This is a genomic window from Anaerostipes sp. 494a, assembly GCF_001940315.1.
Lineage (GTDB): Bacteria > Bacillota > Clostridia > Lachnospirales > Lachnospiraceae > Anaerostipes > Anaerostipes faecalis.
On the sequence record NZ_MJIF01000001.1, the window covers coordinates 1,954,794 to 2,012,464 of the forward strand.

Annotated in this window: 58 protein-coding genes, 3 tRNA genes and 2 pseudogenes (2 of these 63 cut by a window edge); 47 read left to right on the forward strand and 16 right to left on the reverse strand. The window is 36.9% G+C overall.

Annotation, left to right across the window (positions count from 1 at the left end):
* The 11 genes from BHF70_RS09795 to BHF70_RS09845 form a co-directional block, all read left to right on the forward strand.
* Window positions 1–687, forward strand: partial view of a PTS mannitol transporter subunit IICB gene (locus BHF70_RS09795; protein WP_075760050.1) — the final stretch only. 717 nt of this gene lie to the left of the window's left edge; the window shows 687 of its 1,404 coding nt (coding positions 718–1,404); its start codon lies beyond the left edge, outside the window; the stop codon is at window positions 685–687.
* A 26-nt stretch (window positions 688–713) separates the two neighbouring features.
* A complete protein-coding gene (locus BHF70_RS09800; RefSeq protein ID WP_075760051.1) occupies window positions 714–1,331 on the forward strand; it encodes a DUF4867 family protein in 618 nt (205 codons plus the stop codon).
* A gap of 17 nt (window positions 1,332–1,348) precedes the next feature.
* Window positions 1,349–2,833 carry an L-fucose/L-arabinose isomerase family protein gene (locus BHF70_RS09805; RefSeq protein ID WP_075760052.1) on the forward strand — a complete coding sequence of 495 codons (1,485 nt, stop codon included), beginning with the start codon at window positions 1,349–1,351 and terminating at the stop codon, window positions 2,831–2,833.
* 3 nt (window positions 2,834–2,836) lie between these two features.
* Complete coding sequence (xylB, locus tag BHF70_RS09810; RefSeq protein ID WP_075760053.1) at window positions 2,837–4,306, forward strand: xylulokinase; 1,470 nt, start codon at window positions 2,837–2,839, stop codon at window positions 4,304–4,306.
* A 126-nt stretch (window positions 4,307–4,432) separates the two neighbouring features.
* On the forward strand, window positions 4,433–5,401 hold the full coding sequence (locus tag BHF70_RS09815) for a leucine-rich repeat protein (protein ID WP_075760054.1): 969 nt from the start codon (window positions 4,433–4,435) through the stop codon (window positions 5,399–5,401).
* A gap of 11 nt (window positions 5,402–5,412) precedes the next feature.
* Window positions 5,413–6,729: a vWA domain-containing protein gene (locus BHF70_RS09820; protein ID WP_075760055.1), complete on the forward strand. Its 1,317-nt coding sequence runs from the start codon at window positions 5,413–5,415 to the stop codon at window positions 6,727–6,729.
* Complete coding sequence (locus tag BHF70_RS09825) at window positions 6,719–8,221, forward strand: AAA family ATPase (protein ID WP_075760056.1); 1,503 nt, start codon at window positions 6,719–6,721, stop codon at window positions 8,219–8,221. Before BHF70_RS09820 ends, BHF70_RS09825 begins: the two co-directional genes overlap by 11 nt.
* An 80-nt stretch (window positions 8,222–8,301) precedes the next feature.
* Window positions 8,302–8,374 (forward strand) — tRNA-Gly (locus tag BHF70_RS09830).
* Window positions 8,375–8,517: 143 nt separating this feature from the next.
* The gene (locus tag BHF70_RS09835) at window positions 8,518–9,708 is read left to right on the forward strand and encodes a rhodanese-like domain-containing protein (protein ID WP_075760057.1); all 1,191 of its coding nucleotides are present in this window, start codon (window positions 8,518–8,520) and stop codon (window positions 9,706–9,708) included.
* A 109-nt stretch (window positions 9,709–9,817) separates the two neighbouring features.
* Window positions 9,818–10,306, forward strand: a complete 489-nt coding sequence (locus BHF70_RS09840) for a SprT-like domain-containing protein (RefSeq protein ID WP_075760058.1) — start codon at window positions 9,818–9,820, stop codon at window positions 10,304–10,306.
* A 93-nt stretch (window positions 10,307–10,399) separates the two neighbouring features.
* Window positions 10,400–10,927: a nitroreductase gene (locus tag BHF70_RS09845; protein WP_075760059.1), complete on the forward strand. Its 528-nt coding sequence runs from the start codon at window positions 10,400–10,402 to the stop codon at window positions 10,925–10,927.
* 243 nt (window positions 10,928–11,170) lie between these two features.
* Here BHF70_RS09845 and BHF70_RS09850 read toward each other — a convergent pair whose 3' ends face one another.
* Window positions 11,171–11,377, reverse strand: coding sequence for a DUF378 domain-containing protein (locus BHF70_RS09850; protein ID WP_075760060.1), 207 nt, complete (start codon window positions 11,375–11,377; stop codon window positions 11,171–11,173).
* Between the two features lie 62 nt (window positions 11,378–11,439).
* Complete coding sequence (locus tag BHF70_RS09855; protein ID WP_075760061.1) at window positions 11,440–12,099, reverse strand: HAD family hydrolase; 660 nt, start codon at window positions 12,097–12,099, stop codon at window positions 11,440–11,442.
* A 144-nt stretch (window positions 12,100–12,243) separates the two neighbouring features.
* Between BHF70_RS09855 and BHF70_RS09860 the strand changes: the two genes are divergently transcribed.
* The 7 genes from BHF70_RS09860 to BHF70_RS09890 all read left to right on the forward strand — a co-directional run bounded on the left by BHF70_RS09860 (window position 12,244) and on the right by BHF70_RS09890 (window position 17,018).
* Window positions 12,244–12,744 carry an HAD domain-containing protein gene (locus tag BHF70_RS09860; protein ID WP_075760062.1) on the forward strand — a complete coding sequence of 167 codons (501 nt, stop codon included), beginning with the start codon at window positions 12,244–12,246 and terminating at the stop codon, window positions 12,742–12,744.
* An 11-nt stretch (window positions 12,745–12,755) separates the two neighbouring features.
* Complete coding sequence (locus BHF70_RS09865; protein WP_075760063.1) at window positions 12,756–13,247, forward strand: HD domain-containing protein; 492 nt, start codon at window positions 12,756–12,758, stop codon at window positions 13,245–13,247.
* Window positions 13,248–13,308: 61 nt separating this feature from the next.
* Window positions 13,309–13,381, forward strand: a tRNA-Phe gene (locus BHF70_RS09870).
* 27 nt (window positions 13,382–13,408) lie between these two features.
* A tRNA-Gly gene (locus BHF70_RS09875) sits at window positions 13,409–13,479 on the forward strand.
* Between the two features lie 55 nt (window positions 13,480–13,534).
* Window positions 13,535–14,176 (forward strand): DNA-3-methyladenine glycosylase family protein, encoded by a 642-nt coding sequence (locus BHF70_RS09880; protein ID WP_075760064.1) that lies wholly within the window; start codon window positions 13,535–13,537, stop codon window positions 14,174–14,176.
* Window positions 14,177–14,194: 18 nt separating this feature from the next.
* A complete protein-coding gene (locus BHF70_RS09885) occupies window positions 14,195–15,352 on the forward strand; it encodes an NAD(P)-dependent malic enzyme (RefSeq protein ID WP_075760065.1) in 1,158 nt (385 codons plus the stop codon).
* A gap of 226 nt (window positions 15,353–15,578) precedes the next feature.
* On the forward strand, window positions 15,579–17,018 hold the full coding sequence (locus tag BHF70_RS09890; protein ID WP_075760066.1) for an MATE family efflux transporter: 1,440 nt from the start codon (window positions 15,579–15,581) through the stop codon (window positions 17,016–17,018).
* On the opposite strand, the gene BHF70_RS09895 is transcribed toward BHF70_RS09890, so the two are convergent.
* Window positions 16,987–17,811, reverse strand: coding sequence for a helix-turn-helix domain-containing protein (locus BHF70_RS09895; RefSeq protein ID WP_075760067.1), 825 nt, complete (start codon window positions 17,809–17,811; stop codon window positions 16,987–16,989). The two genes, BHF70_RS09890 and BHF70_RS09895, sit on opposite strands and share 32 nt — an antisense overlap.
* A gap of 228 nt (window positions 17,812–18,039) precedes the next feature.
* Between BHF70_RS09895 and BHF70_RS09900 the strand changes: the two genes are divergently transcribed.
* Window positions 18,040–19,725 carry an amidohydrolase gene (locus BHF70_RS09900; protein ID WP_083638418.1) on the forward strand — a complete coding sequence of 562 codons (1,686 nt, stop codon included), beginning with the start codon at window positions 18,040–18,042 and terminating at the stop codon, window positions 19,723–19,725.
* Between the two features lie 28 nt (window positions 19,726–19,753).
* Entirely contained in the window at window positions 19,754–21,118 is a 1,365-nt protein-coding gene (locus BHF70_RS09905; protein WP_075760068.1) for an MATE family efflux transporter, read from the forward strand.
* 67 nt (window positions 21,119–21,185) lie between these two features.
* Here BHF70_RS09905 and BHF70_RS09910 read toward each other — a convergent pair whose 3' ends face one another.
* Both BHF70_RS09910 and BHF70_RS09915 read right to left on the reverse strand, forming a co-directional pair.
* Window positions 21,186–23,147, reverse strand: coding sequence for a hypothetical protein (locus BHF70_RS09910; protein WP_075760069.1), 1,962 nt, complete (start codon window positions 23,145–23,147; stop codon window positions 21,186–21,188).
* A gap of 12 nt (window positions 23,148–23,159) precedes the next feature.
* Window positions 23,160–25,229 carry an efflux RND transporter permease subunit gene (locus BHF70_RS09915; RefSeq protein WP_075760070.1) on the reverse strand — a complete coding sequence of 690 codons (2,070 nt, stop codon included), beginning with the start codon at window positions 25,227–25,229 and terminating at the stop codon, window positions 23,160–23,162.
* 162 nt (window positions 25,230–25,391) lie between these two features.
* On the opposite strand from BHF70_RS09915, the gene BHF70_RS09920 reads away from it, so the two are divergent.
* The 12 genes from BHF70_RS09920 (at window position 25,392) to BHF70_RS09975 (ending at window position 36,165) form a co-directional block, all read left to right on the forward strand.
* Entirely contained in the window at window positions 25,392–25,991 is a 600-nt protein-coding gene (locus BHF70_RS09920; protein WP_075760071.1) for a TetR/AcrR family transcriptional regulator, read from the forward strand.
* Between the two features lie 94 nt (window positions 25,992–26,085).
* The gene (malQ, locus tag BHF70_RS09925; RefSeq protein WP_075760072.1) at window positions 26,086–27,504 is read left to right on the forward strand and encodes a 4-alpha-glucanotransferase; all 1,419 of its coding nucleotides are present in this window, start codon (window positions 26,086–26,088) and stop codon (window positions 27,502–27,504) included.
* A gap of 197 nt (window positions 27,505–27,701) precedes the next feature.
* A complete protein-coding gene (locus BHF70_RS09930; protein ID WP_075760073.1) occupies window positions 27,702–28,550 on the forward strand; it encodes a Rossmann-like and DUF2520 domain-containing protein in 849 nt (282 codons plus the stop codon).
* Window positions 28,547–29,374 carry a 3-methyl-2-oxobutanoate hydroxymethyltransferase gene (gene panB / locus BHF70_RS09935; protein ID WP_075760074.1) on the forward strand — a complete coding sequence of 276 codons (828 nt, stop codon included), beginning with the start codon at window positions 28,547–28,549 and terminating at the stop codon, window positions 29,372–29,374. Before BHF70_RS09930 ends, panB begins: the two co-directional genes overlap by 4 nt.
* Before the next feature lie 27 nt (window positions 29,375–29,401).
* Window positions 29,402–30,250 (forward strand): pantoate--beta-alanine ligase, encoded by an 849-nt coding sequence (gene panC, locus BHF70_RS09940; protein ID WP_075760075.1) that lies wholly within the window; start codon window positions 29,402–29,404, stop codon window positions 30,248–30,250.
* Between the two features lie 15 nt (window positions 30,251–30,265).
* Complete coding sequence (panD, locus tag BHF70_RS09945) at window positions 30,266–30,655, forward strand: aspartate 1-decarboxylase (protein ID WP_075760076.1); 390 nt, start codon at window positions 30,266–30,268, stop codon at window positions 30,653–30,655.
* Window positions 30,656–30,664: 9 nt separating this feature from the next.
* Window positions 30,665–31,861: a bifunctional phosphopantothenoylcysteine decarboxylase/phosphopantothenate--cysteine ligase CoaBC gene (gene coaBC / locus BHF70_RS09950; RefSeq protein WP_075760077.1), complete on the forward strand. Its 1,197-nt coding sequence runs from the start codon at window positions 30,665–30,667 to the stop codon at window positions 31,859–31,861.
* Window positions 31,862–31,985: 124 nt separating this feature from the next.
* Entirely contained in the window at window positions 31,986–33,482 is a 1,497-nt protein-coding gene (locus BHF70_RS09955; protein WP_075760078.1) for a HAMP domain-containing sensor histidine kinase, read from the forward strand.
* Window positions 33,475–34,164: a response regulator transcription factor gene (locus tag BHF70_RS09960; protein WP_075760079.1), complete on the forward strand. Its 690-nt coding sequence runs from the start codon at window positions 33,475–33,477 to the stop codon at window positions 34,162–34,164. The genes BHF70_RS09955 and BHF70_RS09960 overlap by 8 nt, the downstream gene beginning before the upstream one ends.
* A gap of 9 nt (window positions 34,165–34,173) precedes the next feature.
* On the forward strand, window positions 34,174–34,884 hold the full coding sequence (locus BHF70_RS09965; RefSeq protein WP_075760080.1) for an RluA family pseudouridine synthase: 711 nt from the start codon (window positions 34,174–34,176) through the stop codon (window positions 34,882–34,884).
* A gap of 15 nt (window positions 34,885–34,899) precedes the next feature.
* Complete coding sequence (gene hisA / locus BHF70_RS09970) at window positions 34,900–35,676, forward strand: phosphoribosylformimino-5-aminoimidazole carboxamide ribotide isomerase (protein ID WP_075760081.1); 777 nt, start codon at window positions 34,900–34,902, stop codon at window positions 35,674–35,676.
* Window positions 35,677–35,691: 15 nt separating this feature from the next.
* Window positions 35,692–36,165: a hypothetical protein gene (locus BHF70_RS09975; RefSeq protein ID WP_230973640.1), complete on the forward strand. Its 474-nt coding sequence runs from the start codon at window positions 35,692–35,694 to the stop codon at window positions 36,163–36,165.
* A 54-nt stretch (window positions 36,166–36,219) separates the two neighbouring features.
* Here BHF70_RS09975 and BHF70_RS09980 read toward each other — a convergent pair whose 3' ends face one another.
* The 4 genes from BHF70_RS09980 to BHF70_RS09995 form a co-directional block, all read right to left on the reverse strand.
* Window positions 36,220–36,681 carry a hypothetical protein gene (locus tag BHF70_RS09980; RefSeq protein ID WP_075760083.1) on the reverse strand — a complete coding sequence of 154 codons (462 nt, stop codon included), beginning with the start codon at window positions 36,679–36,681 and terminating at the stop codon, window positions 36,220–36,222.
* Window positions 36,682–36,714: 33 nt separating this feature from the next.
* On the reverse strand, window positions 36,715–37,470 hold the full coding sequence (locus tag BHF70_RS09985; protein ID WP_075760084.1) for a lysophospholipid acyltransferase family protein: 756 nt from the start codon (window positions 37,468–37,470) through the stop codon (window positions 36,715–36,717).
* A gap of 37 nt (window positions 37,471–37,507) precedes the next feature.
* A complete protein-coding gene (locus tag BHF70_RS09990) occupies window positions 37,508–38,959 on the reverse strand; it encodes a nicotinate phosphoribosyltransferase (protein WP_075760085.1) in 1,452 nt (483 codons plus the stop codon).
* A gap of 78 nt (window positions 38,960–39,037) precedes the next feature.
* Entirely contained in the window at window positions 39,038–39,301 is a 264-nt protein-coding gene (locus tag BHF70_RS09995) for an HPr family phosphocarrier protein (protein WP_075760086.1), read from the reverse strand.
* Window positions 39,302–39,370: 69 nt separating this feature from the next.
* Here BHF70_RS09995 and BHF70_RS10000 point away from each other — a divergent pair, with 69 nt between their 5' ends.
* From BHF70_RS10000 to BHF70_RS10010, 3 genes are all read left to right on the forward strand, one after another.
* Window positions 39,371–40,303: a SpoIID/LytB domain-containing protein gene (locus BHF70_RS10000; protein WP_075760087.1), complete on the forward strand. Its 933-nt coding sequence runs from the start codon at window positions 39,371–39,373 to the stop codon at window positions 40,301–40,303.
* Window positions 40,304–40,343: 40 nt separating this feature from the next.
* The gene (locus tag BHF70_RS10005; RefSeq protein WP_230973642.1) at window positions 40,344–41,033 is read left to right on the forward strand and encodes a M23 family metallopeptidase; all 690 of its coding nucleotides are present in this window, start codon (window positions 40,344–40,346) and stop codon (window positions 41,031–41,033) included.
* A gap of 102 nt (window positions 41,034–41,135) precedes the next feature.
* Window positions 41,136–41,399 (forward strand): GIY-YIG nuclease family protein, encoded by a 264-nt coding sequence (locus BHF70_RS10010; RefSeq protein WP_075760587.1) that lies wholly within the window; start codon window positions 41,136–41,138, stop codon window positions 41,397–41,399.
* Between the two features lie 4 nt (window positions 41,400–41,403).
* On the opposite strand, the gene trhA is transcribed toward BHF70_RS10010, so the two are convergent.
* A complete protein-coding gene (gene trhA, locus BHF70_RS10015; protein WP_075760089.1) occupies window positions 41,404–42,048 on the reverse strand; it encodes a PAQR family membrane homeostasis protein TrhA in 645 nt (214 codons plus the stop codon).
* A gap of 205 nt (window positions 42,049–42,253) precedes the next feature.
* Here trhA and BHF70_RS10020 point away from each other — a divergent pair, with 205 nt between their 5' ends.
* Both BHF70_RS10020 and BHF70_RS10025 read left to right on the forward strand, forming a co-directional pair.
* Window positions 42,254–42,643 carry a Fur family transcriptional regulator gene (locus BHF70_RS10020; protein WP_075760090.1) on the forward strand — a complete coding sequence of 130 codons (390 nt, stop codon included), beginning with the start codon at window positions 42,254–42,256 and terminating at the stop codon, window positions 42,641–42,643.
* 139 nt (window positions 42,644–42,782) lie between these two features.
* Window positions 42,783–43,325: an NADH peroxidase gene (locus tag BHF70_RS10025; RefSeq protein ID WP_075760091.1), complete on the forward strand. Its 543-nt coding sequence runs from the start codon at window positions 42,783–42,785 to the stop codon at window positions 43,323–43,325.
* Window positions 43,326–43,421: 96 nt separating this feature from the next.
* On the opposite strand, the gene BHF70_RS12795 is transcribed toward BHF70_RS10025, so the two are convergent.
* From BHF70_RS12795 to BHF70_RS10045, 5 genes and pseudogenes are all read right to left on the reverse strand, one after another.
* Window positions 43,422–43,703 carry a DUF4340 domain-containing protein gene (locus BHF70_RS12795; protein ID WP_278277229.1) on the reverse strand — a complete coding sequence of 94 codons (282 nt, stop codon included), beginning with the start codon at window positions 43,701–43,703 and terminating at the stop codon, window positions 43,422–43,424.
* Between the two features lie 21 nt (window positions 43,704–43,724).
* A pseudogene (locus BHF70_RS10030) lies at window positions 43,725–44,312 on the reverse strand (DUF4340 domain-containing protein); the annotation flags it as partial.
* A gap of 11 nt (window positions 44,313–44,323) precedes the next feature.
* Window positions 44,324–45,736, reverse strand: a complete 1,413-nt coding sequence (locus tag BHF70_RS10035) for a Gldg family protein (protein ID WP_075760092.1) — start codon at window positions 45,734–45,736, stop codon at window positions 44,324–44,326.
* A gap of 12 nt (window positions 45,737–45,748) precedes the next feature.
* Window positions 45,749–46,615 carry an ABC transporter permease gene (locus BHF70_RS10040; RefSeq protein WP_075760093.1) on the reverse strand — a complete coding sequence of 289 codons (867 nt, stop codon included), beginning with the start codon at window positions 46,613–46,615 and terminating at the stop codon, window positions 45,749–45,751.
* A 2-nt stretch (window positions 46,616–46,617) separates the two neighbouring features.
* Window positions 46,618–47,577: an ABC transporter ATP-binding protein gene (locus tag BHF70_RS10045; RefSeq protein WP_075760094.1), complete on the reverse strand. Its 960-nt coding sequence runs from the start codon at window positions 47,575–47,577 to the stop codon at window positions 46,618–46,620.
* Between the two features lie 305 nt (window positions 47,578–47,882).
* Here BHF70_RS10045 and acpP point away from each other — a divergent pair, with 305 nt between their 5' ends.
* The 9 genes and pseudogenes from acpP (at window position 47,883) to BHF70_RS10095 (ending at window position 56,158) form a co-directional block, all read left to right on the forward strand.
* Entirely contained in the window at window positions 47,883–48,116 is a 234-nt protein-coding gene (gene acpP / locus BHF70_RS10050; protein ID WP_075760095.1) for an acyl carrier protein, read from the forward strand.
* Window positions 48,117–48,215: 99 nt separating this feature from the next.
* Window positions 48,216–49,142, forward strand: a complete 927-nt coding sequence (gene fabD / locus BHF70_RS10055) for an ACP S-malonyltransferase (protein ID WP_075760096.1) — start codon at window positions 48,216–48,218, stop codon at window positions 49,140–49,142.
* Window positions 49,136–49,876, forward strand: coding sequence for a 3-oxoacyl-[acyl-carrier-protein] reductase (gene fabG, locus BHF70_RS10060; RefSeq protein WP_075760097.1), 741 nt, complete (start codon window positions 49,136–49,138; stop codon window positions 49,874–49,876). The genes fabD and fabG overlap by 7 nt, the downstream gene beginning before the upstream one ends.
* Before the next feature lie 11 nt (window positions 49,877–49,887).
* Window positions 49,888–51,132, forward strand: a complete 1,245-nt coding sequence (gene fabF / locus BHF70_RS10065; RefSeq protein WP_075760098.1) for a beta-ketoacyl-ACP synthase II — start codon at window positions 49,888–49,890, stop codon at window positions 51,130–51,132.
* Window positions 51,133–51,142: 10 nt separating this feature from the next.
* Entirely contained in the window at window positions 51,143–51,583 is a 441-nt protein-coding gene (accB, locus tag BHF70_RS10070; protein ID WP_075760099.1) for an acetyl-CoA carboxylase biotin carboxyl carrier protein, read from the forward strand.
* Between the two features lie 15 nt (window positions 51,584–51,598).
* On the forward strand, window positions 51,599–52,021 hold the full coding sequence (gene fabZ / locus BHF70_RS10075) for a 3-hydroxyacyl-ACP dehydratase FabZ (RefSeq protein ID WP_075760100.1): 423 nt from the start codon (window positions 51,599–51,601) through the stop codon (window positions 52,019–52,021).
* A 16-nt stretch (window positions 52,022–52,037) separates the two neighbouring features.
* Window positions 52,038–53,402, forward strand: a complete 1,365-nt coding sequence (locus BHF70_RS10080; RefSeq protein WP_075760101.1) for an acetyl-CoA carboxylase biotin carboxylase subunit — start codon at window positions 52,038–52,040, stop codon at window positions 53,400–53,402.
* A 25-nt stretch (window positions 53,403–53,427) separates the two neighbouring features.
* A pseudogene (locus BHF70_RS13040) lies at window positions 53,428–55,093 on the forward strand (acetyl-CoA carboxylase carboxyltransferase subunit alpha).
* A 6-nt stretch (window positions 55,094–55,099) separates the two neighbouring features.
* Window positions 55,100–56,158 (forward strand): NAD(P)H-dependent flavin oxidoreductase, encoded by a 1,059-nt coding sequence (locus BHF70_RS10095; RefSeq protein WP_075760104.1) that lies wholly within the window; start codon window positions 55,100–55,102, stop codon window positions 56,156–56,158.
* A gap of 75 nt (window positions 56,159–56,233) precedes the next feature.
* Here BHF70_RS10095 and BHF70_RS10100 read toward each other — a convergent pair whose 3' ends face one another.
* Window positions 56,234–57,001 carry a DeoR/GlpR family DNA-binding transcription regulator gene (locus BHF70_RS10100; RefSeq protein WP_075760105.1) on the reverse strand — a complete coding sequence of 256 codons (768 nt, stop codon included), beginning with the start codon at window positions 56,999–57,001 and terminating at the stop codon, window positions 56,234–56,236.
* Window positions 57,002–57,204: 203 nt separating this feature from the next.
* Between BHF70_RS10100 and hxlB the strand changes: the two genes are divergently transcribed.
* Window positions 57,205–57,671: the 5' portion of a 6-phospho-3-hexuloisomerase gene (gene hxlB, locus BHF70_RS10105; RefSeq protein ID WP_075760106.1), read on the forward strand. Its footprint extends 97 nt past the window's final position; only the first 467 of its 564 coding nucleotides appear in the window; it begins with the start codon at window positions 57,205–57,207; the stop codon falls past the right edge of the window.

A 57,671-nucleotide genomic window follows, 5' to 3' on the forward strand; every position in this document is an offset into this window, starting at 1 on the left:
AAAGGAAATTCTAAGAAAACAGCACCAGGAGCAATTATCATTCATTTCTTTGGCGGAATTGCTGAAATTTACTTCCCATATGTATTAATGAATCCATTGCTTTTGATTCCCGCAATTTTAGGTGGCATGTCAGGAGTGACAACTTTAATGCTTACAGGTGTGGGAATGATCAGTCCGGCTTCTCCAGGAAGTATTTTCGCTTTCATGGCAGTAACACCAAGGGGAAATCATTTCGGAATTATTCTAGCAATTTTCGTTGCAACCGTTGTAACATTTTTAACAGCTTCTTTTGTTCATAAAATATCAGGGACAGATGAATCTGACGATGATTTCGAAGCAGCAGAAGAAATGACAAAACAGATGAAACAAAGCGGTAAATTAAATACAAATGTATCTAACAATGCAGAGGTTACAAAGATTATTTTTGCCTGCGATGCTGGAATGGGATCCAGTGCACTTGGAGCTTCCATTGTCCGAAAGAAAGTAGAAGAAATGAAACTTCCAATTCAGGTTACTAACCAGGCAATCCGTAACTTATCTGCTGATCAAAATACATTGGTGATCACACAAAATGAATTGTTAGAGCGTGCACAGAAACAATCACCAAGAGCGCAATTTTATGCAGTAGATAAATTTTTGCCAGCGGAACAATATGATGAGCTATTACAAAATATAACAAAGGAATAAATATTAAGGTTATAAAGGGAAAATTTATGAAAATAAAAGATATCACAAGCAATTCATTTCAAAAGTATGGAAAAATCTTACAGGGATATCAGACATTAGAGCTATTAAATGAAATGAAAAATACACCTTTGCCGGAAAATGTAATTTATGTAGCGTCAGTGGAAGAATTAGAAAATCTTCCACTGGCCGAAGAAATCCAAAACAGAACATTTGGCGGGATGCCGATCCAAATCGGATATTGTAATGGAAACAATAAAAAGCTGAATGCAGTAGAATACCATCGTTCTTCTGAAATTAATCTGGCTGCAACAGATATAATTTTAATGTTAGGAATGCAACAGGATATTGATGAGGAGTATCATTATCAAACAGATAAAATAGAAGCTTTCTATGTACCAAAAGGAACCATGATAGAATTATATGCTACAACACTTCATTATGCTCCATGTACTGCCAAAGAAAACGGATTTCGATGTGTTGTAATTCTCCCGAAGGGCACAAATGAGAAATTGACATTTTCAGTGTTCTCAAATGGGGAAGATAAACTTTTAGCAGCGCGAAATAAATGGCTGATTGCACATGAAGAAGCAGCTATTGATGGCGCATTCTGTGGATTGATTGGTGAAAATATCGCTTTAGAATAGAGAAAGGAAGAAGAAAAATGGAAAATATGCCAAAGATAAAAATTGGAATTGTGGCAGTCAGCCGCGATTGCTTTCCAGAGAGTTTATCTGTAAACCGCAGAAAAGCTTTAGTGGAAGCATATAAAATAAAATATGATGAAAATGATATTTATGAATGTCCGATCTGTATTGTAGAGAGTGAAATCCATATGGTACAGGCATTAGAAGATATTAAAAAAGCCGGATGTGATGCACTGGTTGTATATCTGGGAAATTTTGGACCGGAAATTTCAGAGACGCTTCTTGCAAAACATTTTGAAGGGCCGAAAATGTTTGTGGCGGCAGCAGAAGAAAGTGGAGATCATTTACAAGACGGCAGAGGAGATGCCTATTGTGGAATGTTGAACGCTAGTTATAATCTAAAATTACGAGATGTGAAAGCTTATATTCCTGAATATCCGGTAGGAACGGCAGAAGAATGTGCAGATATGATCCATGAATTTCTTCCAATCGCAAGAACTGTAAAAGCGTTAAGTGAATTGAAAATTATCAGTTTTGGACCTCGCCCATTAAATTTTTTGGCTTGTAATGCGCCAATCAAAGCATTATATGATTTAGGAGTTGAGATTGAAGAAAATTCTGAACTGGATTTGTTTGAATCATTTCAACAACATGCGGGGGATGAAAGAATCCCATCGATTGTAAAAGAAATGGAAGCGGAATTAGGTGCTGGGAATAAAAAGCCTGAAATTTTAAGGAAACTGGCTCAGTATGAATTGACCTTAAAAGATTGGATAAAGGATCATAAAGGTTATCGAAAGTATGTAGCAATTGCTGGAAAATGCTGGCCTGCTTTCCAAACACAGTTTGGCTTTGTTCCGTGTTATGTGAACAGCCGGTTGACGGATCAGGGGATTCCTGTATCTTGTGAAGTTGACATTTATGGTGCACTGAGTGAATTTATTGGAACAGTTATCAGTCAGGATACCGTAACATTGTTAGATATTAATAATACAGTTCCGAAAGACATGTATGAGGAAGATATTAAGGGAAGTTTTGATTATACACAAAAAGATACTTTTATGGGATTCCATTGTGGAAATACAGCCAAGAGCAAACTTTCTTTCTGTGAGATGAAATATCAGAAAATTATGGCAAGAACTCTTCCAAAGGAAGTAACACAGGGAACTTTAGAAGGTGATATTGTGCCAGGTAATATTACATTTTTCCGATTACAGAGTACTGCAGATACAAAACTTCGTGCATATATTGCACAGGGAGAAGTTCTTCCAGTAAAAACAAAGTCTTTTGGATCCATTGGTGTGTTTGCAATTCCGGAAATGGGAAGATTTTATCGACATGTATTAATTGAAAAGAATTTTCCTCATCATGGAGCTGTTGCGTTTGGACATTTTGGAAAAACATTATATGAGGTATTTAAGTATATTGGAGTAGAGGTTGAGGAAATAGGATTTAATCAGCCGAAAAATATGCGATATCCGACAGAAAATCCATGGGGGTAGAAAATGCTGTATATAGGAATTGATTTGGGAACATCTGCGGTAAAACTGCTCCTTATGGATGAAAAGGGGGATATAAAAAATATTGTATCCAAAGAATATCCAATTTTTTTCCCGCGAACTGGATGGTCAGAGCAAAATCCAGAAGATTGGTATGAGAAAACGGTAGAAGGGATTGGAGAACTCATCGATGGATTTGATAAAAATAAGATTAGTGGAATCAGCTTTGGTGGACAAATGCACGGATTAGTAATCTTGGATGATAATGATGAAGTGATTCGGCCGGCAATTCTATGGAACGATGGAAGAACGGAGAAAGAAACCAATGATTTGAATCAAATTATTGGAAAAGATAAGTTATCGGAGTATACAGCCAATATTGCATTTGCTGGTTTTACAGCTCCCAAAATTTTATGGTTGAAAAAACATGAACCAAAGAACTTTGAAAAAATCTGTAAGATCATGCTTCCGAAAGATTATCTAGCATATAAATTGTCTGGAATTTTTTGCACGGATTATTCTGATGCATCAGGAACACTTTTGCTAGATGTAAAAAATAAATGCTGGTCAAAGGAAATGCTGAAAATCTGTGGAATTCAAGAAAATCAGCTTCCAAAGCTGTATGAAAGTTATGAAGTAGTTGGTAATATTCATCCTGAGACTGCAAAATCTATAGGACTGCCCGAAAAAATAAAAATCATTGCTGGAGCGGGAGATAATGCAGCAGCAGCCGTCGGAACGGGAACTATAGGGGATGGAAAATGCAATATTTCTCTTGGAACCTCAGGAACAATTTTTATCTCCAGTGATAAGTTTAGTGTTGACTGCCATAATGCCTTGCATTCATTTGTTCATGCAAATGGGAAATTTCATTTAATGGGATGTGTGCTAAGTGCTGCATCTTGCAATATGTGGTGGATGGATAAAATCATTGGAACGAATGATTATGTGGAAGAACAGAAAAAAATTGAAAAATTAGGAGAAAATCATGTGTATTTTCTACCGTATTTGATGGGTGAACGTTCACCTCATAATGATCCTGATGCCAGGGGAATTTTTATTGGATTGACGATGGATACAACAAAAGAAGATATGACTCAGGCAATATTAGAGGGTGTAGCTTTTGCGATCAGAGATTGTTTTGAAGTAGCAAAAACTTTGGGAATTCAGATAGAACAAACCAAAATATGTGGCGGAGGTGCCAAGAGTACGCTATGGAAGAAAATTATTGCAAATGTTTTAAATATGAGAGTTGATAGTGTTGAGAGTGAAGAAGGTCCGGGATATGGTGCAGCGATATTGGCATCTGTAGGATGTGGTGAATATGACAATATAGAGGATGCAGTAAATACTTATGTGAAAGTATCAGATACGATAAAACCAGATCCTGGTCTTGTGAAAAAATATGATAAAAAATATAAAAAATTTACTGAAATATATCCTGCAATCAAAGACTTATTTCCAAAAATAAAATAAAAAAAGGAAAATGATAAATGTATAAAATTTATCATTTTCCTTTTTTGGTTATAGATTTCCGGGTGGACGGGTTTTGTTGGATGGGGTATACTAAGAAATAATTCAGAACAGATAGGAAGTTGTATTATGCTGGAAATAGAATATAGAAATACAAAAAATAATGGGTTGGAGATTCTGCGTTGTTATGGTCAGGATTCTATGATAGATCTTCCAGATATGATTCATGGAAAAACAGTAACAAAGATCGGAGATTATATGTTTTCTGCGCACAAAAGAAAAGAGGATCAAAATGTATCGATGGTGAGAATCGGAGATTCTTTTTTGAATGAGGATCCAGCAAAGATGTTATGTGGCAATCAAGTAGAAAACGTCTTTTTGCCAAAAGAAGTAGAGGAAATTGGACGCTATGTATTTTATGGATGTGCAAATTTAAAAAAAATACGATTTACAGATTCTTTGCTGCGCACCGGAACAGGGATTTTTACCGGATGTAAACTGCAGGAAATTGAATTAGACTTTTATCATGGGAAAAAATCTGCATTAAAAGATATTGTTTCGGATACGAGATTTCCGGTAAAGATACAATTAAAATATCATGAAGCAGACGAAGTGAAGGAAGCACACTTATTCTTTCCAGAATATTATGAAGAAGCAGTAGAAAATACACCGGCGAGAATTATTGAGAATTATTTTAATGGAACAGGATATAAGTACCGGCAGTGCTTTTTCCGCGGTGAAGTAGACTATCAGAAATATGATGCGTTATTTATGGATGCAATGGCCATTGAAACAAAAGAAACCGTTTATCAAATTGTATTCGGGAGACTTCTGTATCCGTTGGAGCTTTCAGATTCTGCAAGAGAGCGGTATTTAAAATATGTTAAGGAACAGCAAAATGATATTGTAAAATATTTCATACAAGAAGAAAATATGAAAGCATTGCAATTTATGGGGAACGAAAAACTTTGGACGAAAGATTGTCTGGATGAAGCAATTGATGTTGCTGCCAAGAAACAGAAAACAGAAATCCTTAGTTTTTTAATGAATGAGAAGAATCAGATATTTCCAAAAAAGAAAAAGACATTTGAACTATAGAGGTAGCAAAGGTGGAAGAGAAGTTAAATGACCAATTAAATCAAATAGGACAGCAGATTCTTGCGGTCACAAGAAATGAACTGTATCTTCATATGCGGTTTTTGGATGTGGCATTAAGCAGCTTTTTTTATGTCATGGATCCGGCAGTCAACGGGTTTGGGACAGATGGAATGAATATATTTTTTCATCCGGCAAGATTAGGCGGAATTTATCGTCAGAATAGGATTTTTATGAATCGGGGATACCTTCATATGGTACTTCATTGTATACTGCATCATATTACCAGACGGCATCAAAGGGAGAAAGAATTTTGGAATTTGGCCTGTGATATTGCAGTAGAATCTATTATTGACCGCTGGTATATCAAATGCATCCGTCAGCCTCAGACAAGGCTTAAAAAGGATACTTATCGAAAATTAGAAGGATCTATGAAAGTTTTGACGGCAGAAAGAATATATCGGCAGCTGATCTTATGGAATTTATCCGAAAAAGAACAACAGGAGCTTCATCGGGAATTTTATGTGGATGATCATCAATATTGGCCGGAAGATCCGAAGCAAAAGATGCACAATGAGGTAGAAAATAGATGGAAGAATATCAGCGAAAAAACGGAAACAGATATGCAGACATTTTCCAGTGAAGCATCTCAAGAATCTGGCAATTTGCTGGAACAAGTACAGGTCGAAAATAGAGAACGGTATAATTATCGGGAGTTTTTACAAAAATTTGCAGTTTTACGGGAAGAAGTAACCATTGATCCAGATTCATTTGATTATACATTTTACACATACGGACTCAGTATGTATGGAAATATGCCGCTTATTGAGCCTCAAGAATGGAAGGAAGTAAAAAAAGTAGAAGAATTTGCAGTTGTGATCGACACATCCATGTCTTGTTCCGGAGATTTGGTCAAGAAGTTTTTAGAGGAAACATACAGTGTTTTAAGCGAACAGCAAAGCTTTTTTCATAAAGTCAACATTCATATGATCCAGTGTGATGAAATGGTACAAAATGACCGGAAAATTACAGATGAAAAAGAATTGAAAGAATATATGGAGCATTTAGAGCTTCGTGGAGAAGGCGGAACAGATTTCCGTCCGGCGTTTGAATATGTAGATCAGTTAATTGAAAATGGTGAATTTTATCATTTAAAGGGTCTGATCTATTTTACAGACGGAAAAGGAATTTATCCCCCAAAAATGCCTTCTTATGAAACTGCATTTGTCTTTATGCAGGAAGAATATGAGGATACACAAGTACCGCCATGGGCCATGAAACTGATTATTGATGAGGAAGATTTGGAAGAAGGAGAACAGCATGAACATTAAAAGAGCAAAAGAAGAAATTAAAAATTCCATTGAAGCATATCTTCAAAAAGATAAATATGGAGAATATATGATACCATCGATCCGGCAAAGACCAGTGTTATTGATGGGACCTCCGGGGATCGGGAAAACACAGATTATGGAACAAATTGCCAAGGAATGTAACATTGGACTTGTTGCATATACGATCACCCATCATACACGGCAAAGTGCGATAGGACTTCCGTTTATTAAAGAAAAAGAATATGGTGGAAAAACTTATTCAGTCACAGAATATACGATGAGTGAAATTATTGCGGCTGTATATGATAAAATTGAGCAGACAGGAATGAAAGAAGGCATTTTATTCATTGATGAGATTAACTGTGTATCAGAAACATTGGCGCCGACAATGCTTCAGTTTTTACAGTGTAAAACCTTTGGAAATCAGAAAGTACCAGAAGGCTGGATGATTGTAGCAGCAGGTAATCCGCCGGAATATAATAAATCTGTGCGTGAATTTGACGTAGTAACATTAGATCGTATCAAAAAAATTGATGTGGAAGCTGATTATGAAGTATGGAAAGAATATGCATACAAAACAGGAATTCATCCGGTAATTCTGGCTTATTTAGAGATCAAAAAAGATTATTTTTATCGTATGGAAACGACAGTAGATGGAAAAGCTTTTGTTACAGCCAGAGGATGGGAGGATTTATCCAGACTGATCCAAGTTTATGAAAGTCTGGGAAAAACTGTTGACAGGGAAGTTGTCTATCAATATTTACAACATTTAAAGATTGCAAAAGATTTTGCAAACTACTATGAACTTTATAAAAAGTATAAAGAAGATTATGGAATTGAAAGGATTCTTTGTGGACAGTTCCAGCCGGAAACAATCGAACGTTTAAAATTTGCTTCTTTTGATGAAAAATTAAGTGTTGTAGGACTTTTGAATGGGAAATTAGGGGAAATGTTCCGAAATTGTTGGAAAACAGATGCTTATGTTACGGAATTATTTGGATGTTTAAAACAGTTTAAAGCGAATAATTCTATGGAACAGGTACTTGAGAGTGCAAAAGCAGTTTTAGAGCAGAAAAAGAAAACAGAACAACTTGGAAAACAGGAGGAATACATTCGAAAAGACGTCATTCATAAGCTGGAATCTTATCAGAAAATGATTTTGGAAGAACATTTAAATGCAGAAGATGCATTTGAAAAAGTAAGAGAAGATTTCAATCAGGAGACAGTCTACAGAGAACAAGAAATTGATAAAACATCTTCCACATTGGAATATGCTTTTGAATTTATGGAACAGGCATTTGGAGAGAGTCAGGAAATGGTTGTTTTCGTTACAGAATTGAATGTTAACTACTATAGTGTTCAGTTTATCAAAGAAAATGGATGTGATAAATATTATCAATACAATAAGGGACTATTGTTTGATGAGCAACAAGGGAAGATTTTGGCAGAGTTGGATGAAATCGAACAGGGAATGGAAATAACCTTAAAATAAAAAATTTTAGATAAACGAAAAAATCTGTTGACAGAAATGATGAAATACGATAGAATATTCATTGTCTGAAAAACAGATATGCGATAGTGGCGTAGCTGGTAACGCGCAACCTTGCCAAGGTTGAGACCGCGGGTTCGAACCCCGTCTATCGCTTTTGAAGAAACCGCCGAATATGGCGGTTTTTTCATTGCGTAAATTTATTATTTTTCCTTGAGTTTCTTCTTGTTTCTTCGTATAATAGACAAAAACCTATGAAAATACTAGGAATAAAAATGAAAGGAATCTAAAGTTTTACAATGGAAAAGTTGTGGAATATATCATATCAGGAATTAGAACAAATGACGTCGGAGGAATATCAGTTGGTTGATATTCGTGATGAGTCCTCAGCGGCTTATGGAAAAATCCCTGGGGCAGTTCATATTCCGGAAGAAGAACTTCTGGATAGGATCGAGGAATTACCGAAAAATAAGAAAATCATACTGTATTGCATGAAAGGGATTTTCAGTAAAGAAGCAGCTGCCAGACTTCAGGAAAAAGAAATTCAGGTATATAGTCTGGAAGGAGGGTATACCGGATGGCTTCTGGAAAATATGAAAGCAGAACAGGAAAAAAATAAGATTGAAAAAAAGAAGGATGATAAATTCATTTCCAAAGCAGAAGAAGTTGAAAAGAGTATTCAGAAAAAATTCAAAAAGAAGTTGTTTTCGAAATTCGCAAAGGCAATCAATCGCTATGAATTGATACAGGAAGGTGATAAAATTGCAGTCTGCATTTCTGGCGGTAAAGATTCTATGTTGATGGCAAAATTATTTCAGGAGTTAAAGCGTCATAATAAATTTCCTTTTGAAGTGGTTTTTCTTGTAATGGATCCGGGATATAGTGAGGCAAATCGAAAGGTGATTGAGAATAATGCAGATTTGATGAATATTCCGATTACGATTTTTAAATCTGAAATCTTTGATGCTGTCTATGAAATTGAAAAATCACCTTGCTATTTATGTGCCAGAATGCGAAGAGGTTATTTATACAGCAAGGCAAAAGAGCTTGGATGTAATAAGATTGCCTTAGGACATCATTATGATGATGTAATCGAAACAATTTTAATGGGAATGCTTTATGGAGGACAGGTACAGACGATGATGCCTAAACTGCACAGTACTAATTTTGAAGGAATGGAGCTGATTCGTCCGTTATATCTGATTCGTGAGGAAGATATTAAACACTGGAGAGACTATAATAATCTGCATTTTATTCAATGTGCCTGCCGGTTTACTGATACATGTACCACGTGCCGGTCTGATGGAAGCAGTGTCTCCAAACGAATGGAGATTAAGAGGATGATTGCAGATATGAAAAAAACAAATCCTTTTGTAGAAAGTAATATTTTTAAAAGTGTAGAAAATGTTAATCTCAGTACTATTGTGGCCTATAAAGAAAATGGCATAAAACATCACTTTTTAGATGACTATGAATATCCGAAAAATTAGTCTCCCTAAAATGGTTAAAACCTGTAAAGTTTGTGGAGAAAATCCAACGATTATATAGCTTGCGGATTATGAAATTACAGCATGCAATATTTGATAGAAAGGGAAATACATGAGAGATTTACAACGAATTGCGCAGGAGTGTATCAATGAACTGGATCAGATAAATATTCCCTATGGAAATGTGGAGAAGTTTGTTTCTAATCAGCGTTTTTCAAGAACATGGGGACGTTGTCAGAAGACATCTGGCGGGTTTTTGATACAAATATCTGAAAAACTTTTACAGGATCATGTGCCAATGGAAGCTTTGAAGCAGACAATACTTCATGAAATGATTCATACCTGTCCCGGGTGCTTCAATCATCAGAGAGAGTGGAAACGGATGGCTGCATTAGTTAATGATACTTATGGATATAATATAAAAACATACTCGGATGCGGAAGAATTGGGAATGTCTCCAGTTGTCAGAAAAGTAAAGCATCGTTTTGTGTGCACAGGATGTGGACTGGTGATTGAAAGGCAGAAAGAAAGTAAGTTTACAAAAAATTATAAAAAATATTATTGCAGCAGATGTAAGGGAAGATTTCAGAAAGAATTTTGATTTTCCTCAAAAAGACTGATTGTAAGATATTCTTGTATATAATGAATAACATGTTACAATAAATAATAAAATAATAGAAAGGCAGGGAACTAGATGGGAGAAACATTAACAGCAATTAAAGATAGAAGAAGTGTGCGTAAATTCAAATCTGATATGATTCCAAAAGAGATTATAAACCAGATTATAGAAGCAGGTACATATGCAGCGACAGGAATGGACAGACAGTCGCCAATTATTATTGCAGTAACTAATAAGGAACTTAGAGATAAACTGTCAAAAATGAATGCAGTATTTATGGGAAAAGATGAAAGCTTTGATCCTTTTTATGGTGCACCTGTGGTTTTAATCGTTCTTGCAAATAAAGCAATGCCAACATATATTTATGATGGAAGTCTTGTTATGGGAAATCTCATGGTGGCAGCACAAGATCTGGGAATCGGCAGCTGCTGGATTCATCGTGCAAAAGAAGAATTTGAATCTGAAGAAGGTAAGAAAATTTTAAAGGAACTTGGAATTGAGGGAGAATATGAAGGAATCGGACATTGTGTTTTAGGATATGCAGATACTCCGAAAACAGAAGCTTCTCCAAGAAAAGATTCTTATGTTTACTATATAGAATAATTTACCTGGGCATCATTCTTTTGTATATCAGATGAGGGATGACTCCCGCCTCTGTAGGCGGTGAGCAACAATTATGTATCAGTGGCGGGTTTCAATCCCCCCATCTGATATACGCTCCGCGAGGATGCGCAGGAATTCGGATTGGAAGTATGTCTGCTATGCAGACCCGAATTCCGCGCCAAGACTCGCGAGCGAGTCTTGAATAAAATGTTAAAAGGCGGATTCTGGCAGAATCCGCCTTTATTACACATCTTTGCCACAGTGTCTGTAAAAGGTCAGTAAATATAGTCCACACAAACCAACCAGGTCATAAATAATTCTGGTAAGAGCAGTCATATTGCCAAATAGAAAAGCAACCAGATCAAAGCGGAAAAATCCTATCAGTCCCCAGTTGATTGCACCAATTATCACAATAGTCAAAGCGGTGCAGTCTAGAAATTTGTTTCCCATAGAAGCCTCCTTTTCATGTATCAAAAATTCTATGGATACAGTATGGCTAAAATGCATAAAATTTATTCAGAAAGAATTTCACGGAAAGAACGAATCACTTTGATGACACCTGGCTTTTCTTTAAATGGGGTAAAATCTTTATCAGATGCCATGACAATAATATTGGAACATCCTGCCTGATAAGCATTTCGAATACCAGAACCGGAATCTTCAAAAATAAGACTTTTTTCAGGAGAAGATCCAAGAATATGGCAGGCATCCTGAAACATTGCAACTTTGTTTTCGTAAGTTCCATCATCATACACGATATTTTCTCTTGGAATCCAATGATCAAGATGAAAATGTTCGATAAAAAAATCAATATTTTCTTTGATTGAAGCAGATGCAATAGTAAAAGGAATTTTTTTTGCTGTTAAATAGTCAAAATATTCAGTTACACCGTCTACCAGATGAAAATTTTCTTTATCTTTGAGGCAGTTTTGACGATACAGACTTTCTTTTTTCTTTGAATAATAATCAATCTGTTCCTGTGAAAAGGTACCGTTGGATAGCATTTCAATGTTTTTTTGATTAGGACTTCCGTTAATTTTTGTCTGCAGCTCTTCCATGGTAATCCCGGTTCCGCGGATTTCTTTGGAAATTTCATTCCAGGCTGCAATATGTTTATCATCATCTAAAAATAAAGTTCCATTAAAATCAAAAATAATACAGTCAGTATTCATCTTATTAACTCCTTTCAAATATTCCATAATTGTAGCATATATTTTAGGGTCGGTAAATGTCATTTCCAGGGATTCATTGCGGATTCAAATGAAAAAGAGTATAATATTAAAAAAGTCAGTTGTTCCATGAAGGAGGAATCTTAAATGAAAGTTATTTTTCTGGATGTGGATGGTGTTCTGAATTCTCAGGACCTGTTTGAAAGATGTGGTGAGGAACTGGTTCCGATAGATGAAGAGAATATCAGATTTCTAAAAGAAATCGTAGATGCCACCGGAGCTAAAATCGTATTGTCTTCATCCTGGAGATATGGATGGGCAGAGCATAGTGATGATATACAGGACTGGTGTCAGCTCCTGGTAGATTATTTGGCTAAATATGGTCTGAAGATTATTGATAAGACAGCATATTTAAGTTCAGGCCGTAGAGAAGATGAAATCAGGGATTGGCTGGTACATTGTGATGAAAGAGTAGAGAGTTTTGTTATTTTAGATGATGGAGAATATGACTGGTATCGGCATGGATATGATAAGCACCTGGTTAAAACTGATTTCTGTACTGGTGGATTAAGGGAAGCGCATGTAAAAGAGGCAATTAATATTTTAAATAAGAAACCATTTTGGAAGTTCTGGAAAAGACAGAAATAAGGAGGCATAAGATGACAGCCAGATTGATTACAAAGATGATTGAGTATTATCAAGGAGATCCAAAACGTATCCAGCATTTTCTTAAGGTATATGCTTATGCAAAAACAATCGGAGAGCAAGAGGGGCTGGATGAGAAAACACAGAAGATTTTGGAGACAGCAGCAGTAACTCATGATATAGGAATCAAGATCAGTGAAGAGAAGTATCAAAGCAGTGTAGGAAAATATCAGGAGATGGAAGGTCCGGCTGTTGCCCGGATAATGCTTGAAGACATGGAGTTTGAAAAGGAAATCATTGATAGAGTATGCTTTCTTATAGGACATCACCATACATACGACAGAATAGATGCCATAGATTATCAGATTTTAGTGGAAGCAGATTTTCTGGTTAACCTGGCTGAAGAGGGCAGTTCCAGAGAAACAATAGACACTGTAAAAGAGAAAATTTTCCGTACAGCAACGGGGATATTTCTGATTGAAAAAATTTTTGAAAAAATAGCTTGATATCTAGAGCACAATGTGGTAAAGTATAGAAGTCGCAGAAATGAGGACACTCATTATGAGAGCCCAGATAGCTCAGTCGGTAGAGCAGAGGACTGAAAATCCTCGTGTCGCTGGTTCGATTCCGGCTCTGGGCATTGCCGAGAGGCATATGAATTTTATATGCGGGTGTAGTTCAATGGTAGAACTCCAGCCTTCCAAGCTGATCACGTGGGTTCGATTCCCATCACCCGCTTTTTTAAGAAGAATGTTTCGACATTCTTCTTTTTTTGTTTTATAATGAAAACAGTATGAAATATTTTGATTATGGTGAGAAGGAACTAAATTATTTGAAATCCAAAGATAAAGTTTTGGGAGAGGTTATTGATCAGATAGGAATGATTCGAAGGGAGGTTCTTCCAGATTTTTTCGAGGCTTTGGTAAATTCAATTGTTGGGCAGCAGATTACAACAAAAGCCCAGCAGACAATCTGGAGACGTATGAAAGAGGTTCTGGGAGATATAACACCGAATAAAATAGTATCTATGGAGGAGGAAGAACTTCAGGGCTTTGGAATTTCTTATCGAAAAGTCCGTTACATTAAATCAGCGGCTCAAAAAATACTTTCAGGTGAATTAAAGGTAGGAGCTTTGAGGGAAATGGATGATCAGCAGATTTGCGACTGCCTGGTGAAACTGGATGGTGTAGGAGTGTGGACGGCACAGATGCTGATGATATTTTCCATGGAGCGTCCGGATGTTTTAAGTTATGGAGATCTGGCCATTCAAAAAGGACTTCGAATGATTTATCATCACCGAAAAATAACCAGAGAACTTTTTCATAAGTATCAAAGACGTTATTCCCCATATGGAACAGTTGCAGGTTTTTATTTATGGGCAGTCGCCGGAGGTGCTATAGAAGGGTTGAAAGATTATGCACCAAAAAAGAAATGAGTAAAGGAGAAATAAGACATGGATTACAACAAACTGGCACTGGATATGCATGAACAGAACAAAGGAAAAGTAGCAGTACGTTCAAAGGTAGCAGTAAAGACAAGAGATGATTTGAGTACTGCATATACTCCGGGAGTTGCAGAACCTTGTAGAAAGATTCGTGATAATAAGGATGAGGTATATCGTTATACAGCAAAAGGTAATCTGGTAGCTGTTGTTTCTGATGGAACTGCAGTACTGGGATTGGGTGATATTGGACCGGAAGCTGCCATGCCTGTTATGGAAGGAAAGGCAATTCTCTTTAAAGAATTTGCTGATATCGATGCATTCCCAATCTGTCTTGATACAAAAGATACGGAGGAGATTATTCAGACTGTCAAGAATATTGCTCCGACTTTTGGAGGAATTAATCTGGAAGATATCTCTGCACCAAGATGTTTTGAAATTGAACGCAGATTAAAAGAAGAACTGGATATTCCGGTATTCCATGATGATCAGCATGGAACTGCTATTGTTGTTGCAGCGGGACTGCTAAATGCACTAAGATATGTGGGGAAATCTTTAGAAGAAGTGAATATAGTAATCAATGGCGCTGGTTCTGCTGGTATTTCTATTTGCAGATTATTACTTCAGTTTGGTGTGGGAAATATTGTTCTGGTAGATCAGAAGGGTGCATTATGTCCGGGAGAAGACTGGATGAATCCTGCACAGGCGGAAATGGCAGAAAAGACAAATAAAGATAAGCAGACCGGTCCGCTGGCAGAGATTATCAAAGGGAAAGATGTCTTTATTGGAGTATCTGCACCAAATATCGTTACAGCCGAGATGGTGTCTACTATGGCGGATGATGCGATCATCTTTGCCATGGCAAATCCAACACCGGAAATTATGCCGGATGAGGCTAAAAAAGGTGGGGCAAAAGTCATTGCTACCGGACGTTCTGACTTTCCAAATCAGATTAACAATGTGCTGGTATTCCCTGGAATCTTTCGTGGAGCCCTGGATGCAAGAGCCAGTCAGATCACAGAATCTATGAAGATGGCTGCAGCAAGAGCCATTGCCGGAATTATCACAGAAGAGGAATTGAATGGCGAATATATTATTCCGGGAGCATTTGATGAAAGAGTTTGTGCTGCAGTGGCAAAAGCAGTAGCGGAAGAAAGCAAAAAATTATAACAGCTGACTGATATAGAAATGTACTAAAAAAAATACATCATTGACGATGAAAAAAGCTATTGATAAAATAAAGATTGTCGAGTGGCGAAAGCGTAAATCCAGATTTGGATTTGCGCTTTTTCTTTTTTAATTATATCAGGTTATGGCAGCTTTCCTTTAAAAGACTCCATATTAACATTGCCGGCAACAGTGTTCCATATGGTGTCGGAAAAAGGAGGTTTTGAAAATGGAACAGAAACAGACAGTGAATAAAATGGGGACAGAACCTGTAAAGAGATTATTACTGACAATGGGAGTGCCAATGATGCTTTCTATGGCGGTACAGGCGCTTTACAATATTGTGGATAGCTATTTTGTAAGTTGTATGCCTGACACAGATAAAATTCAGAATATGGGAGACTATGCAGTCAATGCATTGACCTTAAGTTTTCCTATACAGATGCTGATGGTTGCTATAGGAGTAGGTCTAGGTGTTGGTATCAATGCAATTTTGTCCAAGAGCCTTGGGGAAGGAAATCGTGAAAAGGCTGGAAAAATTTCTGGAAATGCTGTTTTTATTGGAATTTGCATGTATATTCTGTTTTTAATTTTTGGGTTCTTTGGAATAGATATTTATTTGAAATCGCAGACCAGCAATCCTGTTGTTTTGGAACTGGGGAAAGAATATCTGCAGATCTGTACCTTTGCATCTTTTGGAATTGCCATGTATATGATATATGAGAAATTACTGCAGGCAACAGGAAGGACAGGATGTGCTACCATTGCCCAGATTACCGGAGCAGTCACTAATATGGTGCTGGATCCTGTTATGATTTTTGGATATTTCGGATGTCCGAGGCTTGGGATTCAGGGAGCTGCCTATGCAACAGTCATTGGACAGATTGTCTCTTTTCTTATGGATATGATATTTCACTACAAATTTAACAAAAAAGATTTTGATCATAAACTGTCTTATCTGCGACCGGAAGGAAAAGTTTTAAAAGAAATATTCCAGGTGGGGGTTCCTGCAATTTTTATGCAGGCACTTATGTCTTTTATGACCTATGGGGTGAATATTATTTTTGGAGCAGTGTCTTTGGCTGCAGTAACTGCCTATGGTGTTTATTATAAAATTCAGCAGTTTGTATTTTTTGCAGCTTTTGGAATGAATAATGCAATGATTCCGATTATCGGATTCAATTACGGCATGCAGGATAGGAAACGTGTGAAAGATGGAATAAAATATGGAATGTTATATACCCTTATTATTATGCTGATTGGAGCTGTGGGATTACAGCTATTTGCCGTTCAGATTTCAGGATTTTTTTCGATTTCTGCACATACTCAGATTCTTTGCATTCGTGCCATTCGTATCATCACCCTGGGATTTTTATTTGTGGGAGCCAATATTGCATATCAGGGTATATTTCAGGCACTGGGATATGGTGTTAGCTCCTTGATCGTGTCCCTTATCCGACTTTTAGTAGTTACTTTGCCACTGGCATGGGTTTTTACAAAATTTTCTGATCCGGAGAAGATCATATGGGCGGCATTTCCGATTGCAGAGGGAGTAGCATTTGTTGTGGCGGTTTTTATTATGAAAATAATTTCAAAACAAAAAATTGATCAGATGAAGACAAAAAGTGTAAAAATCATTACACAGATACAAGAACCTGCAATTCAATGATATGTTCTTCTTTGTTGGAAGATTCAGTTTCATCAATCATATAAAAGGAGTATATATCAGATTTAGGTGTTAAATTGTGATCATTCATATAATCAATTAATTCATTAAGGAATTTATAAGAAAGATCAGATTCTTTTTTAGATAAAAATGCCAATGTAAGATAAGAACCGGCAGGAAGTGTATAATTATGGTTGTAATGATCGTCGTTAGTATAATAAAAAACACCGCGGACAATAAGTTCTTGGGTCTTTAGAAAATGTTCCAGATCTAATGCATAAAAATCACAGGCTCCTACGAGTGGCACTGTAATAGAATTTTCTTTCATGTATTTGATGATGGATATTTCAAAAATATCTTCTTCAATATCCTCATCGCTGATCTTAATGCTGTTCCGCTCTGGAAAATGTTGAAGTTGAATAGTTTCCAAAGGTGTTTCATATAAAATATGATTCATAAAACCAATGCGGGACTGAATGGATGATAAGGTTGTTTCCAGTTGGGAAATCTGTTGTTTTAATGCAATTTCTTCTTTGTGAAGTATGGAAAGTGTTTGATCAACAGAACGGGTAGTTACCAGTTCTTTGATTTCTGAAAGTGGAAATCGAAGACGCAAAAGTTCCATAACAATTCCAAGAGTCTCTATGTCACTTGATGTAAAATAGCGGTAGTTATTTTCGGGATTACGAATTGGATGGAGTAAGCCAATTTTCTCGTAATATCTTAAAGTATCAATGGTTGTATTAAATAAATCTGCCAGTTCTTTACTTTTAAAATGATATTTTGGTTTTTTCATAATATAATGTCTCCTGTTTTGAGTCAAAATCTTTCCTGTTTTCTTGTAATATAGCAAGAATAAAAATAAAAATCAAATTAACCATTGACTCATGTGTTACACATGGGTTTATGATTCTCTTGTAAGCAGACAAGGATGCCTGAGAAAAGGTATCTTTGTCTGCTTTGTTTTTGTTTAACTTGAAATGTATTTATTTTACAAATGATAGATTAGATTGGAGAAATTATTGTGAGAAATGAATTGATTGTAAAAGGTAAGATTTTCACAGGAAATCGAGAAAAACCATGGGCAGAAGCAATGTATATCAAGGATGGAAAAGTTGCAGCTATTGGTTCATGGAATGAAGTAAAGAGTGTCACATCAGAAGAAATAAAAATAATTGAAGAATTAAAAGGGATGATAATGCCTGGGTTTACTGATGGTCATGGACACTATTCCTATTGTGGTGCCATTAAACAAAAAAGTATAGAATTGTTTGATTGTGATACAAAAGAAGATACCTTAAAAGCGATTAAAGACTTTGTAGATGAAAATCCAGAAGACGATTATTACATAGGAAATGGATGGACAGTTACAGCATTTGAAAATGGACCGACTCGACAGATGTTGGATCAGATTTGTGATCATAAACCTATCGTATTAATGTCTGAGGATGGACATGGAAGATGGGGAAACACAAAAGCTTTGGAACTAGCTGGTATTACAGCAGATACAGAATCAGAATTGCAGGGAGAAATTGTGCTGGATAAAGATGGTGAACCGACAGGTTATTTTAAGGAATGGATCGGATTTTTATTGGATAAAGCGGTTCCGGAGGCTTATTCTGTGGAAGGTATGAAAGAGAGCATGGAAGAAGAGCAAAAAGAATTTTTGTCCAATGGAATTACATCTGTTTTTGAGCCGGTTATGGAACGTCCCGATACGGTGAGAAAGGCATATGAAGAACTAGATGCTGAAGGAAGATTAAAAATCAGATTTCAGACCGGATATTTTTGCAATCAGAGAAAATCTTATAAAAAGCAGTTGGAAAAGTTCTATGACCAGAGCACATCCTATAATGGAACAAAATATCGAAACGACTTTGTAAAAATCATGGTGGATGGTGTTGTAGAAGGACAAACCGCATATTTATTTGATGAGTACAGTAATAAACCGGGATATTATGGACTTGCAAACTGGACACAGGAAGAACTAAATGATATCTGTCAGATTGCAAAAAAAATGGGATTTCAGATTCATATGCATGCTATTGGCGATGCTGCACTGGATATGGCATTGACCGCCTTGGAAAATGCAGAAAATACTCGACCTGAACATGGATGGCTTGGAGAATTTGAAGAATTCCGCCCGGCCATTACACATTTACAGCTGGTTCGTCCTGAAGATGTAAAGCGAATGAAAAAACTGGGAGTTACGGCAGCTGCCAATCCTTATTGGTTTTTTAAAGAAGCAGGTTACTATGAAGAAGTTGAAGAGAAGGTTTTGGGAGAAAGAGCGAAGAAAGAATATCCGATGAAGATGTTCTTTGATGGCGGATTAAATGTGACGGGAGCTTCAGATTATCCGGTAACCCTTCCGGTAGTTCCTTTAGCAGGTATGGAGATTGCGGTAAATCGTAAATTTCCCGTGACAGCGGAAGAGACTCTCCTGAATTTGGAAGAAAAAGTCACTTTAGAGCAGATGCTATATGCATTTACCATAAATGGAGCCTATCAGATGGGAGTTGAAAGTACATTTGGTTCATTGGAACCGGGAAAAGAAGCAGACTTTATCATAACAGACCGGGATTTACGAACGGTGCCTGATCATCAATACAGTGAAGTTCATGTATTGGAAACTTATATTCATGGTCAGTGTGTATATCAGATGGGAAATGACTCCCGAGGGAGTCTTGAACATAGTGAATTATTATAAAAGGACAAACGAAAAGGAGGACAAAACTATGGATGAAATGATGATGGATGAAAACAAGTTAAAAAGAGATTTCAACTGGAAAACATTACTGCTGTTTGCAGTACCTACAATCGCATTAAATTTGTGGCTTGGAGTGTATCAGCTGATCAACTCAGCAATCAGTTCCAGTATGATTAATACAGATGCTCTGGCAGCGATTGACATCTGTTATCCGATCTTGTCAGTGGAAGAAGGACTGGCAGCGATGCTCGGTGCAGGTGCATGTGCGGTAATCGGGAAAAAACTAGGTGAAGGAAAAATAAAAGAAGCCTGTTCCAATCTGACGATGGTCACTCTATTTGGAGCAATCATAACAGCAGTTTACCTGGCATTGGTATTTGTTTTTAGAACATCTCTTCTGGAAACTCTTGGTGCAACTCAAAGATTAATGCCTTATTGTGATGAATATGTAAAAGTTCATGTAATATTTGGCGTTTTTTATATGATTCAGACCATGTTTCAGCTGGTTTTAGTCGTAGCAGGAAGACCTGGAGTAGGGTGTGCATTAACTGTTATTGCCGGAGTTGTTGAAATTGCAACAGTATATTTATTTATCGGAGTATTTCATCTGGGAATCATGGGATCTGCATTGGGAGCAGGATGTGGAATGCTTGTTTCAGCCATTGGTTCTATTCTTGTGTTATGTAATAAAAAACAGGAATTACATTTTGTGATTCCTGATTTCTCAGGAAAAGATTTAGGAAAAACATGCTGGCTTGGTGTAGCAGATCTGATTCAGAGTGCAGCTCTTGGATTGATTACAGCTCTTTATAATATTGTCTCCATTAAGTATTATGGAGAAACAGGATGTGCAGCTATTACCATTTTACTGTATTCTCAGTGGTTATTTGCTTCCAGTCTATATGGATATGGAAAAGGAATCAGCCCAATTATCAGTTATAATCTTGGAGAGAAAAAATTTGATAAAATTAAACAGTATATTAAGAATGGAAGTATAACCATAGTATTGGCATCTGTTTTGATATTTGGAGTAGCATGTATACTGGCAAAACCAGTAATTTTAATGTATTGTCCGGAAGGCAGTGAAGTATATAATATGACCATAAAAGTGTTCTGGATTTTCTCGCTGAATTATCTGCTATATGGTGTTGGAACCATGGTAACAGCTATCTTTGTTGCATTAAATGATGGAATAAGAGGAACCGTTCTGGCGACGTTTAGAACCATCATATTCCCAATTTTGATTTTGTCATTTCTTCCAATGGCAATTGGTGGATTTACCATCTGGATTGCCATGCCATTAAGTGAGGGGTTATCTATTATATTAGCAGCATTTTTGCTGTGGACAGATCGAAAAGTATTACATTTCAACACAGAGCCTGCTGTAGAATAAAATAATAAAAAAGAGAGCATTGGAGTTGACTGATAAAATGGTTAGGACCAATGCTCTTTCTTTAAGTCTATTTTTCAATTTCTTCAGTTTCAATCATAAATTTGACGCTGCCTTTTGCATTGCCTGCCTTTTGGGTAAAGGTCTGATAATCATTTCCCGCATCTACAACTGCATTTGCACGGTCTAAAGTTTCCTGAAGATCTCCATTAATGGTATCTGTCAGTTTTTTAATACCATCATTGTGAAAAGTAATCATACCTTGATTTAATGTACTGGCACCGGATTGTAATTGAGAAATACCAATAACTAGTTTTCCGGTTCCGTTGTCTAATGTACTGGCACCGGCACTTAGTTGCTTTCCTCCTTTGGATGCAGATGTTAAGCCATTGTTTAAAGTGGAAGCACCGGCATTTAACTGACCGATGGAAGAGGTTAAGGTTCTGGAAGAGGCCAGTAACCGGCTGGTTCCTGCAGAAATCTGTTGTAATGCAGATTGAAGTTTAGCAGTAGAATTTTTTGTAGCCGTCAGTAATTTCTGGATATTTCCAAGGGATGCCGCAATAACCTGCAGATCTGTTTGTGTTTGCTTTAAGCTGTTTCCGATGGAAGTGGCAGAACTTCCGATAGAAGAAACATTGTTTCCAATGGTTTTAGCATGATTTCCAAGAGAATCTGCATCCTGTGCCAAAGCTCCGGCAATGGAAGCTAATTGCTGGCGTTGTTCTGCAGGAATATTTTCATCCTGTGCCAAAGATCCGATTTTTTTTGCCTGGGAACCGATATGAACGGCTGATGTTCCTATGGACTGGGCACAAACACCAATATTTTGAGTGGATGAGCCGATCTGTTCCGTTTGTGTTTTGATATTTGTAAGTTCAGCGGTAACTTCTTTCTGTGCATTTTGCAGATTTTGCTGAAGTTTTTCCTGGCTGTTTTCATCTGGTACAGAATTTTTTAATTGGTTTATGATTTGTTTGATCCCAGAGTCCAGTTCCTGTACAGAAGAAGGAAGTTTCCTTGTTTTAGAAGCCAGCTGTGAAGTACCATTTTTTAAATCCGCAGATCCGTTTGCCAGTTGATTGAGGCCACTGGATAAATCCTTGGAACTTTTACTTAATTTTGAAGTTCCGGCTTTCAATTCTTTGGATGCTGAAGACAGTTTTTCAACGCCTTCCACCAATTCCCCGGAACCATCGACCAGCTGATTGGATGCATCTTCAAGCCGATGAAGTGAGGATGTAAGCTCATCAAAGGAATCTATATGATCAAGACCAAGTTCAGACAAGGTGTTTGCTGTTGCAACAGTGGCTGTTACAGACATCTGAAAATCTTTCGCATCAGCAGTGATTTCAAAGTCTTCTGGAAGATCAAAAGCATCTCCAAGACTTGTTTGGTCCAGATTCAGGCTTTTTGAAAGACCTGGCATTGCTACACCGATGACAATGTGCTTATTACCGTCAGAAATCACTTTACCATTGGATACTTTTACATTGGAAAAATGATCAGTATTCAAAATGGCAGCAGTGACCATGGTAAATGGTGTATAGACAGTAGTGCTTTTTCCCTGAATGGTCTTTTGTATCTTAGAGTGGTTAGTGTAAGAATAATGAATTTTTATTTTACCGGATTTTCCAACCAGTTTAGCAGGACTGATTTTTTTGCCGTCTAAATAATAGGTAACTTTCATGGTCACTGGAAGACTTTTATTGGAATTACCCTGATAGTAAATATCATTTCCGTTGGCAGACCATGTAATTTTGTGATTTTTTCCACGAGAAAATGTTTCGTTACCTTTTACATTTTCAATATCTGTTAAATCTGTGGCATCTTTGATTTCCTTCTCACTGGTAAAGTTTTTCAGCCAGTCACTTACAATTATAGATTTTTCATTTCCGTTTGAGTCAGTTTTTACATAAACAGTTTCTTCCTTTTCAACATCATCGGAAGCAAAAACAGGTGTTACAGATGATGCTGTCAGAACTGCTGTTAGCAGAATTGCAAAACTTTTACTTATTATTCTTTTTCTCATAACATATTGCTCCTATTCTAAATGTCCCATATGAAGGGTTGTTTTACAGATTACTTTATCGAATACCATAAACATTGCCGGCAAGATACAAATGACAGCGATAGTACTGATGATAGCTCCTCTTGCCAGCAACGTGCAGATTGAGCTGATCATATCAATATTGGAATAAAAAGCGATTCCAACAGTTGCCGCGAAGAAACTTGATCCGCTGGTAATGATAGATTGCATGGAAGTTTCATGGGCAATACGGATGGAATCTTTCTTTCCAGCTCCCCGTAATCGTTCTTTCTGATAGCGACTGGTCATTAAAATAGCATAATCAACAGTTGCTCCCAGCTGAATTGTTCCAATAACAATACTTGCCACAAAAGGTAGTGTCAGTCCGGTATAGTAAGGTATTGCCATATTAACATTGATAGCGAACTCAATAACTGCAACCAGAAGAAATGGAAGGGAAATGGAACGAAATACAATGAGGATAATAACAAAAATTGCAGCAATGGAAGCCATATTTACGTTTCTTAAATCCACATCAGTTACCGTTTCCAAATCATTCATTAAAGGTGCTTCACCAATGACCATGGACTGGCTGCTGTATTTTTTCACAATGCTGTTAATCTGTTTAATCTGCTGATTTACTTCTTTAGTGGCAGATTTATATTTAGAACAGATAAACTGCATTTCATAATCGTCACTTTGTAACGTTTCTTTCATGGAATCAGGAATCATGTCAGAAGGAATGCTTGAACCGATAATAGAATTCATTCCCAAACACCATTCTACTCCATCCACTTTGTCAATCTCTTTTTGCATGTTAGTTTTTTCTTTGGAAGATAGTCCGTTTTTTAATAAAATCATATGAATGTTACTCATATGAAATTCGTCGCTTAATTTCTTGTTTGCCACATTGCTGGGAAGATCCTGCGGAAGAGATTTATCTATATTGTAATAAATTCCGGTATGATTATTTCCATAGACAGCAGGGAATAACATAACAAGGAAAATTACAATAAATGCTTTATAGTGTTTTGTTATAAAATGAGAAGCACTGGTAAAATCAGGCATCAGACAGCGATGCTTTGTTCTTTCAATCAATGAGTCAAATACAAGAATCAAGGCTGGAAGTATTGTTATACAGCAGACAACTCCAATAACAACACCCTTGGCCATAACAATTCCAAGGTTGGCACCTAAAGCAAAAGTCATGAAACACAAAGCAATGAAACCTGCAATGGTGGTAACAGAGCTTCCGGCAACAGATTTAAATGTATTTGAAATGGCATGTGCCATGGCACGATTTTTATCATTTTCAAATCGTACTAAATTATCTTCGTAGCTATGAAGAAGAAAAATGGAATAATCCATGGTAACTCCCAGCTGCAAAATGGCGGTTAGAGCCATTGTAAGGTAAGATACATCATTCAGGAAAATATTCGTTCCCAGATTATAAAGAATTGCCATGCCTATACTTAAAAGAAACAATATGGCAACCATGAAGGAATCCATACTAAGGCAAAGTACCAAAAAGGAAAGTATGGCAGCAATTGTTACATAAATAGGTATTTCCTGGATAACCAGATTTTTAATATCAGTTACAACGCCAGACATACCACTTAGAAAACATTGTTTTCCTACGATATGACGCATGTGGGTAACAGCATCCATCGTTTCATCAGAGGAGGTGGTTTTGTCGAACATTGCAATCATCAAAGTGGCATTTTTATGAAAAAATACATTCCGGATTTTTTGAGGAAGCATTTCTTTTGGAACACTTAAATCCGCAATATCGTCATACCAGATAATTTTATCTACATGTTCTGTTTTCTCCAGCTTTTGTTTTAGTTTCTGTACGTCTTGTAATTTCATATCCTCTACGATAATCATGGAATATGCACCGGCACCAAACTGGTCTACCATAATATCCTGACCTTTTACGGTTTCCAGAGAATTTGGAAGATAGCTAAGAATATCATAATTAATTCTGGTTTTGGAAATCCCAATGACAGAAGGGATTAACAAAATCAGGGAAAGTGCCACGATTAGTTTTTTATGTTTTGCAATCCATTTTCCAAACTTGATCATAATAACCTCCATAATTTAATACTGACCTTTAGTCATTTTTTCTAAATAATGGTATATAACAAAAATGACTAAAAGTCAATAACATTTAAAAATCTTATAGAAAATTTGATTTTTGCCCATTTTGAGATATACTTAATAAAAAGAAGAGAAAGGAGGATTTCTTTGAAGAAAGTTGAGGAAAAAAAGAAAAGAAAGCAAACAGCGTTATTGGATACAGCATATGCCCTATTTACACAGAACGGCTTTCATAAAACGTCTATCTCAGATATTGCCAATAAAGCAGGTGTGGCAAAAGGAACCTTTTATCTATATTTTAAAGATAAGGTAGATATTCGTTATAAACTGATTGCCTTTAAATCTGCAGAAGTTTTTAAAAAGGCATACAATCGTCTTCAAGAAGAAGAAATTCCTGTTTTTGAAGATCAGATTATTTTTCTGATCGATCAGATCATCGATGAACTGGAGAAAAATCCTACATTACTAAAATTGATTTCAAAACATTTGGGCTGGGGAATGTTTAAAAATTCTCTTGTTGATCCAATCGATGATGCTCAGAGAAATATTTATGATATATATATGAAACTGTTGAATGATTCAGGACACAAATTCGATAAGCCGGAAGTAATGATCTATATGATCATCGAACTGGTAAGTGGATGTTGTTACAGCTCTATTCTCACGGGACAGCCAGTATCTGTACAGGAATTAAAGCCTCATTTATATGAAGCCATCCGGTTGATTTTGAAAAAACATCAAATATAGTGAATTGTACAAGATTTTAACCATTCTCTATAACAAAAAGTGTGATATAATAAAAAATAATGTTATCTGTAAATGTAGTTAAAGGGAGAATTCAATGAAAGCTAGTGGAATATTGTTACCGATTTTTAGTTTACCGTCGTCTTATGGAATAGGATGTTTTTCAAAAGAAGCGTATGATTTTGTTGATTTTCTGGCAGATTCAGGACAGAAATACTGGCAGATTTTACCTTTGGGAACCATAGGAGCGGGGAATTCCCCTTATCTTTCTTTTTCAAGTTTTGCAGGAAGTACATTATATATAGACCTGGAGCAGCTTGTAGAAGAAGGATTATTAACGAATGAAGAAATAGAAGAGTTTAAAGAAGAGAATACAGGTAAAGTTAATTATGATAATGTACATAAGAGCCGCAGGCTGCTTTTAAGAAAGGCCTATACCAGATTTAAGCCTGATACAGATTTTAAGAAATTTGTTGAAGACAATAAACATTGGCTGGATGAATATGATGCATTTATGATGGAACAGAAACCGGAATGTAAAGAAGGGTATTTTAAATTTGGCCAGTATGTCTTTTTGAAGCAATGGTTGAAACTTAAAGCCTATGCCAATGATAAAGGAATTGAAATTATTGGAGATTTGCCATTTTATGTTGCATTATCAGGGACTGCTTTTAAAAATCATAAAGAATTATTTAAAGTAACAGAAGATGGAGAGCCTTCGGTTGTTGGAGGATGTCCTCCAGATGCTTTTGCAAAAGATGGACAGGTATGGTCCAATCCTGTATACGATTGGGAATACCATAAGAAGACAGGCTATAAATGGTGGATGGAACGCCTTTCTCATAATTTCTTGTTATATGATGTACTTCGACTGGATCATTTTCGCGGTTTTGATGAATATTTTGAAATTCCTGCTGAGGATGAAACAGCAGTTAATGGAGAATGGGCAGCAGGTCCGGGATATGATTTCTTTGAAACAATGAAACAGGAACTGGGAGATAAAAAGGTTATTGCAGAAGATCTTGGCTTTTTAACAGATGGAGTCCATAAATTATTAAAGGATACAGGATATCCAGGAATGAAAATACTGGAGTTTGCCTTTGGTGCATGGGATGACAGTATTTACCTTCCGCATAAATATTCTGAAAACTGTGTGGTTTATACAGGTACTCATGATAATGATACTGTAGAAGGATGGTATGAGACATTATCACAGGATGATAAAAACTTTTTGGAACATTATCTGTCACATAGTACTATTGAACGCACAGGAAAAGTTAATCTTGATTTGATTTCTCTTGCTCTGGAAAGCAAAGGTGATATGGTTATCATTCCTTTACAGGATTATCTGGGACTTGGAAGTGAAGCACGGATTAATACACCATCTACTGTGGGAGATAACTGGGAATGGCGCGTTAAGACAGAACAGCTTACAGATGAATTGAAAGATACAATTTACACTTTGACAAAAAGATACAGAGGAAAATTCGAAGAAGCAACAGAAAATAATCAGTAGAAGAAATGGAAGAGACTCGAAAGGGTCTTTTCTTTTTAAAATGATTTGTCAAAAAAATAACAAAAATAGGTCTGGTATCCCATTTAATACTTGCCTTTTCGTATATACAGTGATATAGTACCACTTGGATGGTATTCTTGAAAGAAATCATACCGGTTATAATTAGAACATCACCTGACGAAAGTAGGTGATAATGTATGAAAGTAGGATTTATCGGGGCTGGCAAGGTAGGCTGTTCCCTTGGAGATTACTTTGTACACAATGATATTCCCGTTGTGGGATTCTATAGTCGCACACAAGCATCAGCAGGTGAAGCGGCAGAACAATGCAATACAACACATATTGGCAGGATTGACAAAATGTTAACAATGTGTGATGTTCTTTTTCTAACGGTACCAGACGATGCGATTGAAGGAGTCTGGAAACAGATTAAAACTTTTCCGATAAGAGGAAAGTATATCTGTCACTGTAGCGGATCTTTAAGCTCCGCTGTTCTTTCTGGGATTGAAGAAACCGGTGCATACGGTTATTCTATTCATCCAATGTTTCCATTTAAAAGTAAGAAAACTGCATATGATGACCTGAAGCAGGCACTGTTCACGGTTGAAGGTGATAAAGACCATATGGAAAAGCTTCTGAAAATGCTGCATGAATGTCCAAATACATTTGTACCAATGCAAAAAGAAGACAAAGCAAGATATCATGCGGCTGCGGTATTTGCATCAAACCTGATGGTAGGACTTATAAACCAGTCCATGGGACTTTTAAGCAAATGCGGATTTAGTAAAGAAGAAGCACTATGTGCTATTAAGCCTTTAGCATTACAAAATCTCAATAATATTTTTGAAACAGGTACCATGAAGGCTCTTACCGGACCGGTAGAACGTCATGATCTGGGAACCCTGGAAAAACATTTAGATGTGCTTGATTCTCAGGAAATGGATACCTATAAGGCTTTGACGAAAGAAATCATTAAAATTGCAGAGGATAAGCATCCGGAAACAGATTATGCAGATATGAAGCAATTATTGGAGGAAGAAAAATGAAACAAACAGTGAGTACCTTACAAAAAATGAAAGATAACGGTGAAAAGATTTCCATGCTGACAGCTTATGATTATTCAACAGCAAAGCTGTTTGATGAGGCTGGAATTCATACAATGTTAGTTGGAGATTCTCTTGGAATGGTAATGCTTGGTTATGATTCAACAATTCCAGTAACCGTAGAAGATATGATCCATCACGGAGCAGCTGTTGTCCGTGGTGCAAAAGAGGCCCTGATCGTAGTAGATATGCCATTCTTGTCATATCATACATCTGTATATGATGCAGTTGTAAATGCAGGACGTATTATGAAAGAAACCGGTTGTACAGCTGTAAAGCTGGAAGGTGGAAAAGACGTATGTCCTCAGATTGAAGCAATCGTGAAAGCGCAGATTCCTGTTTGTGCACATATTGGTCTGACTCCACAGTCTGTAAATGCTTTTGGCGGATTCCGCGTACAGGGGAAAAGTGAAGCAGCAGCACAGGAATTGATTGAAGCAGCTCTGGCTGTAGAAGCAGCAGGTGCATTTATGGTTGTTTTGGAAGGAATTCCTGCAAAACTGGCATCTATTATTACAGAGAAACTTCATATTCCGACTATTGGAATCGGCGCAGGAGCAGATTGTGATGGACAGGTTCTGGTATATCAGGATATGTTATCTATGTATGGAAATTTTGTTCCTAAATTTGTAAAACAGTTTGCTCAGGTTGGAGATATTATGAAAGATGCTGTTGCACAATATATGACAGAAGTGCAGGATGGCACATTTCCGGCAAAAGAGCACACATATGCCATCAGCGATGATATTATAGAAAAATTGTACTAGAAGTAATGAAATATAAGGAGAAATGCAATGAAAATTGTTGAAACAGTAAAAGAGGTAAGGGAACAGGTAAAGGAATGGAAGAAACAGGGACTGACAGTAGGACTTGTTCCAACCATGGGATATCTTCATGAAGGACATAGAAGTCTTATGGAAGCTGCAAGAAAAAATAACGACAAAGTAGTTGTTAGTATTTTTGTAAATCCAATGCAGTTTGGACCAACAGAAGATCTTGCAGAATACCCAAGAGATTTAGAACACGATGCTAAATTGTGTGAAGGAGCAGGAGTCGACTTGATTTTCCATCCGGAACCGGAAGAAATGTATAAAAAGGATTTCTGTTCTTTTGTGGATATGACTGGATTAACAGAAGGGCTTTGTGGAAAAACAAGACCAATACATTTCCGTGGTGTTTGTACTGTAGTAAACAAATTATTTAATATCGTAACACCGGATAATGCGTATTTTGGACAGAAAGATGGACAGCAGCTGGCAGTTATTCGCCGTATGGTCCGGGATTTAAACATGGATATTAATATCGTGGGATGTCCGATTGTCCGTGAGGAAGATGGACTGGCTAAAAGTTCCAGAAATACCTATCTGTCTCCAGAAGAAAGAAAGGCAGCTCTGATTTTATCCAAAACTATTAAACTTGGGGAAGAGCTGGCAGCAACAGAAAAGAATGCAGCAAAAGTTATTGCAGCAATGAAAGCAAATATTGAAACTGAGCCGTTGGCCAGGATTGATTATGTAGAGGCAGTAGATGCAGTTTCCATGACACCGGTTGAAACACTGGATGGAGAATGTATGCTTGCTATGGCTGTATATATTGGAAAAACAAGACTAATTGATAATACATTAATTAATATTCAGAAATAAGGAGAAAGTCAGAAAATGAACATTAGTATGTTAAAAGGAAAAATTCACAGAGCCACTGTGAAACAGGCAGAACTTGATTATGTAGGCAGTATTACCGTAGACCCTGTACTCCTTGAAGCGGCAGGTATTCTGGAATATGAACATGTACATATTGTAGATGTAAATAACGGAAGTCGTTTTGAAACTTATACAATTCCGGGAGAACCTGGAAGTGGTATGATCTGTCTTAACGGACCGGCTGCAAGATGTGTTGCAACCGGAGATAAAATCATTATTATTGCATATGCTGATATGACTCCAGAGGAAGCAGAAACATTTGAACCTAAAGTTGTATTTGTAGATGATGATAATCAGATTTCCCGTTGTACAAATTATGAAAGACATGGACGACTGGAAGATATGTAGGAGAAGAATATGTTAAAAGGGAAAACAGTTGTATTAGGAGTAACTGGAAGTGTTGCTGCTTATAAGATGGCAAATGTGGCCAGCATGTTGGTAAAACGTGGATGTGAAGTCCATGTTATCATGACAAAAAATGCCACAAATTTTATTAATCCCATTGCATTTGAAAGCCTGACCAATACCAAATGTCTTGTGGAAACATTTGACAGGAATTTTCAGTTCCATGTTGCACATGTTTCTTTGACAGATAAAGCAGATGTTATGTTGATTGCTCCTGCATCTGCCAATATTATTGGGAAAATTGCAGGAGGAATCGCAGATGATATGCTTTCCACAACAGTGATGGCATGTAAAAAACCTGTCATTATCGCTCCGGCAATGAATACCAAAATGTATGAAAATCCAATCCTGCAGGATAACCTGGATAAATTAAGAAGATTTGGTTATGAAATCATTGAACCTGATTCCGGACATTTGGCATGTGGTACTACAGGTGCAGGGAAAATGCCTTCAGAGGAAGTGCTTGTAGCTCATATTGAAAGACAAATTGCCATGAAGAAAGACATGAAAGGTAAAAAAGTCCTGGTTACAGCAGGTCCTACCATTGAAGCCATTGATCCTGTTCGTTTTATCTCTAATCACTCTTCAGGAAAAATGGGGTATGCAATTGCCAAGGCAGCAATGTTAAGAGGAGCAGAAGTCACATTGGTAACAGGAAAGACATCTTTAGAACCGCCAATGTTTGTAGATGTTGTTCCGGTTAACAGTGCATCTGATATGTATAAAGCGGTGACTGAGAAAAAGGACCAGCAGGATATTATCATAAAAGCAGCAGCAGTTGCTGATTATACTCCGGCAGAAGTCAGTGATGAGAAAGTAAAGAAAAAAGATGCAGATATGAGCATATCTCTGGTTCGTACAAAAGATATTCTGGGAACATTGGGAGTTCAGCGGAAAAAAGGACAATTTTTGTGCGGATTTTCCATGGAAACTCAGAACATGCTTGAAAACTCCAGAGCGAAACTGCAAAAAAAGAACATTGATATGATTGTGGCAAACAATCTCAAAGAAGAAGGTGCCGGATTTAAGACAGATACCAATGTGGTGACTTTTATTACCAGAAATGAAGAAAAACAGCTTCCGAAATTAACCAAAAATCAGGTTGCAGATGAACTTTTAGATTATATTCTGAAACAGATGGAAGCATAACAATTGCAGGAAACTTCAATAGAAGATGTTTATAAAAATTAAATAAAAAATCGTACAAATTCTTTCTTTTTTTCTCCCCTATGGTAAAATATATGTATAGGACAGAAAGGGAGCAATTATAAGAATGAAAGCAGTGAATAAAGTTCGATTAATCTATTTGCCAGCGATTGTACTACCGTTTTTTGCAATGATAGTATCAATCGCTGCTTTAAGTGTAGGCTATGTGCGGATGACAGATACTGAAGTGACAGAAGATGCCTTTGAACGGGTCGTGAATCCGTTAAAGACTATGAATAATTCCACAAAAGGAATATTCAAAGAACTTGAAAAGAAGGCATTGATTCAGCCGGAAGTATTTGAAGACCAGAAATATCTGGAGATGATAAATCATAAGCTCTCAGATAAAGATTCCTATCTGATCGTCAGAAAGAATGGAAGTATTGTTTACAGAGGAAAAGCTGATAGTGATCCGGAACTGGAGACTAAACTGCCAGAGTACGGAAGTGGTGGAAGTGACCAGGACAGAGGCTTTTTCGTCGGAAAACCAGGGAATTATCTGGTAAAACAACAGGATTTTGAATATCAGGATGGTGGAAAAGGCTCTGTTTTTATTATGACAGATTTGGGAACAGTTCTTCCACGTTATAAGAATATGATCATACAGGTATTTTTTGCTGTTCTGGGAGTTCTTATTTTAACCAGCAGTTTTCTTTCCTGGTTCATGTATAAGGAATTTGTGGGACCGATTCGTCAGTTAAAGGCAGGAGCAGAGCGAATTAAAGATGGAAATCTTGATAATGACGTTGTGATATACAGCGGTGGTGAAGAAGTCAGAGAATTATGCGATGCCTTTAATGAAATGCGGGCAGAGCTGAAAGATTCTATTGATGCCAGAATGGTCTATGAAAAACAGAATCGTGATCTGATCAGTAATATTTCTCATGACCTGAAAACCCCGATTACAGCTATTAAAGGGTATGTGGAAGGTATTATGGATGGTGTGGCAGATACTCCGGAAAAGATGGATCGTTATATCAAGACCATTTATAACAAGGCAAATGATATGGATGTGCTGATCAATGAATTATCCCTTTATTCAAAGATTGATTCCAATATTATTCCTTATAATTTTGAAAAGATTAATATAAATGCATATTTTAAAGACTGCGTTGATGAAATCGGAGCTGATTTGGAACAGAAAGGAATGCTGTTTTCATATAGAAATTACTGTTCAGCTAACACCACAGTTACGGCAGATCCTGAGCAGTTAAAGAGGGTCATTAATAATATTATCAATAATGCGTGTAAATATAATAATAAGGCCAAAGGAAAGGTGAGTATCACTTTGACAGAATTTGACCGGAAAGTGCAGATTGAGATTAAGGATAATGGAATTGGAATTTCTAAGGAGGATCTGCCTCATATTTTCCGAAGAACTTATCGGGCAGATATGTCAAGAAATTCTGCAGGGGGAAGTGGCCTGGGATTATCTATATGTAAAAAAATCATAGAAGAACATGGTGGCGAGATTTGGGCAGAGAGTAAATTACGTGCCGGAACAACCATATTCTTTACATTGAATAAAGTGCTGGATAAATCAAAGGAGAATGAAAATGAGTAAAATTTTAATCGTAGAAGATGAACTTGCAATTGCAGAACTGGAGAAAGACTATTTGGAATTAAGTTCCTTCGAAGTTGAAATTGAAACAGATGGTAAAAAGGGTATGGAGATGGCATTGAAGAATGATTATGACATGGTCATTTTGGATATTATGCTCCCTGGAGTGGATGGATTTGAAATCTGTAAGCAGATTCGTGCTGTAAAAGAAATTCCAATATTAATGGTTTCTGCAAGAAAAGAAGATATTGATAAAATCAGGGGACTTGGCCTTGGAGCAGATGACTACATTACAAAACCATTTAGTCCAAGTGAGCTGGTTGCCAGAGTAAAAGCTCATCTGAATCGCTATCAGAGACTGGTAAATAATCAGATGGATGTAAATGATGTCATTGAGATTCGCGGATTGAAAATCGACAAAACAGCAAGAAGAGTTTATCTTAATGATGAAGAAAAAATATTTACCACCAAGGAATTTGATCTTCTGACTTTTCTGGCCAGCCATCCAAACAGGGTCTTTACAAAAGAGGAATTGTTTAATAAAATCTGGGATATGGAGTCACTGGGAGATATTGCAACCGTTACTGTTCATATTAAAAAAATCCGGGAGAAAATTGAGATGGATACATCAAAACCTCAGTATATTGAAACTATCTGGGGAGTAGGATATCGATTTAAAATGTAGGTATAGTTTATGAGAAAGAAGAAGATTGAAGTTTTATATAAAGATGAAGCAATTGTGGTTTGTGTGAAACCAAAAGGCATGCCTACGGCAAGTGACAAATCAGGAGATATGGATTTGCTTCATCAGCTAAAAAATCAGCTGTTTTTTGAAGAAAAAGGAACTAATGAACCGGAGTTATATGTGGTACACCGGCTGGATCGTCCGGTAGGCGGGGTTATGGTATTTGCCAGGACAAAAGAGGCAGCAGCTAATTTAAGCGAGCAGATCAGAAACCATCAGTTTCAAAAGGATTATCAGGCGGTATTAACAGGCTGGCTGCCTGAAGATGAAGGCACATTTCGGGATTTTTTATTAAAGGATGAACGTAAGAATGTTTCTAAGGTGGTAAAAGAGGGAACACCAGGTGCCCGTGAAGCTGTATTGGATTATGAAGTTATTGATATGATGGAATCCAAGAAGATGAAATACACTTATTGTCTGATTCATCTTCTTACAGGAAGGCATCACCAAATCCGGGTACAGACATCATCCAGAGGATTTGGCATATGGGGTGACACCAAATATAATCCATTGTTTCAGAAAACAAAGAAGAAATATAAAGAAATTGGATTATATGCCACAAGAATCAGCTTTTGCCATCCAGTTACCAATGAGAAGCGCAGTTTTAAGGTAGAACCTTCCGGAGAAGCATTTGAACTGCTTGAAATGACAGATTATTAGGAGCATGAAATTATTATGAGATTCAGACCATGTATTGATATTCACAATGGAAAAGTTAAACAAATCGTCGGGGGAAGCCTGCTGGATCAGGGGGACTGGGCACAGGAAAATTTTGTATCTGTGCATGATGGAGGATTTTATGGTAAACTATATAATGATAATAACTTAAAAGGTGGACATATTATTTTACTTAATGCAAAGGATTCAGACTATTATGAAGCTGATCGTGCAGAAGCAGTAAAGGCACTGGAAGCTTTTCCAGGAGGTCTGCAGGTAGGCGGAGGAATAACAGATGAAAACGCAGCTTATTTTTTAAAAAAAGGAGCATCTCATGTAATTGTGACGTCTTTTGTATTTGTAAATGGAGAGATTCGTTTTGACCGTCTGGATGCTTTGACACAGGCGGTTGGAAAAGAACATATAGTACTTGATCTAAGCTGTAGAAAAAAGGATGAAGGCTATTTTGTTGTAACGGATCGTTGGCAGAAGTTTACCAGAGAACAGCTTACAGTTGATCTGTTAAAGCAGCTGGAACAGTATTGTGACGAATTTTTGATACATGGAGTAGATGTGGAAGGAAAAGCCCAGGGAATTGATCAGAAACTAGTCAGTATTCTGGCAGAGTATCAGGGAAATCCTGTTACATATGCCGGTGGTGTACGTAATTTTGAGGATTTGGAAATATTAAAAAAATATGGAGAGAACCGCATTGATGTAACCATAGGAAGTGCATTGGATTTATTTGGAGGCACGATGAATTTTTCAGAAGTGTTGTCCTATTGCGGAAAATAGATGGAGGGTAATATAATGAAATTATTGTATGAAGCCAGTAATTTTACCATACAGGTACATTGGGTTGTACCATTTGCAATCTTAGGTTTTATTGGAGCATTACTTCTTCTTTTTGCCAAGAAACCTTTTTTTAAGCTGCTTTCAGCAGTTTGTCTGACTATTTGTGCTATTGCTGCATTGCGTTTTACTTTTGGCTATATGCAGATTATTCATACTTATAAACAGGGAAAATATCAGACAATTGAAGGTTATGTGGAAAACTTTGTTCCTGCTTCTGTTGGAGGCGAGGATAAGGAAGATATGGAAGAAGAAAGTTTTGATATCAAGGGTGTTCATTTTTCTTATGGAGACAGATTCATTAAGAAGTTTGGATACCATCTGCCATCCACCCAGGGAGGTTATATAAAAAGAGATGGTCAGTATTTAAGAATTGGTTATATTCAGACAGAAAAAGGTCATGTGATTGTTAAAATAGAAGAACGTAAATAAAAATGCCGGAATCTCATGGTAATGGAGATTCCGGTATTTTCTGTTAGGAATGTATTACTGTTTGCGCATATATTCTGCGCCCTTTTTTGCAAGCTTTGCACGAATACCTTTCTTTTCTGGTTCAGGTGGTGCAACATTACGAAGATTTTTGATACTTGTAATATAAATTCCACTTACAACAGCCTTAATTTCAGCCTTTACAGGAACATCATCAAAGATTGCTTCGTCACATAAAAGTGGAGTAATCTTAGGACCAATTTTAACTTTAACAATTGGTACTTTAGACATCTTTGCGCGCTTTGGAATATTGTCAGTAACCATTTTAGGAAAGCCTGCATCCATAATCTTCATACGTTTCTTGTCTATGACAAGCATGGAAACAGTCTGTGCCATCTCATCCAGCTGAGCTCTCTGCTCTTCCTGTTTCTTCTGCATTTTGTTACCATAGTAATACAGAATACCTAATATAGCAGCGATGATTATTCCAACGATTAAAAGAATTAACCATATTTTCATTATTCTTTTTCCTCCTGTTAAATTTTCAACATCCTACATTATATCATCTTTTGTTTCAATTGTCTTATGTTTTTTTCGCATTTCGATAATTTCTTCACGAATAAATGCACCAAGATGCTTTTGTGATGCACGATCTATTTCATCAGGATAAATTGGATCACCAAATGTGATATGAACAGTTGCAGGTTTTACAGTATAAAGCCGGTTGTTTTCCAGAATGTCTGCAGTTCCGGAGATAGCCATGGGAACAATAGGAACATTGGCCTTTAAGGCAGGACGAAGGCTGCCTTCTTTAAAGGCATGAGGATCATCATCCTGGCTTCTTGTTCCTTCAGGGAAAATTACCATGGAAAATCCATCCTTCAGGTATTGTGTTCCAACATTCATGGTTTTTAGACCTTCCTTTAAATTTTTACGGTCTAAAAACAGACAATTGATAAATTCCATCCAGTGACGGAGACATGGAATTTTTTCCATTTCTTTCTTTGCAAAAAAACCGGCACCGGTTGGAGTGGCAACGAATCCACATAAAATGTCATAATAACTGCTATGGTTTCCAACATACAGCACGGCAGTGTCAGAAGGAATTTTTTCTCTTCCCTCAACGATCAGATTTGTTCCAGCAAGACGCAGACAGCGGATAAAAGCATTCATAACCATGTGCTGAGCCATTTTGGAACGTTTATGTGACCGACCGGTTTTGTTCCAGTGGTTGAACAAAGGATACAAAGGTGCCGTTAATGTCAGGAAAAAAAACAGATAGATTATATCGGCAAAAAAACGAATCATTAGTTTCTCCCTTCAAATATTAAAAATATTTTAGAATTTAATTAGATTTCTGATCTAAAAGCTGATTCTTCAACTGATACAGAGGAACAGATAAATCAACGTAAACTTCCTGCGGGTTCACAAGACGTCTGCTTTCGTCCCACAAAGAATTCAGTTCCTGTTGACAGTAGCTGCGAATCTCCATAACAGAAGGACTTTCGTAAAAACATTGTCCTTTTTTAAAAACTGGAACAAGAAGTTCCCTCATTTGGTAGGTTCCACCAGGAATTCTCAATTTTTTCCAGGTTGCCAGAGGATCAAAAATCACAAGATCACAAGATGAATCATAAACTTCATCAGAGAGGCATATTAAATCCCCACGAATTTTCCCGGTTTCTTTATCATATATTCTGAAAACAGTTTTATTTCCCGGATTTGTAATTTTTACAGGGTTTTCAGATATCTTGATTTTAGCAGTGAAATCAGGTTCATCCTTATGTTTAGAAGCGGCAAGTTTATAGACACCCCCAAAAGCAGGACAGTCTGAGGATGTAATAAGTTTTGTGCCTACACCCCAGGATGTAATAGGAGCACCCTGATGGAGCAGACTGGAAATGATATGCTCATCCAGGTCTCCAGATGCTGCAATTACTGCGTCGGGGAATCCGGCTTCATCCAGCATTATTCTTGCTTTTTTTGTTAAATATGCTAAATCACCGCTGTCAAGACGTATTCCGTATCGTGCAGGAGTACGACCTTCCTCTTTAAGTTCGCGGAAAACGCGGATTGCATTTGGTATTCCAGAACGTAAAGTGTCGTAGGTATCAACCAGAAGAGTACATGCCTCAGGATACAGATCTGCATAGGCACGAAAGGCAGTATATTCATCATCAAAGCTCATAATCCAGCTGTGGGCATGAGTTCCAAGAACAGGAACATCAAACAGTTTACCGGCAAGAACATTGGAAGTTCCATCGCAGCCGCCAATCATAGCGGCTCTTGCACCATATGTTCCGGCATCAGGACCCTGGGCACGGCGTAATCCGAATTCCATAATTCCTTTGCCGCCGGCAGCATAGACAACTCGGCTTGCTTTGGTAGCAATAAGACTTTGATGATTGATGATATTTAACACTGCAGTTTCGATCAGTTGTGCCTCCATCATCGGGGCGACAACTTTTAACAGTGGTTCCATAGGAAAAACTACAGTTCCCTCAGGAATTGCGTAAATATCTCCGCTGAAATGATATCCTGCAAGATATTCAAGAAAGTCTTCATCAAAAATCCCAAGTCCGCGAAGGTAATCAATATCTTCATAGGAAAAAGACAGATTTTTGATGTAGTCAATAACCTGATCAAGACCACATGTAATTGCATAACTTCCACCGGAAGGATTTTCCCGGTAGAATACATCGAATACGACAGTTTCATCGTTTTTGGTTTTAAAATAACCCTGCATCATGGTAAGTTCATAAAAATCTGTGAGCAGAGTAAGATCATGTATATCCATGACAACTCCTTTATTAAAAAATTGACGAATTTTGTTATCCTTCAATATTATATCATAGTCCGACAGAATCCAACAATGCTATTCTGCAAGTTCTTCGTTCATAATTCGGATGAATTCTTCCATGGCTTTATCTTCATCATTACCAGAAACAGATAAAATTATTTCATCGTTACAGCCGACACAGGCAGTCATAAGTGAAATTGGATTGCATACATCAAAACAGTTTCCGTTAAAAGTCATTGTAACAGTAGAATCAAATTTCTTTGCTGCGGCGGCCAAAGTAGTACATGGGCGTGCGTGAAGCCCCTGAGGTGATTTAATGATAAATGAATGTGATTTCATAGTAATTCCCCTTTCATATTTTTTCTTATTGTAACATAAAATAGTAAGACGGACAAAAGGGGGATAGAAATGAGGCACAGAATGATGTATGTTCTTTTTCTTGGATTTTTATTTATTACAATTCCATATTTAATAACAGTATCAATGACAGTAAAAAAGAATAAAATAGTAGATTTTCAGACATATAACAGTAAATATAAGATTATTTCCCAGAATAAGGAAACAGATCTTGAAACATATCTTTTAAGAATTCTTCCGGGACAGATTTCCATGGATTATAAGGAAGAAACATTGAAAGCTCAGGTAGTAATACTTCGTACAGATATTATCAGACGGATGGGAAATCAAAAAAAAATTCAGGCAGAAAAACTGCCATATGAGGAGAAAGATAATCTGGAATTAAAGGAAGCATTAGGAAATAGAAAATACCAGGCAATGGATCAGTTAAGAAAAAGAGTTGTAAGTAATACTCTTGGGAATGTTATAACTTATAAAGGAACATTAATAGAACCTTATTATCATGGGGTAAGTGTTGGAATGACATTAGGAGCAGAAGAATGGATGGGGAAGAAAATTCCTTATTTACGGTCAAAGGACAGTCTAAAGGATGTTGAAGCACCGGATTATATAACTGTGGAATTATTTACATATGGAAAGATTGGGGAAATTTTAAAAGAAAAAAAGGGAATCGAGATGAAAATGGAAGATCTGAAAAAAAGAATCCTTATTAAAAAGACCACAGGAAATGGATATGTAAAACAGGTTCAGGCCGGGACATTAACAATATCAGGTGAAAGATGGGCAGAATGGTTTCATCTGGCATCCAATAATTTTTATTTAGAGCCATATGATGGAAAACTTCGGATTATTTGTCTTGGAAAAGGAAATGGACTGGGAATGAGTCAGTATGGTGCCAATGAAATGGCAAAAAGAGGAGAAAAGTATCAGAGAATTTTAAAATATTATTATTCAGGTATAAAAATAAAAAGCTTGTATGAATAAACTTCAAAGAATAGGCAAAACTATTTTTGAGGTGATGAAAATGAAGAAGATGAACAAAGATAATCCATTGCCGCTGCGTAAATATTACAAGGCTATGGTAGCAGTTTTTGTTTTATTTTTGGGAGTTATGGCGTATTACAGCGTCCAGTTTAAAAACAAGAGAGAACTGGCTAAGCAGGAAGTGAAACTGGATCAGTCAGTGGATGTGGACAATAGCGCAACTCAAGGAACAACAGAAGTGACAACGTCATCCTCTGTTACAGATGAAAAAAAAGAAAAAACAAAAACTACAGAAACTATGCAGCAGACAGTTTCCTATAATGGGAAAACGAAACTATCCTGGCCTTTAACGGGAAATATTATTTTGCCATTTAGTGTTGATGCTACAATTTATTTTGAATCCTTGGATCAATATCGAATCAGTAAAGGAATTTTGATCGAAGCAAAACAAGGAGACAATGTAAAAGCAGTGAAACAGGCAAAAGTGGCAGAAATAGGGAAAACAGCAGAATATGGTCAGACAGTATTATTGGATTTGGGAAACGGATATACAGCTTTATATGGTCAATTAAAAGATCTTCAGGTAAAACAGGGAGATACAGTTGAGACAGGGCAAATTATTGGAAAAGTTGCGCTCCCGACAGATTATTATACTCTAGAAGGAACAAACTTATATTTTCAGATGGAAAAAGATAAAAAGCCGGTTGACCCGGGAAAATATTTGGAATAAGATTTGTATAAAGAAGAAATCTATTTGGTTAATAAAATGACAGAGCAGGAAAAGCCGCCGGTAAGCTGGCGGTTTTTTCTTTTTCTGGCAGGAGGAAATGGAATGGAAAATTATACATATATAGTACGATGTAAGGACGGGAGTCTTTATACTGGATGGACAAATGATATAGAACGGCGATTAGAAATGCACAATCAGGGAAAAGGAGCTAAGTATACAAGGGGAAGAAGACCGGTTAAGCTTATTTATCTGGAAAAATTTTCAACCAGAGAGGAAGCTATGAAAAGAGAAGCAGCTATAAAAAAACTTAAGAGAAAGGAAAAACTCCTGCTGATACAAGAATATCAGCAGGAGAAAGAAAAGTAATTAATTATAGAAGAAACATTACAATCATATGGCAGGCACTTCCACCCATAACAAATAAATGAAAAATTTCGTGTAAACCAAAATTTTTCCAGTGATTTTCAAACCATGGAATCTTTAATGCATAAATAACTCCACCAATGGTATATATGATTCCACCGGCAAGAAGCCAGCCGAAAGAGGCATGTGAAAGGCTGTGAATAATTGGTGCGATGGCAATAATACAAAGCCATCCCATGGCAATATACATAACAGACGAAAGCCATTTTGGGCATCCTACCCAAAACATTTTAAAAATAATTCCTAAAAGAGCAATAAACCATATAACAGTTAACAGACCATAACCAAGGCGGCCTCCAAGAGCAATGGTACAGATCGGAGTATAGGAACCAGCAATCAATACAAAAATCATAGCATGATCAAGTCGCTTCAATCGTTTATTAATTTTTTCAGAAATGTTAAAGGAATGATAAGCAGTACTGGCACCATAGAGTCCAATCATACTTAAAGTAAAAATAACCAGTGAAATAATTCGAATATAATCACCTGTAAAAAGATTTTTTATAATTAATGGGACAGAAACAATAGCAGCCAAAATCATTCCGATAAAATGAGTAATGGCACTGCCAGGATCTTTTAGTTTGTTCTGCATGAAAAACACCTCCATAAAATAGTACTCTTAAATATTATATGTAGTATTAAATACTACATGAGCTTTCCTATAATACTAAACCTATTTCTTTTTAAAAGCAAGGATTTTTTTAAATATAGCAATTAACCAGGTTCCATATTGACAAAACAGAACTTTTTTATTAAAATAAAAACAGTAATAATTATTATTATGAAAGGAGCAGCCTATGCAGCCAGCAATAAAAAGAAGCAAACAAAGAGATGCTATCGTTGCATTTTTGATGAATCGTAAAGACCATCCGACTGCTGATATCATATACATGAATATTAAGAAAGAGTTTCCTAATATTAGCTTAGGAACAGTATATAGGAATTTGGCACTACTTTCAGAACGAGGAGAAATTTTAAAGATAAGCTATGAAGATGGAGCAGATCGTTACGATGCTCAGACAAAGCCTCATTATCATTTTATATGTAAGAAATGTGGAGCAGTGATAGATGTGGAGATGGATTCCATAGAACGTCAAATCAAAGAACTGGTAGATGAAAAATTTTCAGGTCAGATAGACGAATGTGTTACTTATTTTAAAGGAATCTGCGAAAAATGTCAGAATTAAGTTTTGAGAAAAAAAATCAAAAAATTATTGACAAGTGTTTGAAGCAATGATATGCTTAAAACAGAAAAGCAGTAATAATTACTGTTATTAACAAAAGAATACTAATTAATTATGATAAAAAGAAAAGGAGAATAACATTATGGCAAAATGGGTTTGTACAGTATGTGGATATGTTCATGAAGGAGATCAGGCACCTGAAAAATGTCCAGTATGTGGAGTACCAGCTGATAAATTTAAAGAACAGGTTGGAGAAAGAGAATGGGCAGCTGAACATGTAGTAGGAGTAGCAAAAGGAGTAAGCGAAGATATCATTGCAGACTTAAGAGCAAACTTTGAAGGAGAATGTTCAGAAGTAGGAATGTACCTTGCAATGGCAAGAGTAGCACACAGAGAAGGATATCCTGAAATTGGATTATACTGGGAAAAAGCAGCATATGAAGAAGCAGAACATGCAGCAAAATTCGCAGAATTACTTGGAGAAGTAGTAACAGACAGCACAAAGAAAAACCTGGAAATGCGTGTAGATGCAGAAAACGGGGCAACAGCAGGAAAATTTGATCTTGCAAAACGTGCAAAAGAAGCAAACTTAGATGCAATCCATGACACAGTACATGAAATGGCAAGAGACGAAGCACGTCACGGAAAAGCTTTCGAAGGACTGCTTAAGAGATACTTCGGTTAATCAGAAACCTTGTAAAATCAATATTTTTAAAAAATTCAGGGTATGTCAGAGAAATCTGACATACCCTTATTTTTTCTATACGAGTGTTTACATAAATTATTCAGGATTCAATATATTTTTCACTACATCTGCATCGCTTAGATAGAGCATTTTGGAATCCTTCAATTTTACATAGTAATTCTTTTTGTCTTTATCGTTTTTTCCAATATAAAGTGTCAGGTTTTTCTTTTTGCTGGTATCTGTATCTTTATAAGAAATTTCTACAGATATACGCGAAGCTGCATCTAATCCATACTTAGAAAGTTCATTGCCGCTGGCAGAGTAATCCTGACAGTCTCCAAATGTAAAAACTCCAAGGCCTCCGGCAATGCTGTCCAGACCGTTCTTTGAGCTGGAAGTATAGGTTGTTTTTTTGCCATTATTGTTGACAACAACTTTCGTAAGGTTTCCAGTACTTAAAGAAGGGAAAGTGTCTGTTTCAATCATATCATTTAAAGAAGAGGAAAGATTTGACAATATATTAGAAGAAACAGTGTAAATTTTAGATTTATCATCAACGGTGAAGTAATAGTTTTCTCCTGTAGCATTGCCGATTTAATAGGTTGCTTGTGCACCGTTTTTATCCTCTACTTTTATAGTATAGGAAGGCTGATCTAATCCATAATTAGAAAGACTGTCACCATCTTTTAATTCTCTTACAGCCTCTACATTTTGAAATTGAGATGCAAGCTCTTTTAAATAAGATTGAACGATGGGGTATTCTTTGTTTGATGTATAATACCAGGTTCCATTTTCTTTAACAAAGCTTAGATTTTCGCCATTATTATAAGAAATGGATGTCAATGAAGACAGCTTTTTAATCCATATGATATTTTCAGATTCTTTTTTTTCAGATGAATGTTTCTGATAAATGCTGATTCCGGTATAGAGGGCAAGAAGCCCTGCAAATACCAGAATTAAAATGGATAATGTTCGTTTTCTATTCATTAGCTGCCTCCTTATCTTCTGCGTCGTCTAAACCATACAACGAATCCACCAACGATCAGTGCAAGCGGAATGATAAAGATGATAAGAATACTAAAAGGTCCTGGATGGGCAATGGAATTATAAGATACTTCCAGGCTTTTAGGAGAAATTGAAATATTATCAGCATTATCAAGATTTCCGGTTACGGCATTTGTAAATAATGTCAGGTTTTCCAGAGATGAAAAAGAGCTGGTGACCTGTTCGTCAATAAGCATGTTACTTCCAAATACAGTCAAGCGGCTTTCTGCTTCAACTTTTTTTCCGTTACTGTTTTTAACAGTAACAGATTCCGTGGCAGTAGCTCCTAGAATATATGAGCCCTGTTTCTGATTATCTTCTGTAATAGCATAGCCGTTTTCGGATGTTGTCATAAAAGATTCTGTGGTAATTGTATCACGTGCAGGGTCTGTCTGGGTCATTCCTTTGGAGTTAATCATCAGAACGGAAGCTGAGCTGATACCGGATGCCATGTCACCGCTTACGGAAAGGTTTGGAACCAGATAATAGTAGTTTCCCTGATAGCAACGTTCTGTATCGGCAATATATCCATCGGCTACCTTAAGTCCATAGTCTTCCAGTAAACCATACAGATTATCCATATCTTTGTCAGTATACGCCATGAGGGTAACAACTTTTCCACCATTTTTCAGGTATTTAGACAGGACAGTTGTTTCATCTTTTGTTAAATCACTGGTTAAACCATTTAAAATCAGAAGATCACAATCTTCAGGAATGGAAGAAGCGGATAAAAGGTTTAACTCAGAAGTTTTGATCCTGGATTTTTCCAACAAGCTGGAGACGGATGAAGAAAGAGATGACTCACCATGTCCGGAAGTATAGTATGCCTTATATTCTTTTGTATTTGTTACATAATTTACAGCACTGGTCAGCTGCCCATCACCATCAAAGGAGGATGCGGAAGAAGAAGTACCATAGTATGATGCATCAGATACAAGAATATCATCAAATGAGATGGAAAGCTGTCGGTCAGTTTTGGAACAAGAGACGACAATGCTGTTTTCTTCAGTGTTATACTTAGTCAGTGCAGATGGATGAAGAACCGGGTCGATCCATTGTACTTTGATTTTTTCGGACATTCCAGCATATTTGTTTACAAATGTCTTGATTCTGTCATCTGTATTATCCTTTTCTGCAATAATATAAAATATTATATTACTATCCAGATTTTTCACCAGCTTGCGGCTTTTTGATGAAATTTCATAAATATTCGTGTCACTGATATCAATTTTTCTGATTTTTTCTGGTAACTGACCTATCAGCAGGTTTACTACTAGAAGGATTCCGAAAACAATGACACTTAAAAGAATGCTATAGGATCCTTTACGGGAACCGTTGGTTTGAAATAATTTTTTTAGTTTATCCATGTCATATTCCTCCTAACTCCATCGTCTCTTCTGAAAACTTTGTATGGTTAAGAATACAAAAAAGATTATGATGGAAATGTAATAGAAAAGTCCGCTAATATCAAAAATATAATTTTGTGCAAAGTTATAAAAAACATCTGTTAAAACAAGATGTTCCAATGTATTGGAAATCAGATTTTCATAAAGTGTTGACTTTGCAATATAAATACCAATTCCAGCAATCAGTCCTATTGCTTCAATTCCGCCGGCAATTACAGGATTTTTTGTAATGTAATAAACAATACCGGCAATAATGGTTATCAGAATTAGAATAATAATTAACCCGCTGAGGGCGCTGGTTGGCACATATGCAAGAAGATTATCCATCATATATAAGAAAAATAATACGCCACATGTGCTGACAGCTGCAATAATCAGGCTTTCTGTTAACGAAGAAAGAAACATTCCAATGGCAAAATAGACACATCCAAGCAGGAAAAATGCCAGAATAGATGAATAATCAACCAGAAGATGAGCGTTTCCCTGTAATTTTATTATGATTGGGAAAAGGCAGAAAATCAGACAAGGAATTCCGAAGACTGATATCATTGCAAAATATTTTCCCAGGATGACTTCTGTCAGTGAAACAGGAGAAGTAAGCCATAATTGTTCTGTTTTATGTTTCCGCTCTTCTGCAAAACATTTCATTGACAGCATTGGCACGCAAATCAAAAGCGCAAAAATAACACCGGAAAGTGAATATGAGAAGAATGGATAACCGCTGTTTAAGTTATAGACCATGAAATAAACTCCTCCAATAATAGTTACAAAGGCAGCAAAAACACAGCCTGTCATAGATGTAAAATAGGAGCGAAGTTCTCTTTTATAGATTGCTTTCATTTTTATTTATCTCCTTTCTTTTCTTCTGGACTCTGATCCGTTAATTCAAGGAAAATATCCTCCAGAGAAGCCTTTAGAATGTTGATTTTTGTAATAGGAATTCCCTTTGATGCAAAAGCAACAGAAATATTTTCACATAGAGTTTCAGCATTTTCTTTTGGCTCGATTATAAGATCACATGAGTTTTCTTTTTGCCCTGTCCAGGAAACAGTATGAATGCCGGAAATCGTGTCAAAAGTTGACTGAATGATTTCAGCGTCTGCTTTTATGGTAAGTTCAATAGAATCCTTTCCATGGGAGAGTTCTTCCAGCTGATCAGGTGTACCGCTGGCAGCAAGTTGACCTTTTGATATAATTAGTACGTAATCACAAATTTCCTGTACTTCAGCAAGAATGTGAGAACTAAGTATTACTGTATGATTTTTTGACAGTTCACGAATTAATTTCCGGATTTCAATGATTTGTTTTGGGTCAAGACCTACTGTTGGTTCATCTAAGATAATAATATCCGGGAATCCGATAATTGCTCCGGCAAGCCCTGTCCTTTGTTTGTAACCTTTGGATAGATTTCCAATCAGACGGCGGGATACATCATCAAGCTTAATCATGCTGCAGACTTTTTTGATATGTTCTTTTCTATCGGTTTTAGGAATCTTTTTTAATTCTGCAACAAAAGAAAGATATTCCATAACTGTCATATCAGGATACAATGGAGGAATTTCTGGAAGATAGCCAATGGATTTTTTAGATATCTCAGGCTCATCCAAAATACTATGTCCGTTAATCAGTACTTCTCCACTGTCTGCTCCAATATATCCTGTCATTATATTCATAGTTGTAGATTTTCCGGCTCCATTAGGACCAAGGAATCCGTATATTTTTCCTTTGTCAATTGTAAATGACAGATCATTTAAAGCAAGATGGCTGCCATATTTCTTTACAAGATGTTTTACTTCTATCAAAATACTACCTCCTTAAAATTAGCTTAGTTCGTTCTTACTTTAAATGTAAAAATAAAAGAAAATGTGATAAAAATATGATAATTTTGTGAACCCTTAAGAAAAGATATCCGCCATTGAATTCCATGACGAAAAATATTTAAAAATGTTGATGAAAATACTGGAAATGTACTCTTGGATAGACTTGCATATTTTAATATTGTTTCGTATAATATAGAAGTAATATAGCTAGAAAACTTGACAAGTAGTAGCAGAAAAAGGTATACTTTGAGAATCAAACTAATTATGTTGTATGAAGGAGAATGATTATGTTAGAAAAGATGAAAGAAATCATTGCAGAACAGTTAAGTGTGAATGAAAGTGAAGTTACATTAGAAGCATCTTTCAAAGATGACCTTGGAGCTGATTCATTAGACTTATTTGAATTGGTAATGGCTTTAGAAGAAGAATATGATGTAGAAATTCCATCTGATGATCTTGCAGAACTGAATACTGTAGAAGATGTAATTAACTACTTAAAAGACAAAGGTGTAGAAGATTAATATTTTGATGAATTGACTTATAACTTTGCGTTATAAGTCAATTTTTTGAAGTCGATATTTTGAAAGTCAAAATAATTTGCAAATTGGCGAGGTGAGATTATGGGTAAAATCGTATTTATGTTTCCTGGACAGGGAGCGCAGTATGTGGGAATGGGAAAAGATTTTTATGATTCTTTTTCCTGCAGCAAGGAAGTATTTGAAAAAGCCAATGAAGTTTTGGATATTGATGTAAAGAAATTATGTTTTGAAGAAAATGAAGATATCAATATTACGGAATTTACACAGGCAGCTATGGTTACATCCAGTGTGGCTATCTTAAAGAAACTGGAAGAGATGGGGCTGAAACCGGACATGACAGCTGGTTTGAGTCTTGGAGAATATTGTGCCTTGGTTGCCAGTAAAGTTATGAGCTTTGAAGATGCTGTGAAAGTTGTACGCCAGAGAGGAATTCTTATGCAGGATACAGTTCCGGCAGGAGAGGGAGCCATGTCTGCAGTTCTTGGAATGAAAAAAGAGGAGATTGAGGCGGTTTTACCAGGTGTTGAAGGAATTGTGACAATTGCAAACTATAATTGCCCTGGACAAATTGTTATATCAGGAGAGACATCAGCTGTTGCCAAAGCGGGAGAAGCATTAAAAGAGGCAGGTGCCAAACGTGTTTTACCGCTGAAAGTCAGCGGACCATTCCATTCACCAATGCTTCAGCCAGCAGGGGAAAAACTTCTGGAAGTACTGGCTGATGTGGAAGTGTGTGATCCGGAAGTTCCATATGTATCCAATACAACAGCGGAATTTGTAACATCAAAAGATGATGTGAAAGAGCTGTTAGGAAAACAGGTTTATTCTTCTGTTCGATGGGAACAATCTATAGAAAAGATGATCCAGGATGGAGCAGATACATTTATTGAAATAGGACCAGGAAAAACTTTATGCGGATTCATGCGAAAAATAAATCGTAATGTAAAATCAATCAATATTGCAAAAGTTGAAGATTTGGAAAAGGTAAAGGAGATCTTGGAATGTTAAAAGGAAAAATTGCAGTTGTAACTGGAGCAAGTCGCGGAATTGGAAAAGAAGTTGCATTAACTCTGGCAGGATATGGAGCAACCGTAATCGTGAATTATTGCGGATCTAAGGATAAGGCTGAGGCTGTGGTAGAGGAAATAACATCCGCAGGCGGAACAGCAAAGGCATATCAGGGAGATGTGTCTGATTTTAATGTAGCAAAAGAAATGATGACTTCTGTAAAGAAAGAATTCGGATCTGTTGATATTCTTGTGAATAATGCCGGTATTACAAAAGATAATCTGATTCTTAAAATGAGCGAAGAAGAATTTGATAAAGTAATTGAGGTCAATTTGAAAGGTGCTTTTAACTGTATGAAACACGTTTCAAGAATTATGCTGAAACAAAAATATGGACACATTATTAACATGTCTTCTGTCTCAGGAGTTATGGGAAATGCAGGTCAGGTTAATTACTGTGCATCTAAAGCGGGAATTATCGGTATGACAAAATCTCTTGCAAGAGAACTTGGCTCTCGTGGAATTACAGTAAATGCAATAGCTCCAGGATATATTCAGACAGAAATGACAGAAGTTTTACCGGATGAAGTGAAAGATAGTATTTTAAGTACAATTCCATTGAAGAGAATGGGACAGACAAAAGACATTGCAGAGACAGTTGCATTTCTGGCATCTGACAAAGCTGCATATATTACTGGACAGACCATCAGCGTAGATGGCGGAATGGGAATGTAAAGGAGAAAGACATGAAAGAAATGAAAAGAGTTGTCGTTACCGGTATGGGAGCTATTACTCCGTTGGGAAATAGTGTAAAAGATTTCTGGAGCGGTATCAAGGAACAGAAAATCGGGTTTGCTCCAATTACACATTTTGATGCTAGCGAATATAAGTCTCATCTGGCGGCAGAAGTAAAAGATTTTGATCCAAAAGAATATATGGATCGAAAAGCAGCAAGACGTATGGAATTATTTTCACAGTATGCTGTTGCGGCTACAAAAGAAGCAATCGAAGATGCAGGACTTGATCTGGAAAAAGAAGATGCAACAAGAATCGGTGTATCTGTCGGATCAGGAACAGGAAGTATCCAGACAGTGGAACAGACAACAAAAACTCTGGAGACAAAAGGACCAAATAGAGTAAAACCACTGGTAGTACCAATGATGATTTCAAATATGGCAGCAGGAAATGTTTCTCTGACATTTGGACTTAAAGGCAAAAGTATCAATGTTGTGACAGCATGTGCAACAGGAACTCAGTCTATTGGAGAAGCATATCGTTCTATTCAGGTGGGAGAAGCCGATGTAATGGTTGCCGGAGGAACAGAAGCAGCGATTACACCTGTAGCAGTTGGAGGATTTGCTGCACTGACAGCATTAAGTGGTTCTGACGATCCTGAAAGAGCATCTATTCCTTTTGATAAAGAACGTGATGGATTTGTTATTGGAGAAGGTGCAGGAATCGTTGTACTGGAAAGTTTAGAGCATGCACAGGCAAGAGGTGCTGAAATCCTTGCGGAAGTTGTAGGATACGGTGCTACAAGTGACGCTTATCATATTACTTCGCCAGCAGAAGATGGTGAAGGAGCTGCAAGAGCAATGGAATTTGCCATGAAAGAAGCCGGTGTAAAACCAGAAGAGATCGATTATATCAATGCACACGGAACAAGTACTCATGCAAATGACCTTTTTGAGACAATGGCAATTAAAAAGGCTTTAGGAGATCATGCTTATGAAGTGAAGATCAGCTCTACAAAATCTATGATCGGACATGGACTTGGAGCAGCAGGAGCCATTGAATTTATTACATGTGTAAAATCTATTGAAGAGGATTATATTCATCCAACAGTTGGATTAAAAGTTCCAGATGAAGAGTGTGATCTGGATTATACATTAGAACCGGTTACAGATCGTAAGGTGAATTATGTTTTAAGTAATTCTCTTGGATTTGGTGGTCATAATGCAACACTTCTTGTAAAGAAGTATGAGGGTTAGGAGGATTTGTATGAAAATCGAAGAAATGAAAGAACTGATCCAGGCAGTATCAGAAGCTAATGTTGATGAATTTGAATATGAAAATGACGATTTTTCTATTAGAATTGCTAAAAATGAAGCGAAAGTTGTTACTGCAGAAGCAATTCCTGCACCAGCTGCTGCACCGGCTGCAGTTCCAGCAGCACCAGAATCAGATCAGAACGATACAAAGATTGAAGGAAATGAAGTGAAGGCTCCATTGGTGGGGACTTTCTACGCTGCACCTTCTGAAGGAGCAGAACCTTTCGTATCTGTTGGAGATACTGTAAAGAAAGGTCAGGTTATCGGAATCGTAGAAGCAATGAAACTGATGAATGAAGTGGAAAGTGAATTTGATGGAACTGTTGCAGCAATTCTTGTTGAAAACGGTGAAATGGTTGAATATGGACAGCCGCTGGTTGTGATTCAATAGAAAGGGTGGCTTTATATGTTGGATATTAAAGAAATAATGAGCATTATTCCTCACAGAAGTCCGTTTTTGCTTGTGGATCGTGTGGAAGAAATGGAAGTAGGGAAACGTATTGTTGCTAAAAAATGTGTCAGCTATAATGAACCATTTTTTACTGGTCATTTTCCTCAGGAACCCGTAATGCCGGGAGTTCTGATTATTGAAGCACTGGCACAGGCAGGAGCAGTATGTGCACTTTCAGCAGAAGAAAATAAAGGGAAAATAGCTTTCCTTGGGGGAGTCAACAAAGCAAAATTCCGTGGAAAAGTAGTACCGGGAGATGTGCTGACACTGGAAGTTGAAATGGTTAAGATAAAAGGACCTGTTGGTGTTGGAAAAGGGACAGCAAAGGTTGACGGAAAAGTTGTTGCATCTGGTGAAATCACATTTATGATTGGATAAGAGAGGGTGTATCTTAATGTTTAAGAAGATATTAATTGCAAACAGAGGAGAAATTGCTGTTCGTATTATCCGTGCGTGCCGTGAAATGGATATTATGTCTGTAGCGATTTGTTCAGAAGCAGATAAAGATGCATTACATGCACAGCTTGCTGATGAAACTGTATGTATCGGGCCAGCACCGGCAAAAGAAAGCTATCTTGATATGGAAAGAGTTGTTGGTGCAGCGATGGCAGTTGGTGCTGATGCAATTCATCCTGGATTCGGATTTTTATCTGAAAACAGTAAATTTGTCAGAATGTGTGAGAAATGTAATATAACATTTATAGGACCATCAGCTGAAATTATCGATAAAATGGGAAATAAGTCAGCTGCAAGAAAGACTATGATGGATGCAGGAGTTCCAGTCGTTCCGGGAACAAAAGATGCGGTATATGAAGCAGAAGAAGGACAGAAAATTGCTGATGATATGGGATATCCTGTTATGATAAAAGCTTCTGCCGGAGGTGGCGGAAAAGGAATGCGTGTGTGCTATTCTTCAGAAGAATTTGTACATACATTTGAAACAGCCAAACTTGAAGCGGAAAATGCTTTTGCTGATGGAACCATGTATATTGAAAAATATATTGAGGATCCAAGACATATTGAATTTCAGATTCTTGCAGACAAATTCGGTGATGTTGTCCATTTAGGTGAACGTGACTGTTCCATTCAGAGAAGACATCAGAAACTGATTGAAGAATCACCATCACCTGCAATTGATGCTCAGCTGAGAGAAAAAATGGGAGAAGTAGCAGTGCGTGCTGCAAAGGCAGCAGGATATTACAGTGCTGGTACTATTGAATTTCTCAAGGATAAGCATGGAGAATTCTACTTTATTGAAATGAATACAAGAATACAGGTTGAGCATCCTGTTACAGAGTGGGTAACAGGAATTGATCTTATCCGTGAGCAGATCCGTATTGCAGCAGGTCAGCATCTGACCTACAGTCAGGATGAAATCCAGGTTCGCGGACATGCCATTGAGGTTCGAATCAATGCGGAAGATACAGAGCATAATTTCCGTCCAAGTCCTGGAACTGTAACAAATGTTCATTTTCCAGGTGGAAAAGGTGTACGAATTGATTCAGCACTGTTTTCAGGGTATGAAATTCCGCCATATTATGATTCTATGGTGGCTAAATTGATCGTATATGATAAGAACAGGGAACTGGCATTAAGAAAACTTCGAAATGCATTGGGTGAGCTGGTTCTTGAAGGAATCAAGACAAATATTGATTACCAGTATGAGATCATTAATAATAAAGATTTTCTAGAAGGTAATGTTGATACAGGATTTATTGAGAGATTCCAGAAATCACTGGAAGAAAATGCTGAGAACTAGAGCAAGGAAAGCCAGGTGAGATACTATGTCATTAAAAGAGATGTTTAAAAAAAGGACGTTAACGCCTCAGGAGAAAAAACAGGCGGAAAAAATCCGAAAGGCAAAAGATACGTTATTGGAATTTCAGACTCCGGATGGATTGTTCCAGAAATGTAATGAATGTGGAAAACCGGTTTATAACGAAGATGTTATTGAAAATTACTATGTATGTCCATTTTGCGGAAGCTATTTCAGGATTCGGCCAAAGACAAGAATTGCAATGGTTCTGGATAAAGATACATTCCAGGAGTGGGATGAAAAAATGGAAACCAGTGATCCTCTTAAATTCCCAGGTTATAAGAAAAAATTAGAACGTCAGCAGTCAACTACAAATCTTAATGAGGCAGTGGTTACCGGAAGAGGTCAGATCTGCGGAAAAGATGTTGTAATTGCTGTTATGGGAGCAGATTTTATGATGGGAAGTATGGGAGAGGTCGTTGGTGAAAAAATTGCTCGAGCAGTAGAAAGAGCCACTGAACTTAGACTTCCGGTAATTATATTTACATGTTCGGGAGGAGCCAGAATGCAGGAAGGTATTATATCTTTAATGCAGATGGCAAAGACTTCTGCAGCTCTTAAGAAACATGATGAGGCAGGATTGTTATATATTACTGTTCTGACAGATCCGACTACCGGAGGTGTTACAGCAAGTTTTGCAATGCTTGGAGATGTAATTCTGGCGGAACCGGGCGCTTTGATCGGATTTGCAGGTCCAAGGGTTATTGAGCAAACCATAGGGCAGAAGCTCCCAGAGGGATTCCAGAGTGCAGAATTTCTGCTGGATCATGGATTTGTTGATAAGATTGTAGAACGTAAAAATCTGCGAAAAGTGTTAGCTACTGTGATAAGGAGTTGTGAGTATGAGCAATAATTTTACACCTTGGGAACGAGTTCAGATATCCAGATCTGCAGAACGTCCAACAAGCCTTGATTATATTTCTGCGATTTTTGATCGTTTCATGTCATTACATGGAGACAGATTGTTTGGTGATGATAAAGCAATCGTAGGAGGTTTAGCTTCTATCGGTGGAAGACCTGTAACTGTTATAGGACAGCAGAAAGGTCGTTCAACAAAAGAGAATATTAAAAGAAATTTTGGTATGCCTTCTCCAGAAGGATATAGGAAATCTCTGCGATTGATGAAGCAAGCAGAAAAATTCCATCGTCCGATTATTTTGTTTGTTGATACACCAGGTGCATTCTGCGGAATTGAGGCAGAAGAAGGTGGTGTTGGAGAGGCAATTGCCAGAAATTTATTTGAAATGTCAAATATTAAAGTGCCGATTTTGTCTATAATGATTGGTGAAGGAGGAAGTGGTGGAGCCCTTGCCATGGCAGTAGGAAATGAAGTGTGGAGTTTAGAAAATTCTACATATTCTATTCTTTCTCCGGAGGGATTTGCAGCTATCTTGTGGAAGGATGGAAACCGTGCATCAGAAGCAGCAAAGGTTATGAAAATCACTGCCCAGGATTTAAAAGAACTGGGAATTATTGAGCAAATCATTGCGGAACCTGAACCTGCATCTGTTGAAAATATCATGGATATTTCTGAACAACTAAAACAGATGATTGGTGAGTTCATTTCAAAATATGATGAAAAGACACCAGAAGAAATTGTGACAGAGCGTTATGAGCGCTTCCGTAAATTTTAATGGAGGTTGTTTGTGAAAGAATTAAAAATAGGAAATCTTACAGCAAAAGTTCCGATTATTCAGGGGGGAATGGGGATTGGTATCAGTCTTAGTTCTCTGGCTGGAGCGGTAGCCAAGGAAGGCGGAATTGGTGTTTTATCAGCTGCACAGATAGGATATAAAGAGCCTGATTTTATGGAAAATCCTCAAAAAGCAAACTTAAGAGCTATTGGGAAACATATTGAGCGTGCAAGAGAAATTGCTGGTGGAGGAATCCTGGGAATTAACATTATGGCAGTAACAAAAAATTATGCTGCCTATGTGAAAGAATCCATTGCAAATGGAATTGATTTGATCATTACAGGGGCAGGGCTTCCGACTGAACTTCCCGCTATAGCAAAAGGAAGTGAAACCAAGCTGGTACCAATTGTATCTCCTGCAAAATCTGCCAGAGTTATTTTGAAAATGTGGGATAAAAAACATCATATAGCACCAGATGCAATGATTATCGAAGGTCCTAAAGCAGGAGGACATCTGGGATTTAAATATGAAGAACTGATGGATCCGCAGATTAATGAAAAACACGATGAGAATATTCGACAGATTTTAGAGATGGTAAAACCATATGAAGAGAAATATGGAAAGAATATTCCGGTTATTGTTGCTGGTGGAATTTCCGGCAAGGAAGAAATGCAGCATTATATGGATATGGGAGCTTCAGGTATTCAGATTGCGACTCCTTTTGTTGTGACAGAAGAATGTGATGCAAGTCAGGCATATAAGGATACATATATTAATTGTAAAAAAGATGATATTATAATCGTAAAAAGTCCTGTAGGCATGCCTGGAAGAGCTATTCGTAATAAATTTATGACAATGATACAAGAAAAAGGTCGGATCGCTCCAAAGCACTGCTATCAGTGTATGGAAAAATGTAATGTGAAAGAGACAGTTTATTGTATTTCACAAGGATTAATTAATGCTGTAGAAGGCAAAATCGATGATGCTTTGCTGTTTTGTGGCGCAGATGCATGGAAATACAATAAAATGACAACTGTAAAAGAAGTTATTGCAAGATATATTTAATTCAAAAAATGAGAATAGAAAAAGGATTCAGCAAAATTGCTGAATCCTTTTTCTATTCTCATTTTTTCTTATACTCTACAGATCTACAAGAATAACTTTAGTCATTTCTCTAATAGAATCGTATAGAGGTTTTGGCAGGTTACTATCGGTAATAAAATAGTCAATATCTCTCCAGCTGGCATATTGAATAAGGGCAGATGCACAAGCTTTGGAACTGTCTGCGATTACAACATTCAGTTTTGAATTGGGAATAATGGCCTGTTTAGTCTGTGCGTCGGAAAAATCAGATACAGCAGGTCCTTTATGCTGTTCAAATCCATTAGTTCCAAGGAAGGAAACAGCAACTTTCAGATTGTTGATAAAGTTTGTTGCCTGAAAACCTTCTGCAGACATATTCCCAGGATTAAGCTGTCCGCCTGTAATGATAGTTGTATTGTCACTGCCAATTAGTACATTTGCTGCACTTAAGGAGCAGGTTACGATGGTACATCCGGAACGCTGACTTAAAAGTTTTGCCATATGTACAATAGTACTGCCGGCATCCAGGTAGATAACTCCGGTTTGAGGAATAAACTCCAGTGCTTTTTCACAAAGCTTTGTTTTAATGTCAGCATCTTTGTTGATACGAGTTTCGATTGGAACTGTTCCGAATTCATAAATTGATGTAGCACCGCCGTGGCTTCTCTGGGCAGCACCGATTTCTGTCAGGTAGGACAGATCTCTTCGAATTGTTTCTCTGGAAACCTGAAATTGTTCGGCCAGCTGTCCGATTTTAACACTGCCATTATCATGCAGCAATTTCAAAATTTCTTTTTGTCGCTCAGCGGCAATTAATTTCCCCATTTTGAATCTCCTTCCTACAATTTCTATTTTACAATATGAAAATATATCAGTCAACGAAATAAATTCACAAAAACTCTCAAAAGTACAAAAAATGCCAACAAAAATATTGACAAATGTGGCGAGTGAAGTTAAAATAACACCATAAAGCAACAAAACAGCACAAAACAACACAATGAAATTGTCCATAAGAAGGAGTTGGAAGTATGGAAGCCAAAAAATTAAAAATGATAACGGATGAATTATCAAAATATTCTGGAATGGTAAAAGAAGAGGAAATTCAGGCTTTAGCTGACGCTGTGGTAAATGCAGAAAAGATTTTTCTGGCAGGAGCAGGACGTTCAGGACTTGCAGCAAGAGGTTTTACAAATAGACTTCTGCACATGGGATTTGATGTACATTTTGTAGGAGAAATTTCCTGCCCTCCAATTAAAGAAGGAGATCTTATTATTCTTGGATCAGGATCAGGAACAACTAAGAGCTTAATTGTCATGGGAGAAAAAGCTAAAGGGGTTGGAGCTAAAATCGCAACTGTTACAATGTTCCCTGCTCATACTATAGGACAGATGGCTGATGTTATTGTAACTGTTCCCGGATCAACACCAAAAAAAGCAGAAGGAGAAAAGAACCTGGCAGAATCTGTTCAGCCAATGGGGAATTTGTTTGAACAAAT

Coding starts and splice junctions, on each gene's coding strand:
- BHF70_RS09825 (WP_075760056.1), top strand. CDS start 6,719: ATGAACATTAAAAGAGCAAAAGAAGAAATTAAAAATTCCATTGAAGCA.
- BHF70_RS09835 (WP_075760057.1), top strand. CDS start 8,518: ATGGAAAAGTTGTGGAATATATCATATCAGGAATTAGAACAAATGACG.
- BHF70_RS09990 (WP_075760085.1), bottom strand. CDS start 38,959: ATGGATATACATGATCTTACTCTGCTCACAGATTTTTATGAACTTACC.
- BHF70_RS10080 (WP_075760101.1), top strand. CDS start 52,038: ATGTTTAAGAAGATATTAATTGCAAACAGAGGAGAAATTGCTGTTCGT.
- BHF70_RS10025 (WP_075760091.1), top strand. CDS start 42,783: ATGGCAAAATGGGTTTGTACAGTATGTGGATATGTTCATGAAGGAGAT.
- hisA (WP_075760081.1), top strand. CDS start 34,900: ATGAGATTCAGACCATGTATTGATATTCACAATGGAAAAGTTAAACAA.
- BHF70_RS09930 (WP_075760073.1), top strand. CDS start 27,702: ATGAAAGTAGGATTTATCGGGGCTGGCAAGGTAGGCTGTTCCCTTGGA.
- fabD (WP_075760096.1), top strand. CDS start 48,216: ATGGGTAAAATCGTATTTATGTTTCCTGGACAGGGAGCGCAGTATGTG.
- BHF70_RS09855 (WP_075760061.1), bottom strand. CDS start 12,099: ATGAATACTGACTGTATTATTTTTGATTTTAATGGAACTTTATTTTTA.
- BHF70_RS10040 (WP_075760093.1), bottom strand. CDS start 46,615: ATGAAAGCAATCTATAAAAGAGAACTTCGCTCCTATTTTACATCTATG.
- BHF70_RS09995 (WP_075760086.1), bottom strand. CDS start 39,301: ATGAAATCACATTCATTTATCATTAAATCACCTCAGGGGCTTCACGCA.
- BHF70_RS10010 (WP_075760587.1), top strand. CDS start 41,136: ATGGAAAATTATACATATATAGTACGATGTAAGGACGGGAGTCTTTAT.
- BHF70_RS09895 (WP_075760067.1), bottom strand. CDS start 17,811: ATGAAAAAACCAAAATATCATTTTAAAAGTAAAGAACTGGCAGATTTA.
- panC (WP_075760075.1), top strand. CDS start 29,402: ATGAAAATTGTTGAAACAGTAAAAGAGGTAAGGGAACAGGTAAAGGAA.
- BHF70_RS09965 (WP_075760080.1), top strand. CDS start 34,174: ATGAGAAAGAAGAAGATTGAAGTTTTATATAAAGATGAAGCAATTGTG.
- BHF70_RS09815 (WP_075760054.1), top strand. CDS start 4,433: ATGCTGGAAATAGAATATAGAAATACAAAAAATAATGGGTTGGAGATT.
- BHF70_RS09865 (WP_075760063.1), top strand. CDS start 12,756: ATGACAGCCAGATTGATTACAAAGATGATTGAGTATTATCAAGGAGAT.
- trhA (WP_075760089.1), bottom strand. CDS start 42,048: ATGCAGAACAAACTAAAAGATCCTGGCAGTGCCATTACTCATTTTATC.
- BHF70_RS10005 (WP_230973642.1), top strand. CDS start 40,344: ATGAAGAAGATGAACAAAGATAATCCATTGCCGCTGCGTAAATATTAC.
- BHF70_RS09880 (WP_075760064.1), top strand. CDS start 13,535: ATGAAATATTTTGATTATGGTGAGAAGGAACTAAATTATTTGAAATCC.
- malQ (WP_075760072.1), top strand. CDS start 26,086: ATGAAAGCTAGTGGAATATTGTTACCGATTTTTAGTTTACCGTCGTCT.
- BHF70_RS10000 (WP_075760087.1), top strand. CDS start 39,371: ATGAGGCACAGAATGATGTATGTTCTTTTTCTTGGATTTTTATTTATT.
- BHF70_RS09980 (WP_075760083.1), bottom strand. CDS start 36,681: ATGAAAATATGGTTAATTCTTTTAATCGTTGGAATAATCATCGCTGCT.
- BHF70_RS09800 (WP_075760051.1), top strand. CDS start 714: ATGAAAATAAAAGATATCACAAGCAATTCATTTCAAAAGTATGGAAAA.
- fabZ (WP_075760100.1), top strand. CDS start 51,599: ATGTTGGATATTAAAGAAATAATGAGCATTATTCCTCACAGAAGTCCG.
- fabF (WP_075760098.1), top strand. CDS start 49,888: ATGAAAGAAATGAAAAGAGTTGTCGTTACCGGTATGGGAGCTATTACT.
- BHF70_RS09840 (WP_075760058.1), top strand. CDS start 9,818: ATGAGAGATTTACAACGAATTGCGCAGGAGTGTATCAATGAACTGGAT.
- BHF70_RS09910 (WP_075760069.1), bottom strand. CDS start 23,147: ATGAGAAAAAGAATAATAAGTAAAAGTTTTGCAATTCTGCTAACAGCA.
- acpP (WP_075760095.1), top strand. CDS start 47,883: ATGTTAGAAAAGATGAAAGAAATCATTGCAGAACAGTTAAGTGTGAAT.
- BHF70_RS09975 (WP_230973640.1), top strand. CDS start 35,692: ATGAAATTATTGTATGAAGCCAGTAATTTTACCATACAGGTACATTGG.
- BHF70_RS10035 (WP_075760092.1), bottom strand. CDS start 45,736: ATGGATAAACTAAAAAAATTATTTCAAACCAACGGTTCCCGTAAAGGA.
- BHF70_RS09860 (WP_075760062.1), top strand. CDS start 12,244: ATGAAAGTTATTTTTCTGGATGTGGATGGTGTTCTGAATTCTCAGGAC.
- BHF70_RS10020 (WP_075760090.1), top strand. CDS start 42,254: ATGCAGCCAGCAATAAAAAGAAGCAAACAAAGAGATGCTATCGTTGCA.
- BHF70_RS09805 (WP_075760052.1), top strand. CDS start 1,349: ATGGAAAATATGCCAAAGATAAAAATTGGAATTGTGGCAGTCAGCCGC.
- BHF70_RS09955 (WP_075760078.1), top strand. CDS start 31,986: ATGAAAGCAGTGAATAAAGTTCGATTAATCTATTTGCCAGCGATTGTA.
- BHF70_RS10100 (WP_075760105.1), bottom strand. CDS start 57,001: ATGGGGAAATTAATTGCCGCTGAGCGACAAAAAGAAATTTTGAAATTG.
- BHF70_RS09985 (WP_075760084.1), bottom strand. CDS start 37,470: ATGATTCGTTTTTTTGCCGATATAATCTATCTGTTTTTTTTCCTGACA.
- BHF70_RS09905 (WP_075760068.1), top strand. CDS start 19,754: ATGGATGAAATGATGATGGATGAAAACAAGTTAAAAAGAGATTTCAAC.
- panD (WP_075760076.1), top strand. CDS start 30,266: ATGAACATTAGTATGTTAAAAGGAAAAATTCACAGAGCCACTGTGAAA.
- BHF70_RS09845 (WP_075760059.1), top strand. CDS start 10,400: ATGGGAGAAACATTAACAGCAATTAAAGATAGAAGAAGTGTGCGTAAA.
- accB (WP_075760099.1), top strand. CDS start 51,143: ATGAAAATCGAAGAAATGAAAGAACTGATCCAGGCAGTATCAGAAGCT.
- BHF70_RS09885 (WP_075760065.1), top strand. CDS start 14,195: ATGGATTACAACAAACTGGCACTGGATATGCATGAACAGAACAAAGGA.
- xylB (WP_075760053.1), top strand. CDS start 2,837: ATGCTGTATATAGGAATTGATTTGGGAACATCTGCGGTAAAACTGCTC.
- fabG (WP_075760097.1), top strand. CDS start 49,136: ATGTTAAAAGGAAAAATTGCAGTTGTAACTGGAGCAAGTCGCGGAATT.
- BHF70_RS09960 (WP_075760079.1), top strand. CDS start 33,475: ATGAGTAAAATTTTAATCGTAGAAGATGAACTTGCAATTGCAGAACTG.
- BHF70_RS09850 (WP_075760060.1), bottom strand. CDS start 11,377: ATGGGAAACAAATTTCTAGACTGCACCGCTTTGACTATTGTGATAATT.
- BHF70_RS09890 (WP_075760066.1), top strand. CDS start 15,579: ATGGAACAGAAACAGACAGTGAATAAAATGGGGACAGAACCTGTAAAG.
- coaBC (WP_075760077.1), top strand. CDS start 30,665: ATGTTAAAAGGGAAAACAGTTGTATTAGGAGTAACTGGAAGTGTTGCT.
- BHF70_RS09915 (WP_075760070.1), bottom strand. CDS start 25,229: ATGATCAAGTTTGGAAAATGGATTGCAAAACATAAAAAACTAATCGTG.
- panB (WP_075760074.1), top strand. CDS start 28,547: ATGAAACAAACAGTGAGTACCTTACAAAAAATGAAAGATAACGGTGAA.